This window comes from Anabaena sp. CCY 0017 (genome assembly GCF_963920885.1).
Lineage (GTDB): Bacteria > Cyanobacteriota > Cyanobacteriia > Cyanobacteriales > Nostocaceae > Nodularia.
This window is the reverse complement of the sequence record NZ_CAWUDG010000004.1, coordinates 115,343-173,013: the sequence shown is the minus strand read 5'-3', so window position 1 is coordinate 173,013 and position 57,671 is coordinate 115,343. Positions and strand designations below refer to the sequence as shown.

51 protein-coding genes and 1 pseudogene (2 of these 52 running past the window's edge) are annotated in these 57,671 nt (G+C 40.6%); 28 read left to right on the top strand and 24 right to left on the bottom strand.

The genetic code is table 11. From position 1 onward, the window contains the following. On the bottom strand, positions 1-1,681 hold the 5' portion of the coding sequence (locus ACM0OW_RS07130; protein WP_414549332.1) for an ABC1 kinase family protein. 281 nt of this gene lie to the left of the window's left edge; only the first 1,681 of its 1,962 coding nucleotides appear in the window; its start codon is at positions 1,679-1,681; the stop codon falls past the left edge of the window. Between the two features lie 371 nt (positions 1,682-2,052). Here ACM0OW_RS07130 and recN point away from each other — a divergent pair, with 371 nt between their 5' ends. Then, a complete protein-coding gene (recN, locus tag ACM0OW_RS07125; protein ID WP_414549485.1) occupies positions 2,053-3,780 on the top strand; it encodes a DNA repair protein RecN in 1,728 nt (575 codons plus the stop codon). Between the two features lie 173 nt (positions 3,781-3,953). Here the strand turns inward: recN and ACM0OW_RS07120 are convergent, their stop codons facing one another. The 3 genes from ACM0OW_RS07120 to ACM0OW_RS07110 form a co-directional block, all read right to left on the bottom strand. Continuing rightward, positions 3,954-6,011: a YfbK domain-containing protein gene (locus tag ACM0OW_RS07120; RefSeq protein ID WP_414549331.1), complete on the bottom strand. Its 2,058-nt coding sequence runs from the start codon at positions 6,009-6,011 to the stop codon at positions 3,954-3,956. Positions 6,012-6,185: 174 nt separating this feature from the next. Further along, positions 6,186-7,073, bottom strand: coding sequence for an ATP adenylyltransferase family protein (locus ACM0OW_RS07115; RefSeq protein ID WP_414549484.1), 888 nt, complete (start codon positions 7,071-7,073; stop codon positions 6,186-6,188). A 101-nt stretch (positions 7,074-7,174) separates the two neighbouring features. Continuing rightward, positions 7,175-8,239: a J domain-containing protein gene (locus ACM0OW_RS07110; protein ID WP_414549330.1), complete on the bottom strand. Its 1,065-nt coding sequence runs from the start codon at positions 8,237-8,239 to the stop codon at positions 7,175-7,177. Positions 8,240-8,377: 138 nt separating this feature from the next. On the opposite strand from ACM0OW_RS07110, the gene ACM0OW_RS07105 reads away from it, so the two are divergent. The 3 genes from ACM0OW_RS07105 (at position 8,378) to ACM0OW_RS07095 (ending at position 10,076) form a co-directional block, all read left to right on the top strand. After that, on the top strand, positions 8,378-8,731 hold the full coding sequence (locus tag ACM0OW_RS07105) for a Rieske (2Fe-2S) protein (RefSeq protein WP_414549329.1): 354 nt from the start codon (positions 8,378-8,380) through the stop codon (positions 8,729-8,731). A 281-nt stretch (positions 8,732-9,012) separates the two neighbouring features. Continuing rightward, complete coding sequence (locus ACM0OW_RS07100; RefSeq protein WP_414549328.1) at positions 9,013-9,618, top strand: vWA domain-containing protein; 606 nt, start codon at positions 9,013-9,015, stop codon at positions 9,616-9,618. Positions 9,619-9,692: 74 nt separating this feature from the next. After that, positions 9,693-10,076 (top strand): salt stress protein, Slr1339 family, encoded by a 384-nt coding sequence (locus tag ACM0OW_RS07095; RefSeq protein WP_414549327.1) that lies wholly within the window; start codon positions 9,693-9,695, stop codon positions 10,074-10,076. A 172-nt stretch (positions 10,077-10,248) separates the two neighbouring features. Here ACM0OW_RS07095 and ACM0OW_RS07090 read toward each other — a convergent pair whose 3' ends face one another. Both ACM0OW_RS07090 and ACM0OW_RS07085 read right to left on the bottom strand, forming a co-directional pair. Then, positions 10,249-10,473: a hypothetical protein gene (locus ACM0OW_RS07090; protein ID WP_414549326.1), complete on the bottom strand. Its 225-nt coding sequence runs from the start codon at positions 10,471-10,473 to the stop codon at positions 10,249-10,251. A gap of 252 nt (positions 10,474-10,725) precedes the next feature. Continuing rightward, positions 10,726-12,153 carry a hypothetical protein gene (locus ACM0OW_RS07085; RefSeq protein WP_414549325.1) on the bottom strand — a complete coding sequence of 476 codons (1,428 nt, stop codon included), beginning with the start codon at positions 12,151-12,153 and terminating at the stop codon, positions 10,726-10,728. A gap of 55 nt (positions 12,154-12,208) precedes the next feature. Between ACM0OW_RS07085 and ACM0OW_RS07080 the strand changes: the two genes are divergently transcribed. After that, entirely contained in the window at positions 12,209-15,466 is a 3,258-nt protein-coding gene (locus tag ACM0OW_RS07080; protein ID WP_414549324.1) for an alpha-mannosidase, read from the top strand. Positions 15,467-15,562: 96 nt separating this feature from the next. Here ACM0OW_RS07080 and psbN read toward each other — a convergent pair whose 3' ends face one another. Then, positions 15,563-15,694 (bottom strand): photosystem II reaction center protein PsbN, encoded by a 132-nt coding sequence (gene psbN, locus ACM0OW_RS07075; RefSeq protein WP_414549483.1) that lies wholly within the window; start codon positions 15,692-15,694, stop codon positions 15,563-15,565. Positions 15,695-15,922: 228 nt separating this feature from the next. On the opposite strand from psbN, the gene psbH reads away from it, so the two are divergent. From psbH to pth, 3 genes are all read left to right on the top strand, one after another. Then, entirely contained in the window at positions 15,923-16,126 is a 204-nt protein-coding gene (gene psbH / locus ACM0OW_RS07070; RefSeq protein ID WP_063871955.1) for a photosystem II reaction center phosphoprotein PsbH, read from the top strand. 141 nt (positions 16,127-16,267) lie between these two features. After that, positions 16,268-16,540, top strand: a complete 273-nt coding sequence (locus ACM0OW_RS07065; RefSeq protein ID WP_414549323.1) for a TatA/E family twin arginine-targeting protein translocase — start codon at positions 16,268-16,270, stop codon at positions 16,538-16,540. A gap of 422 nt (positions 16,541-16,962) precedes the next feature. Further along, a complete protein-coding gene (gene pth, locus ACM0OW_RS07060; protein WP_414549322.1) occupies positions 16,963-17,586 on the top strand; it encodes an aminoacyl-tRNA hydrolase in 624 nt (207 codons plus the stop codon). Positions 17,587-17,908: 322 nt separating this feature from the next. On the opposite strand, the gene rpsU is transcribed toward pth, so the two are convergent. Together rpsU and rsmI are read right to left on the bottom strand one after the other, a co-directional pair. Beyond that, positions 17,909-18,085 (bottom strand): 30S ribosomal protein S21, encoded by a 177-nt coding sequence (gene rpsU, locus ACM0OW_RS07055; RefSeq protein WP_042201508.1) that lies wholly within the window; start codon positions 18,083-18,085, stop codon positions 17,909-17,911. Between the two features lie 167 nt (positions 18,086-18,252). Further along, positions 18,253-19,110: a 16S rRNA (cytidine(1402)-2'-O)-methyltransferase gene (gene rsmI, locus ACM0OW_RS07050; protein ID WP_414549321.1), complete on the bottom strand. Its 858-nt coding sequence runs from the start codon at positions 19,108-19,110 to the stop codon at positions 18,253-18,255. 232 nt (positions 19,111-19,342) lie between these two features. Between rsmI and ACM0OW_RS07045 the strand changes: the two genes are divergently transcribed. From ACM0OW_RS07045 to ACM0OW_RS07030, 4 genes are all read left to right on the top strand, one after another. Next, complete coding sequence (locus ACM0OW_RS07045; RefSeq protein WP_414549320.1) at positions 19,343-20,224, top strand: sugar kinase; 882 nt, start codon at positions 19,343-19,345, stop codon at positions 20,222-20,224. A 134-nt stretch (positions 20,225-20,358) separates the two neighbouring features. Further along, complete coding sequence (locus tag ACM0OW_RS07040) at positions 20,359-21,213, top strand: 3'(2'),5'-bisphosphate nucleotidase CysQ family protein (RefSeq protein ID WP_414549319.1); 855 nt, start codon at positions 20,359-20,361, stop codon at positions 21,211-21,213. Between the two features lie 136 nt (positions 21,214-21,349). Then, on the top strand, positions 21,350-22,111 hold the full coding sequence (locus ACM0OW_RS07035) for a hypothetical protein (RefSeq protein ID WP_414549318.1): 762 nt from the start codon (positions 21,350-21,352) through the stop codon (positions 22,109-22,111). 494 nt (positions 22,112-22,605) lie between these two features. Beyond that, a complete protein-coding gene (locus tag ACM0OW_RS07030) occupies positions 22,606-23,349 on the top strand; it encodes a hypothetical protein (RefSeq protein WP_414549317.1) in 744 nt (247 codons plus the stop codon). A gap of 30 nt (positions 23,350-23,379) precedes the next feature. Here the strand turns inward: ACM0OW_RS07030 and ACM0OW_RS07025 are convergent, their stop codons facing one another. The 4 genes from ACM0OW_RS07025 to ACM0OW_RS07010 all read right to left on the bottom strand — a co-directional run bounded on the left by ACM0OW_RS07025 (position 23,380) and on the right by ACM0OW_RS07010 (position 29,088). After that, on the bottom strand, positions 23,380-26,496 hold the full coding sequence (locus tag ACM0OW_RS07025) for an ATP-binding protein (protein ID WP_414549316.1): 3,117 nt from the start codon (positions 26,494-26,496) through the stop codon (positions 23,380-23,382). Positions 26,497-26,806: 310 nt separating this feature from the next. Further along, positions 26,807-27,694, bottom strand: a complete 888-nt coding sequence (locus tag ACM0OW_RS07020) for a hypothetical protein (RefSeq protein ID WP_414549315.1) — start codon at positions 27,692-27,694, stop codon at positions 26,807-26,809. 42 nt (positions 27,695-27,736) lie between these two features. Continuing rightward, complete coding sequence (locus tag ACM0OW_RS07015; RefSeq protein WP_414549314.1) at positions 27,737-28,249, bottom strand: hypothetical protein; 513 nt, start codon at positions 28,247-28,249, stop codon at positions 27,737-27,739. A gap of 188 nt (positions 28,250-28,437) precedes the next feature. Then, the gene (locus ACM0OW_RS07010; protein ID WP_414549313.1) at positions 28,438-29,088 is read right to left on the bottom strand and encodes a class I SAM-dependent methyltransferase; all 651 of its coding nucleotides are present in this window, start codon (positions 29,086-29,088) and stop codon (positions 28,438-28,440) included. A gap of 201 nt (positions 29,089-29,289) precedes the next feature. Here ACM0OW_RS07010 and ACM0OW_RS07005 point away from each other — a divergent pair, with 201 nt between their 5' ends. Next, positions 29,290-30,852 carry an ArnT family glycosyltransferase gene (locus ACM0OW_RS07005; protein ID WP_414549312.1) on the top strand — a complete coding sequence of 521 codons (1,563 nt, stop codon included), beginning with the start codon at positions 29,290-29,292 and terminating at the stop codon, positions 30,850-30,852. Between the two features lie 8 nt (positions 30,853-30,860). Here the strand turns inward: ACM0OW_RS07005 and ACM0OW_RS07000 are convergent, their stop codons facing one another. The 3 genes from ACM0OW_RS07000 to ACM0OW_RS06990 form a co-directional block, all read right to left on the bottom strand. Continuing rightward, entirely contained in the window at positions 30,861-30,989 is a 129-nt protein-coding gene (locus ACM0OW_RS07000) for a hypothetical protein (RefSeq protein ID WP_017803793.1), read from the bottom strand. A gap of 82 nt (positions 30,990-31,071) precedes the next feature. Beyond that, on the bottom strand, positions 31,072-31,224 hold the full coding sequence (locus ACM0OW_RS06995; protein ID WP_414549311.1) for a hypothetical protein: 153 nt from the start codon (positions 31,222-31,224) through the stop codon (positions 31,072-31,074). Between the two features lie 44 nt (positions 31,225-31,268). Continuing rightward, the gene (locus tag ACM0OW_RS06990) at positions 31,269-32,405 is read right to left on the bottom strand and encodes a cob(I)yrinic acid a,c-diamide adenosyltransferase (RefSeq protein WP_414549310.1); all 1,137 of its coding nucleotides are present in this window, start codon (positions 32,403-32,405) and stop codon (positions 31,269-31,271) included. Positions 32,406-32,588: 183 nt separating this feature from the next. Between ACM0OW_RS06990 and fraC the strand changes: the two genes are divergently transcribed. The 4 genes from fraC (at position 32,589) to ACM0OW_RS06970 (ending at position 39,543) form a co-directional block, all read left to right on the top strand. Continuing rightward, positions 32,589-33,134 carry a filament integrity protein FraC gene (gene fraC / locus ACM0OW_RS06985; protein WP_414549309.1) on the top strand — a complete coding sequence of 182 codons (546 nt, stop codon included), beginning with the start codon at positions 32,589-32,591 and terminating at the stop codon, positions 33,132-33,134. A gap of 64 nt (positions 33,135-33,198) precedes the next feature. Further along, positions 33,199-34,281 carry a septal junction protein FraD gene (gene fraD, locus ACM0OW_RS06980; RefSeq protein ID WP_414549308.1) on the top strand — a complete coding sequence of 361 codons (1,083 nt, stop codon included), beginning with the start codon at positions 33,199-33,201 and terminating at the stop codon, positions 34,279-34,281. A 55-nt stretch (positions 34,282-34,336) separates the two neighbouring features. Beyond that, positions 34,337-35,116: an ABC transporter permease gene (locus ACM0OW_RS06975; protein WP_414549307.1), complete on the top strand. Its 780-nt coding sequence runs from the start codon at positions 34,337-34,339 to the stop codon at positions 35,114-35,116. A gap of 1,028 nt (positions 35,117-36,144) precedes the next feature. Beyond that, complete coding sequence (locus ACM0OW_RS06970; RefSeq protein ID WP_414549306.1) at positions 36,145-39,543, top strand: PAS domain S-box protein; 3,399 nt, start codon at positions 36,145-36,147, stop codon at positions 39,541-39,543. Positions 39,544-39,578: 35 nt separating this feature from the next. Here the strand turns inward: ACM0OW_RS06970 and ACM0OW_RS06965 are convergent, their stop codons facing one another. Further along, the gene (locus ACM0OW_RS06965) at positions 39,579-40,739 is read right to left on the bottom strand and encodes a substrate-binding domain-containing protein (protein ID WP_414549305.1); all 1,161 of its coding nucleotides are present in this window, start codon (positions 40,737-40,739) and stop codon (positions 39,579-39,581) included. 352 nt (positions 40,740-41,091) lie between these two features. Here ACM0OW_RS06965 and ACM0OW_RS06960 point away from each other — a divergent pair, with 352 nt between their 5' ends. After that, the gene (locus tag ACM0OW_RS06960; protein ID WP_414549304.1) at positions 41,092-41,301 is read left to right on the top strand and encodes a TOBE domain-containing protein; all 210 of its coding nucleotides are present in this window, start codon (positions 41,092-41,094) and stop codon (positions 41,299-41,301) included. A gap of 111 nt (positions 41,302-41,412) precedes the next feature. Here the strand turns inward: ACM0OW_RS06960 and modB are convergent, their stop codons facing one another. Together modB and modA are read right to left on the bottom strand one after the other, a co-directional pair. Continuing rightward, positions 41,413-43,221 (bottom strand): molybdate ABC transporter permease subunit, encoded by a 1,809-nt coding sequence (gene modB / locus ACM0OW_RS06955; protein WP_414549303.1) that lies wholly within the window; start codon positions 43,219-43,221, stop codon positions 41,413-41,415. Positions 43,222-43,367: 146 nt separating this feature from the next. Continuing rightward, complete coding sequence (gene modA / locus ACM0OW_RS06950) at positions 43,368-44,162, bottom strand: molybdate ABC transporter substrate-binding protein (protein WP_414549302.1); 795 nt, start codon at positions 44,160-44,162, stop codon at positions 43,368-43,370. 497 nt (positions 44,163-44,659) lie between these two features. Between modA and ACM0OW_RS06945 the strand changes: the two are divergent. The 6 genes and pseudogenes from ACM0OW_RS06945 to ACM0OW_RS06920 form a co-directional block, all read left to right on the top strand. After that, positions 44,660-44,785 (top strand): annotated as a pseudogene (locus ACM0OW_RS06945) (aspartyl protease); the annotation flags it as partial. A gap of 244 nt (positions 44,786-45,029) precedes the next feature. Next, complete coding sequence (locus ACM0OW_RS06940) at positions 45,030-45,275, top strand: hypothetical protein (protein ID WP_414549301.1); 246 nt, start codon at positions 45,030-45,032, stop codon at positions 45,273-45,275. A 158-nt stretch (positions 45,276-45,433) separates the two neighbouring features. After that, positions 45,434-45,664, top strand: coding sequence for a hypothetical protein (locus ACM0OW_RS06935; RefSeq protein ID WP_414549300.1), 231 nt, complete (start codon positions 45,434-45,436; stop codon positions 45,662-45,664). 117 nt (positions 45,665-45,781) lie between these two features. Beyond that, positions 45,782-46,018 carry a hypothetical protein gene (locus ACM0OW_RS06930; protein WP_414549299.1) on the top strand — a complete coding sequence of 79 codons (237 nt, stop codon included), beginning with the start codon at positions 45,782-45,784 and terminating at the stop codon, positions 46,016-46,018. Between the two features lie 117 nt (positions 46,019-46,135). Then, positions 46,136-46,366: a hypothetical protein gene (locus ACM0OW_RS06925; RefSeq protein WP_414549298.1), complete on the top strand. Its 231-nt coding sequence runs from the start codon at positions 46,136-46,138 to the stop codon at positions 46,364-46,366. A 115-nt stretch (positions 46,367-46,481) separates the two neighbouring features. Beyond that, a complete protein-coding gene (locus ACM0OW_RS06920) occupies positions 46,482-46,712 on the top strand; it encodes a hypothetical protein (RefSeq protein ID WP_414549297.1) in 231 nt (76 codons plus the stop codon). Between the two features lie 56 nt (positions 46,713-46,768). Here ACM0OW_RS06920 and ACM0OW_RS06915 read toward each other — a convergent pair whose 3' ends face one another. From ACM0OW_RS06915 to ACM0OW_RS06905, 3 genes are all read right to left on the bottom strand, one after another. Then, entirely contained in the window at positions 46,769-47,914 is a 1,146-nt protein-coding gene (locus ACM0OW_RS06915) for a Gfo/Idh/MocA family protein (protein ID WP_414549296.1), read from the bottom strand. 108 nt (positions 47,915-48,022) lie between these two features. Further along, positions 48,023-49,192, bottom strand: coding sequence for a DUF1822 family protein (locus ACM0OW_RS06910; RefSeq protein ID WP_414549295.1), 1,170 nt, complete (start codon positions 49,190-49,192; stop codon positions 48,023-48,025). Positions 49,193-49,289: 97 nt separating this feature from the next. Next, entirely contained in the window at positions 49,290-50,465 is a 1,176-nt protein-coding gene (locus ACM0OW_RS06905) for a sigma-70 family RNA polymerase sigma factor (protein WP_414549294.1), read from the bottom strand. Positions 50,466-50,632: 167 nt separating this feature from the next. Between ACM0OW_RS06905 and ACM0OW_RS06900 the strand changes: the two genes are divergently transcribed. Further along, on the top strand, positions 50,633-51,679 hold the full coding sequence (locus tag ACM0OW_RS06900; RefSeq protein WP_414549293.1) for a hypothetical protein: 1,047 nt from the start codon (positions 50,633-50,635) through the stop codon (positions 51,677-51,679). Positions 51,680-52,286: 607 nt separating this feature from the next. Further along, the gene (locus tag ACM0OW_RS06895; RefSeq protein WP_414549292.1) at positions 52,287-53,078 is read left to right on the top strand and encodes a hypothetical protein; all 792 of its coding nucleotides are present in this window, start codon (positions 52,287-52,289) and stop codon (positions 53,076-53,078) included. A gap of 30 nt (positions 53,079-53,108) precedes the next feature. Here the strand turns inward: ACM0OW_RS06895 and ACM0OW_RS06890 are convergent, their stop codons facing one another. Then, entirely contained in the window at positions 53,109-55,049 is a 1,941-nt protein-coding gene (locus ACM0OW_RS06890) for an FAD-dependent oxidoreductase (protein ID WP_414549291.1), read from the bottom strand. 410 nt (positions 55,050-55,459) lie between these two features. Between ACM0OW_RS06890 and ACM0OW_RS06885 the strand changes: the two genes are divergently transcribed. Both ACM0OW_RS06885 and ACM0OW_RS06880 read left to right on the top strand, forming a co-directional pair. Then, a complete protein-coding gene (locus ACM0OW_RS06885; RefSeq protein ID WP_414549290.1) occupies positions 55,460-56,233 on the top strand; it encodes an ABC transporter permease in 774 nt (257 codons plus the stop codon). 116 nt (positions 56,234-56,349) lie between these two features. Next, a complete protein-coding gene (locus tag ACM0OW_RS06880) occupies positions 56,350-57,243 on the top strand; it encodes an ABC transporter ATP-binding protein (RefSeq protein WP_414549289.1) in 894 nt (297 codons plus the stop codon). A 68-nt stretch (positions 57,244-57,311) separates the two neighbouring features. On the opposite strand, the gene ACM0OW_RS06875 is transcribed toward ACM0OW_RS06880, so the two are convergent. Beyond that, positions 57,312-57,671 carry the 3' portion of a DUF2834 domain-containing protein gene (locus ACM0OW_RS06875; RefSeq protein WP_414549288.1) on the bottom strand. The gene runs 21 nt beyond the window's last position, so only the last 360 of its 381 coding nucleotides appear in the window; the start codon falls outside the window, past its right edge; the stop codon is at positions 57,312-57,314.

Sequence of the window (57,671 nt, the reverse complement as noted above, 5' to 3'; positions counted from 1 at the left end):
CTGGGGTTTCGTTAACTGCTGTCAAACCTACTCGTTCTCGTAGCACATAAGTGAAGTTATGCAGAACATTTTTGCCTACAGCATTGAGTCCATTCACAAATTCATCTACCAGCCTGTCACGAATAAATGCACCACGTTCTGAAGAGAGAAATTCTACTCCCTGGTCTAAAACTAGATTGAAGTCGTAATCCTGATTTTTCTTCGCATTACGTAACAAGTTTTCTAACCGATTCCAACGGAATTTTTTATCCTTAAACAGCAAATTTTGCAGCGATGTTCTTAATTGCGGTGCTTGGTCGGTTAACAGGCGTTTCGCAACATAAGGATAAGCTTCGCTGAGAACTTTGAATTCCGGGTCGATATATATCGCAATACCTTCCAAAGTTACCAGGGAGCGAATAATTAACGCGTAGTACGGAGGGACGCGGAAGGGATACTCATACATTAAAGCTGAGAGTTCATCAGTGATGCTTTTGATGTTTAAGTCAGCAACACTGGCTCCTTGAGCATCCGCAAACACTCTCGCAAATGCGGGAATAATCGGGGTTAGGTCTGTTTCTGGGGATAAAAAATCTAACTTTACGTAGTCGTTGGCTAAACCTTCAAAGTCACGGTTAACTACGTGAACGATCGCTTCAATTAAACCATATCTTTGGGGCGGCTGTACCTCACTCATCATCCCAAAGTCGAGATAAGCCAGTTTACCCTCTGGTGTGGCTAACAAATTTCCAGGATGGGGGTCAGCATGGAAAAATCCGTGTTCTAGGAGCTGGCGCAGTGAGCATTGGACACCCACTTCAATCAAATAACGAGCATCTATACCTTGGGCGTTAATCTCGGCTGTTTGGGTTAATTTTGTGCCGGTTATCCACTCCATCGTCAACACGCGACGATTGGTGTATTCCCAATAAATTTTCGGTACGTAAATATCTTCTATATGACCATATAACTCAAAGAAGCGTTCGGCATTTTCTCCTTCATGAATATAATCCATCTCTTCAAAGATGCGATCGCCTAATTCATCGAGGATACCAACCAAGTCACTGCGGATTCGTTTAACTCTGTTTTTTACCCAAGCAGCCAATTGGCGCAAAATAAACAAGTCAATGGCAATTCTTTCTCTTAAATCAGGACGTTGAACTTTAATGGCGACTTCTTCACCCGTTTTGAGTTTACCCTTATAAACTTGCCCCAAAGAAGCAGCTGCAATGGGCTGAAGCGAGAGTTCGGCGTAAATCTCTGGGGGTGGTGCGCCTAATTCTTCTTCAATAAATTGGTAAGCAATTTCGTTAGCAAACGGCGGTAATTGGTCTTGTAACCGGGTTAATTCTTCTAGATACGCAGGGGGGACTAAATCCGGTCTAGTGGATAAAGCCTGTCCAATTTTAATATAAGCAGGCCCCAGTTTGGTGAGTAATTCTCGCAACTGCACGGCTCGACGCTGATCTTTTTTCACGGCTATTCCCCGGCGGCTGTCCCACCACAACCCAAAAACCAAGGAAATAGTCGGCCCCAACACGGCAAAAATCCGTTGTAAAACTTTCAGGGGGCGGTGGCGATAATATTCTCCTATCTCTTGGGGATCGTAAAGTATGGCATCAGTCTCTAGATTTTGGTTTATGCGTTTTGGTGAACGAACAACCAAGGTTGATTGGCCATTTTTTGTTAATACTTCAGTCACTTGTGGTTCGTCCTCGGGTTTTCAGGAAGTCGGGGGAAGTGTCTTGACAATCGTGAAGTCAGCCACTGATCAGATCAACTATGTAAAGTATTGTAACAATAAGTTTACAAACAAGCATCCCTCAAAAGGAAAAAATTCAACTTTTTGATTGATGGTGTACCCAATTCATGACAATTACTGTAAAAGCAATCAAGAGTTTTGCTACACTTAAAAATGGGCGTGTTAGTTCAATAATAATAGATATTTCTAGTTTTCTAAGTGCTAAGTGCAAAGGGCTGAGTCAAGACATCGCCTGAAAAACTGCTGACTCCAAATTCTCTGACAAACTTAGCAATCAATATTCAGGAAGGAACAAAGGAGAATTTGGCTTGATGTTGCTTTGCCTACGAATCCAAAATTTTGCCCTGATTGACCAACTAGAACTGGAATTTGGCGCTGGACTGAATGTATTAACAGGTGAAACTGGTGCAGGAAAATCGATTATCTTAGATGCTATTGATGCGGCTTTGGGCGGTAAAGTCTCTAGTCGAGTCATTCGCACGGGGACGAATCGCTCAACGGTAGAAGCTACTTTTACATCTAATCCGGCTTTAACGGCTTGGTTGATTGAACAAGAAATAGATTTAATTGAAGATAACTGTGTCATAGTTAGCCGAGAAATTACCGCAACTACCAGTAATATTCGCAGTCGTTCACGGGTGAATGGGGTGTTGGTAAATCGGCAAATTATGGGAGGTTTGCGCGATCGCCTGGTGGAAATTACCGCCCAAGGTCAAACTGTACAGGTGGGACAATCTGCCCAAGTCCGAGAATGGTTAGATGTGTATGGTGGTGACTCGCTGCTACAACAGCGTCAAATCATCGCCACAGCCTTTAGTGCTTACCAAAAAGCCCATCAAATATTAGAAAAACGTCGGACATCAGAACGGGAACGTCTACAGCAACTAGACCTCCTGACCTATCAAATCCAGGAATTGGGAACTGCTAACCTCCAAGATCCCCAGGAATGGGATCAATTGGTGCAAGAACGGGAACGCCTCAATCATGTAGTGGAACTGCAACAGATGAGTTACAAGGTATATCAGTCCTTGTATCAAAATGACAATGAAACCCCAGCCGCCGCAGATTTATTGGGGGACAGCGAAGCCACATTAACTGACATGGTAGAGTATGATTTCCAACTGCAACCTTTGTTAGATTTGGTTAGGGATGCTCAAACTGTCATGATTGAGGTGGGAAGACAAATTAATGCCTATGGAAGTAGTTTAGAAGCTGATCCCCAACGATTGCAAGAAGTAGAAGAACGGATTCAAGAATTAAAACAAATTTGTCGTAAGTATGGACCGACTCTGACAGAAGCGATCGCATATTACCAAAGCATCCAAGGGGAATTAGCAGAACTCAATGATAGCGAACACTCGATTGAAAGTCTAGAACAGCAGGAAAAAGCCTGTTTTGTCCAGCTGACCCAAGCTTGTGCCAAGTTAACTAAATTGCGTCGTCACACCGCAGCACATTTAGAATCTCAATTGCTGTGTGAACTCAAGCCTTTAGCGATGGAAAAGGTGAAGTTTCAAGTGGAGATAGCTGCTATTTCTCCCACCGCCGCAGGTGCAGACAAAATTACCTTTATGTTTAGCCCTAACCCTGGGGAACCACTGCAACCGTTAATTGCGATCGCCTCTGGTGGTGAAATGAGTCGATTTTTATTAGCACTAAAAGCGTGTTTTTGTCAAGTAGATGCCGCCGAGACAATGGTATTTGATGAAATTGATGTGGGAGTTTCTGGGAGAGTAGCGCAGGCGATCGCCGAAAAATTGCATCAGCTGAGTCAAAATAACCAAGTATTATGTGTTACCCATCAGCCTTTAATTGCAGCGATGGCTGATCGACATTTCCGTGTAGATAAACAAACAATCACTCAAAGTAGTAATACTGAGCAGAGGACTGTAGTTAGAGTCACGAATTTAGAAAATCTCAGCAACCGCCGAGAAGAACTAGCGCAGTTAGCTGGGGGTAAATCTGCCACGGATGCGATCGCTTTTGCTGAGTCTTTATTATTACAAGCTGCTCACCATCGTCGCCAAGAAATAAATTAGCTCCAACTCCCCCCTCTCCTCGCTTGCGGAGAGGGGCTGGGGGTGAGGTTCCGTGGGTTCAGTTGTCGCGTAGAGCAACGCACCATCCTAAATTTCGGTGTATGAGGACTAACGTCTGCTATGCTTTTTCTCCCCTCCTCGCTTGCGGGGAGGGGCTGGGGGTGGGGTTCCGTTCAATTTCTAGTCATCAAACCCCTAGATTGCTGCACCAAACGCAGAAACTCACCCCGATAGCCTTCTTCATCTTCTCCCCTAGCTTGAGTAGCCAAATTCATCACCAAATCCAAATCCGCATTTCCCTTATATTCAGAATCACGCAGTACCATTCCAAAAGTCGCCACCGCAGCCGCAAATCTCAAATTTGTGGAAGCTATTCGGTCAGCTTTGAAATCACTATCTGAGATAGTTTGGGTAATCAGTTGACTGGTGCTGTCCTGGGGTAACTTATAGCGGAGTTTTACCAACATCATCTCATTTTCAGATGAAGTAGTCACACCAGAACGCTGATACCGCAACGGGTCTACCTCCGGGAGTTTTACATCACTCTTCGTACCCGTGGGAATCACCTCATACAATGCTGTCACAGAATGACCAGCCCCAATTTCCCCTGCATCTTTTTGATCATCATTGAAATCCTGGTTTTGCAACAGGCGGTTTTCGTAGCCAATTAAGCGGTATGCTTGGACTTTAGCGGGATTAAACTCAACCTGAATTTTCACATCCTTGGCAATAGTAAACAGAGTTCCCCTAATATCATTAACTAAGACTTTTTTAGCTTCCAATAAAGTATCAATATAGGCGTAATTACCGTTACCCTTATTAGCTAGCTGCTCCATTTTGCCATCTTTATAGTTACCAGTCCCAAATCCCAGAACCGTGAGAAAAATTCCCTGATCTCGTTTCTGTTCAATTAATCGGGTCAATTCAGCATCACTAGAAACCCCGACATTAAAATCTCCATCGGTAGCTAAAATTACTCTATTATTCCCAGACTTGAGGAAGCTTTGTTTAGCGATGTTATAAGCCAATTCAATCCCCTCACCACCAGCCGTAGAACCTCCCGCCTCTAAGCGGTCAATGGCCGCCAAAATTTCTGCTTTCTCACTCCCAGAGGTAGCAGGTAATACTAACCCCGCATTTCCTGAATAAACTACCAAACTTACCCGGTCTTGAGGACGTAGTTCATTCATCAGCAATTTTAGGGACTGTTGTACCAAGGGTAATTTATTTGGTTGATTCATAGAACCAGAAACATCAATCAGAAATACTAGATTGCTGGGTGGTAAAGTTTCACTCTTTAAACGTTTACCTTGCAAACCCACCTGTACCAGTTTGTGTTGAGGATTCCAGGGAGCAGCAGTAACTTCAGTATTGACAGAAAAAGGGCGATCGCCTCTGGGTTGAGGATAATTATAAGTAAAATAGTTAATCATTTCCTCTATTCGCACAGCATCTTTGGGTGGTAATTGCCCTTGAGTAATAAACCGTCGCATATTACTGTAGGATGCTGTATCTACATCGATAGAAAAGGTAGAAAGAGGCTCATTACTAACGCGATGAAAGGGATTATCGTCAATCCGGTTGTAATTCTCTGTGTTGAATGTACCACCTGTTTGAGATTCAGGGGCGACCATTCCCTGAATACTCCTACTAGCTGGGAGTGGAAGGCTACTAGGACTGACAAAGCCTTGATCTTGGACAGATACCGACGGCATACTAGAAGGTGGAACTATCTTTGCAGAGGCGGGTCGAGGATTTGAGGTAGACTCAGCTTGATTGAGTTCTCTGGTAGTTTGAGTGGGAGTAATGTTACGACGAACTGCTAATTCATCGATGGAATTGCTTAGGGTGACTAACTCTGGAGCAAATTTTTTCTGTAAGCGTTGCAGGGTTTGGAGGTCTGTTTGAGCAACTGTTGTAGAGTCGGTTGCTATTTGCACATTGATTCGCTCGATACAAGTATTCAAGACTCTCGCAAATTCTGTCCTGGTTATAGGAGAAGTACCAAAGTTTTGGACAGAGACGACACAACTATAATTTTTTACTAATACCTGGAGAGCTTGGTAGTCCGGGTGATTGGGTAGAATGGAGTTTACTGGAGTAGTTTGATTAGCTGGAATCGCAATTGTCCCAGACTGATGTAAAACGGCAATTCCTACTGATGGTATTAACAATAATAGCGTTAAAATACTCACTCGCTGCCACATTTTGGACGGAATCGGGTAAGACATTGCTAAATCCTCACACTCAAATTATTTGGTGATGTTTGCCCTGTTGCACATACCTAGAATAGTCCTGTCTAGCCTGATATTTCCTCACTGTTACCGTTTTGGTAACTGTCGCATTTTTAACTCGCGTCCAACTCCCCCCTCTCCTTAGTAAGGAGAGGGGCTGGGGGTGAGGTTCTATACTGGTACAGCCACATTTTTCAAAATAGTCATTGGCCCTTGTTCTTTAATCACCTGCATTTGTTCCTGATTTCGCACCAGCAACGCACCCGCAAATCCCAACGAGTTGACAGATATAGAATCAAAATTTTCGTGCGATCGCGGTACAATTAACATCCATTCTCGTGTCGCTAAAAGATTGTAAGCCCCAGATTGTTTATTGTCATCAAGAGCCTCTAAACCCACAGAACTTAATAAGCTCTGATATAGCTCCAGAGTTGTTACTGCGGCTTCTAACGGTGAATTACTCCAACTTGGGTCTAATTTTGCTAAAGCATGAATAAAGGGCAATTCCGGTACAGTGGTTATAGAATCTGTAAATTGTGCTGATTTCAGTAGCGGTTCTATCGGTATTTGCAACCCTGACGGTGTTAGTGGTAGGGGTACTATTTGCAGATGTTTATGTGGCTGACTTGCTCCCGAAATCTTACCACCATTGTAGAACGCCAAACCCTCAAACTCAGCCAGACAAGCCCACATAGCCGCAAAATCGTCTAGCGTGAGTAATTTTTCCTGTTCTTCAAAGGCGCGAGTAATAATTAGTAGGTGATAGTCAACAACGTTGAATTTGTTTAATATACAAACATGAGTTTGGGAAATATCCGCTACGAATAAATCTTTCTCATAGGGAAGAAAAGGATTAGTTTTTTTCTCTTGCCGCTTGGCTGTGTCTTTGCGGATCAGATTTGATAAGATTCTGACTAAAAATTTGATCCCATTTTGCTCGACAAATTCAAAATCTGTTGGTATTGATAATAACGCGCCACATTGCAAAGCATTTTCACTCTGTTCTTTGATACTTTTCCACAAAGTGCCAGGTTTGAGTAATATTTCTCTCTGGGCGATTTCGTTGTTTTGAGGCATGGTGAAATATTGTATCAATTTTGAGTGATGATTTTTATAGCAATTTCTCAGTTTGTAGGTAGTCAACACTTTGCTATAAGATTTTAGAAAAACATAACTTCACCCAATTCAGTAAACATTTGTTCAAACATATCATCCTCGTCTTGGTGCATCTGGCGGAGATTTACCGGACCAGAGAGGAACTCTTTAATAGTAATTTTCTGCTCTCGAAAATCTCTGACAAAATCGCGGATAGCGGCAATAGTTTGAATTTCATTTTCCACTTGTTCCGCCATGCTGCCAATAGCATCCATACCTTCTTTTGTGGCTTTTCGACAATCAGAAACCATCGCGCCTTCTGGGGTTCTTTTGACTGAGCGAAGTTCTTCTTTTAATGTTTCATATTGATGTTTGAGAATTTCATTTTGCTGTATTATTCTCGCACATTGGCGTGTTAAATCATCTTCACTATTAAGGTCAACAATTTTGCCTACTTGATGCTGCTGTTCAATTTCCAAAAGTCGAGCTAAATCACCCTCTTGGTAAGCTTTGTTAATCTCCTTCATGATTTCGGTATGACGCATTTGAGTTTCGTCATCTTTTGCCTTGTCTGGATGAAATACTTCGGCTAAACTTAAAAATGTCTGGCGAATTTTTCTGAAAGCCTCAGATTTCTTATCATAGGGAGAGTCTAGATCCTGTGGCACTTCTTGATACTGATAGTTTTCTTGTCTATGCTGACCAGAAAAATCATCTTCTCCCTCATTAGTTTCAAAGATATCGTCTAATTCCGGGTCTTCATCTTCTGAATGATTTTTGGGTCTAGGAGTGATAATTCTCGCTATTTGTAGCTGATAATAAATGGCTTCAATATCTTTTCTGGTCTGCTTCCCTAATTTTCGCCCAGTCAAGATTTCATCAAACAGAGTGTGAATTTCACGGTCGATATCTACCAGTTTTTGGAACTTGGGATGACATCGTTGAAATATATCTGCGGCTACAGAACGCATTTGTTCGATAAAATTTTGTAGTTCTGTCCGTTTTCTCTTAATTTGTTTCAATAGCCACTGGTGTTCTTTATCTAAAGTTTCTAGCCGGATATGGATAGATGAAAGCGCCAGTGATGTTGTTGTTGGGGACGGGGATGAAGATGTTGATTTTTTGGGCATAAGAGAGACCAGCCTGAATAAGTTTACCCTTATCCAGATCCTACCGCCAAAACATTAAGTTTTATCAGTTAATCTAGGCGATCGCACTGGTCACAATTGCGGGAAACTGAAAACAGATCATTAAGAGAGGATAACCTAATGAGCTGGACTAAAGTTCTTGCAGCCGATGCACTTGCGCCAGAAGGGAGACAAGTGGTAAAAGTTGGCACACGTAAAATTCTACTGGTCAACCATGACAATCAGCTTTATGCTGTCGATAATACCTGCCCTCATTTGAAAATGCCGATGAAAAATGGGAAAATTACCGAAAGCGGAGCAATTGTTTGTCCTATACATCGGAGTGCTTTTGACCTCCGTACTGGTGAAGTACAAGATTGGTGTCCTTGGCCACCTGTTGTTGGTAAAGTTCTTTCCAAGATTTCACAAGAAAAGACCCTACCCGTTTTCCCTGTGCGTGTGGAAGAAGGTAGTATTTGGATTGACCTAGAGTAATAGTCATTCTCAAGGGTGGGTTAGCAAGTGCGTAACCCTACTGGATTGACAAGCCTAAAATAGTGCATTAGAAGTAGGTTGGGTTAAGCGCAGCGCAACCCAACGCTGCCAATGATGTTGGGTTTCCTTACGTCAACCCAACCTACAATTTTTTGCCACATTTTAGGCTTGTCAGTCTACTACTACAATTTTTGCGTAATTTATTTTGTGGAGTTCTCTAAGACTCATCAAATCGGGTTGCTATAGTGAAGATGGCAAAGTTATCAGTGGAAAATTAAATTATGCTCGAAAATAGAGACTACACATTAATTATCGACAAAAGCGGTAGCATGGCCACCCCAGACCAGAAAGGTGGTAGAACTAGATGGGTATCAGCACAAGAATCTACCTTAGCCTTAGCGAGTAAGTGCGAGCAATTTGATCCAGATGGCATCACTGTATATTTATTTTCCGGTAGATTCAAGCGCTATGATAATGTGACAGCCGCTAAGGTAACACAAATTTTTCAAGAAAATGATCCTTCTGGTTCTACAGACTTAGCAGGTGTGTTGAAACACGCAACTGATGATTACTTTCAACGCAAAAGTGCTGGTCAAACTAAGCCCAATGGTGAAATTATCTTAGTAGTTACCGATGGGGAACCGGATGACCGTAAAGCGGTAATGAAGGTAATTATTGAAGCTTCTCGCCAGATGGATATCAATGAAGAATTAGGTATTTCCTTCATTCAAGTTGGTAAAGATGCACAAGCTACCCGCTTTTTGAAAGTTTTAGATGATGACCTCCAAGGCGCTGGAGCTAAATTTGATATGTGTGACACCATTACAATGGATGATATGGAAGATTTAAGTTTATCGGAAGTGCTACTAAACGCCATTATGGACTAACGCCGCAGGGCGGAAGTCAAAAGAAATTTTTGAAGTGTATCCCTATTTACGCCGTGAATTACTAGCTTAAAAGCATGGATTCTCTTGATAAGCTGCTAGATGAACTCAAAGCTGAATATGACCCAGCAAAACCGCAGCCACAAAAAAATGCAGCCAAATCATTTACGCCACAACCACCAAAATCTTTATCTTTAGTCGATAGTCTTTTATCCGAAGTTAAAGCCGATTTTGCAGCACAAGATGAAGCTGAGGAGTTAAAACAACAGCAAGAACTAGAACAAGTAAAAATTAGACAAGCCCAAATCAAAGCCGAACAAATAAAAGCTTTTAAAATTCAAGCTGAAGCATGGTTAAAAAAATTAGATCCCTTTTCTTCAGAAGGTCTTTGGTTTGAAAGGTTTGCTGAAACTTACCCTTCAAAATTAGAGGCGGCGATAGAATATTTACAAAGCAAATGATGCAAAAAATAAATATTGTAGTTGTGTGACAAGCTTAAAATGATGCAAAAAAATGTAGGTTGGGTTTCCTTACGTCAACCCAACCTACGTCTAATACAATATTTTAGCTGTGTCAGTCCACTACGCGTTTGTAAGCACAAAAAGCAGGCTACGTCAACAAAAATCAAATAACTTATTTCTCTAAAAAATTATTCACCTTAAAATTTGAGGTTCCCTCCCAACAGTGGTTCAAAGATGCATTAATTTGAGCATCAGCTGCATCACTCACTTCCCTAGAAGCATTAAACTGTACGGCTGTGACAACGTACTCAAAAATAATCACAAACTCTTTTTGGGGGGAAATTCTTTCAACTACAATTGTTTCTCCCACCTTGGGAATTTGCGGTAAATTCACCATAAATGTTTCCTGTTTCGGTTTATCTAGTGGATTTTTAAAATTGAAGTATTTACAGTAGACAATAATTTTCACGCCAAAAAACCGCCAATAGTACTAAAAAAAACTAACTTCAAACATCCAGGTTTGAAACATAAGAATTAATTATAGTAACTATCATGCCAATTTGTGACACACAAATTAAATCAGTGAATTGTGTACAGTTATCAGGCGTATGGTTGCTGATTCAAACTTTGCTTCTCAAATTAATGATTTTTACTTACCGCGCCATAAGCTTTGGAAAAATTGATAAACTTTCACAATTATTTCCTCAAGCCAGAGTATAGCATGATCAAGCCACTCTAGAAGTTGTTCTAAAGGATGTTTATCATAACCGACAAAAGTTGCTTCAACGTCTATCCAGTCAGGCTGTAACTCAACTTGGCTATTGTGGCGATTCTTAGCTATCCCTTGGGGATTAAGGTTTTCAGAGAGTTTTACAGATTTTTTTGCAGTCGAGGTGAGATGGCGGCTGGATTTTGACTTTTGCAACCAACTAGATTTGGGTTTTGGTTGACTTTCAGCTAAGTTTTGGGATGAAATCTGGGAGTTACCAAACAAATCACTGAAATTTAACCACAAATCTTTTGCTAAACCTTCATTCTGGAAACGGCGATTATGGGGTAATTTATTTTGTGATTTTTTATAACTATTTCTCTGCTCAAGTTTGTTCTCTTTACTATCTCCAAAAAAGTAATTAATGGCAGATGAAATTAAAGCGGGAATATTCAATATTGGAGTTTCTAAACTATTAGGATTAGCTGCCATATCTCCTCTAGCGGCTACCTGTTCTTTACCATAAACAAATATATATAGCTGAGTTTGGGCAACTTGGATAATTTCTTGGCTGCGCTGTTGTATAGGTAATAAAGCTTTACTTTCCCAGTTAGCAATAGATGCGTCTAGGAATGCTATTAATTTATCAGTATTAAGTAAATTTTTTTGTGTGACTGCCGGCAATGCTGGCATATTAATGGAATTAATACCAGTCAACTTGGCTAAAATTCGGTCAACTTTTGATAATAATTTACTGTGGGGTTTATTTTCAGCTAACTGCCAATAATGCCAGTAATTACCAACTTCGCAAATAATCCTGTCTGCTAATTTTACCTGTTGTTGGGGTGTCAAAATATCCAAAATTTCATTTTCGGCGGAGACGAGTACCAAATTACGGCTGACCAAATTTGTGGCAATTCCGCGCATGACTGGCACATAAGGCTGGATATTTGCTGGCGAATCTTGGGAAATTAAGGGTTCTGTCGGGGGATGATGAAAAAGTTTTGACCACAAAAATCTCACTAACTTGACAGGGGCTGATGTTTTGGCGGGTTCAGCCGTATCTGAGTCAGATGGTAAAGTTTTAACTGCTTCTAAGACTTGTTGAATTGCTGTATCAGCCGTGGGGGGAGTTTCGGGTTGTAACTTTAGCCTGGGTTGTGGTTCTTTCCCTTCTAAAGTTTTACCGGCTGATTCTGTGGGATTCAATAATCTATATACGGGGTAAAGTAATAGTTCCACACCCCACTGAGTTGCAACTTGCAAATGTCGGTAAGTGTGATCCCACTGTTGTGTCAACCGCCGAGATTGCAGGTGGACAAAGTTAAGTAGTCTGCTTTGATAACGGCTAGAGGAACCAGGAGACATGATGGTGATTTGTTAGTTGTTAATACTCCCGCCCAACCATAATTTTAACTAAAATATGACTCTGCCCATATCGCAATCCCATTCTGAATTAATCTCGGCAACTATTGACCAATTGCGCTCTTTTTGTCAAGTAAATGTGAAATCTCGTTGGTTATCCCAGGAATCTGACTGCAATATTACGGGGATTTCTTCATCTAATTTGTCTGATTGGCAACTTGTTCAGCTAAATGCTAAGGAACATATTGCTTGGACAGGAGGCAAAAAGGTGCTTTGGTTAATGCAAAGATTTGTGGTTCCCGAAAATTTACACGGGTATCCTTTGGCTGGTTTGTCTTTGCGCCTGGCGTTGCTTTGGTGGGCAGATTTGGCTGAGATTTACGTGAATGGGGAGTTGGTGTTGGAGGGAGATTTATTTGATTGTTCGCCAAGAGTGCTGCTTAGTCAAGGGGTAACTCCTGGTGAGGAGTTTGTTGTGGCTTTGCGTTTGGTGAGTCCTGGACATGATTTTGGTGCTTTGGTGCGATCGCTCCTTGTTTTTGAGTCTTATAATCATCATAATCCTGATCCGGGTTTTTTGGCTGATGAGTTGGCTGTGTTACAGGTTTTTTTAACTAGGTTTGCACCTGATAGGTTGGGGGTTTTGGCTGAGGGTTTGAGGGGAGTTACGAACCGCCAAGTCGCCAAGAACGCCAAGGAAGAGGGAAGAGAATGGGAAGAAGGTTTTGTAGCCCTGCGCGAACATTATCAGCGTTTATCGGCGTTCATCGGCGGTTTAAATCCTAAAATATATTTATTGGGTCATGCTCATTTGGATTTAGCATGGCTTTGGCCTGTGAGTGATACTTGGAAGGCGGCGCAAAGTACTTTTGAGTCGGTGCTGAAGTTACAGGCTGATTTTCCTGAGTTGATTTTTTGTCACTCTACTCCGGCGCTTTATGCTTGGGTTGAGGAACATCGCCCGGATTTGTTTGAGAAAATTCAAGCACAGGTTGCGGCTGGAGTTTGGGAGGTTGTGGGCGGTTTATGGGTGGAACCAGAATTGAATTTGATTTCTGGTGAGTCGATTGTGCGTCAGTTGTTGTATGGTCAGCGTTATCTAAAAGCTAAGTTTGGTAAGGTTTCTGCTGTGGCTTGGCTACCGGATACTTTTGGTTTTTGTGCGACTTTACCGCAGTTTTTTGTGAATGCGGGAATTGAGTTTTTTGTGACTCAGAAGTTGCGGTGGAATGATACTACCCAGTTTGATTATGACGCTTTTTGGTGGCGATCGCCTGATGGCAGCAAAATCTTTAGTGTGATGTCTGCACTTATCGGTCAAGGTATTGACCCGGTAAAAATGGCAGAATACGCCTGTGAATGGCAAAGCAAAACCGGTTTAGAAGATTCTCTCTGGCTTCCCGGTGTCGGCGATCACGGCGGCGGTCCCACCCGTGATATGTTAGAAACTGCCCGACGCTGGCAAAAGTCTCCTATTTTCCCAGAGATGGAATTTACCACCTCAGAAAAGTATTTACAGCAAATTAAAGCAAACCTAACCCCCCTAGCCCCCCTTCCCTATGAGGGAATGGGGGAAAATATCTCCCCTCTCCTCGCAGAAGAGGGAATGGGGGAATCTATCTCCCCTCTCCTTGTAGGAGAGGGGTTGGGGGAGAGGTCTATTCCCACCTGGGATGATGAACTATATTTAGAATTTCATCGTGGTTGCTATACTACCCACGCCGACCAAAAACGCTGGAATCGACGTTGTGAAGATTTATTATATCAAGCTGAATTATTTGCCACTTTAGCCACTGTTAGCTGTGGGGTGATATATCCCCAAGCCGAAATTGAAACAGCTTGGAAAAAAGTTTTATTTAACCAGTTTCACGATATTTTACCCGGTTCTTCCATTACCCAAGTTTATCAGGATGCACTCCCAGAATGGCAGCAAGTGGAACAAGTGGGAACGCAAATTTTACAAGAGTCTTTGTTAGCGATCGCATCTCAAGCCATCTTACCACCGCCCCCGCATCCTGAAGCCCAACCAATATTCATTTTCAATTCTTTAAATTGGCAGCGTTCTGAAATCGTATCTGTCACACTACCCACATCTCACCCACATTGGCAAATTCATGATATTTCAGGACAGCCAACTATTTCTCAACTATCGGAATCATCTAAATTGCTGTTTCTCGCTGCGGAAATTCCCCCGGTTGGCTATTGCATATTTTGGATTTCCCCCAGTTCCCCAACTTTCCCTCTCCCCATTTCCCCAGACTGGATTTTAGAAAATCAATTCCTGCGGGTTACAGTCAATGCTGACACCGGAGATTTAGCCAGTGTATTTGACAAAACCCATGAACGAGAAGTTTTAACTGGTGCAGGTAATCAACTCCAAGCCTTCCAAGATAAGGGACAATATTGGGATGCTTGGAATATTGATCCTAATTATGCCCAACATCCTTTACCACCCACAAAGCTAAAATCTATCCAATGGCTAGAACAAGGCTTAGTCCAAAGTCGTGTCCGCGTAGTGCGTCAATTAGGTGAATCGGAATTTTGCCAAGATTATATTCTACAAGCAGGTTCACCAATCTTGAAAATTGCCTCCACTGTGAATTGGCAAGAAAATCAGGTCATGGTGAAAGCAGCTTTTCCTCTAAATATTGCAGCAGATTTTGCTACTTATGAAATTCCCTGCGGTGCAATTCGTCGCCCAACTCAACCCCAAACACCCGCAGAACAAGCTAAATGGGAAGTCCCCGCCTTGCGTTGGGCTGATTTAACTGAGGAAACAGAACCAGATATATACGGTGTGAGTTTACTCAATGATTGTAAATATGGTTATGATAGCAAGCCGAATCAATTACGCCTCACACTATTACGCAGTCCTAACTGGCCTGACCCAGAAACGGATAGAGGCTTGCATGAATTTACGTATGCTTTATATCCCCACGCAGGTAGTTGGGAATCAGCCCACACAGTGAAGCGTGGCTATGAGTTGAATATTCCCTTACAAGTAATCATTCATCCCCCGACTACCCAGCCAGGAACACACCCCACAAAATTTAGCAGTTCTGAAGGGGTAAGTTTTCTCAATTTAACAGCTAAAAATTTAATTTTAATGGCCTTCAAACAGTCTGAGGATAACCCCCAGCAATTCATCCTGCGGTGTTACGAATGTCACGGAGAAATAGCCGAGTTATCCTTACAGAGTGATTTAGGACTGTATCTAGGAAATGAAGCAGATTTATTAGAATTTAACGCATCTGAGCAACAAAACTTAATAATACAGCCTAAAAAAATTGTCACCTTCCAAGTGAACAGTAAATAGCTATAGTTCTACTGATATATGTAAGGATATTGTTGATTGCTAAGAGAAATACAGTTACTGGGTTTATACTCAGCACTCAGCACTCAGCACTCCTCCTTAGTCTTCGTGGTCTTCAAAGGGGTCTGCTAATTGCTTGCTAGGAGGACCGAAGGACATATAGATTGCAAAACCAGTGACGGCAACTAAGGCAACGCCAACGGAAATACTAATCATGGTTGCGGGTTCCATCGCCATAAGTTGTTCCATAAATTTGGGATTAATTATGAGTGTTATTATTTGGGGTTTCTGCCCCACTTGGCACCATTACGTGCTTCAGCTTGATTATTCTAACATTTGTTTGGCTGTGACTCGCTCAATTTATTTTGCTAGACGCAATTTATCAGGCAGGTGCTTCATGATAGTAGAATATTACCAGAAGATGAAAAAAAGCTTTGGTAACTGAATCTTAGGGGAACTATGGCACAAAGAACTAGGTTAGGAGATATCCTGAAACCTTTAAACTCCGAGTACGGTAAGGTAGCTCCGGGTTGGGGTACTACACCTGTAATGGGTGTTTTTATGCTCCTATTTTTCGTATTTTTGCTGATTATTCTGCAAGTTTACAACAAGTCTCTGTTAATTCAGGACGTAATGGTTGATTGGCGCAGTTTAGGCGGCTAATTAAAGACAGCGAACCTGTACCCGGCTTGTCCGGGTTTTTTTATGCGTTTGATACCAAAAACGTTAGCCTTAAATAAGTCAACATGGTATAGATGGGAAAAGCCTAGCTTGACCGCATTGTATATTTATAGGAGAAACCGGATGAATGTATTTGGTATCGGTCTGCCGGAAATGGGTCTAATTATGGTAGTGGCTTTGTTAATCTTTGGCCCGAAGAAGTTGCCAGAAATTGGTCGTAGTGTCGGCAAAGCAGTGCGCGGTTTTCAAGAAGCTTCTAATGAATTTCAAAGCGAGTTTAAACGGGAAGCTGAACAAATTGAAGAAGCTGTGAAAAGTTCTGCTGAACTGGAAACCAAGCATCTGGAAGCGGCTAAATCTGAAAAAGAAGCTGCTGGTTCTTCCCCTATGACTTAAATTACCCTGTACACACAAGTCCAAAAACTTTTTATTTGGGTAATGGCGTGGCAAACTTAAAATAATCCAAAAAATTGTAGGTTGGTTTGACGAAAGGAAACTCAACATCATTCATTATTGGCAGCGTTGGGTTGTGCTGCGCTTAACCCAACCTACGTTTAATGTAATATTTTAGGCTTCCCAGTCCACTACAAAGCTGCTGGTTCTTCTCCTGTGACTTAGGCTACGGTGTACACACAAATGATTGAATTACTCCATTTATGTAGGGTGTGTTGTCGCGTAGCGCAACGCACCATCTTAGATTCTCGGTGCATTAGGACTAAAGTCCATAACACACCCTACCCAAATCAAGGGTTTTAGACTTGTGTGTACACCGTAGGTGACTTGGGTGAGGTGCTGCGAAGGAATTGAATTTAGGTAAAATGTCAGAAGCTGTTACGAAACCATCTTTGGTAATTCCGCAATTAATTGTCGGGTTGGGAAATCCAGAGCCGAAGTATGACCAAACACGCCATAATATTGGCTTTGCTGCAATAGATGCACTTTCTCGTGCTTGGCATATTCCTTTAGGGGAAAATCGCAAGTTTCAGGGTGAGTATGGTGAGGGTATGGCAGCAGGTAGCCGTAAAGTCCGCTTACTCAAACCTTTAACTTATATGAATCGCTCTGGACAATCAATCCAAGCGGTGACAAGTTGGTATAAATTGCCGCCAGAGTCAGTGCTGGTGATTTATGACGATATGGATTTACCTTTGGGTAAGACTCGTTTACGCTTGTCGGGTTCGGCGGGGGGACACAATGGTATGAAGAGTACAATTTCACACCTAAACACCCAAAATTTCCCACGTTTACGCATCGGCATTGGGAAACCAAATGATAGCGATAATTCTGAGTCTATTTCTCATGTTTTAGGCAAATTTTCTGCGGCTGAAACTCAACTGATATCTCTCTTACTTCAGTTTGTGGTTGAGTGTGTAGAATTTAGCCTCAAACAGGGAGTAGAAAAGGCGATGAATCGTTGTAATAGCAGCACTATTGAGTGCTGAGTGCTGAGTGCTGAGTTAAGAGTGCTGAGTAGAAATCAAGTAGGGGCGGGTTTACAGATATGCTCAATTACTATTAATAATTTTAATAAACCCGCCCTTGCATCAAGGCTTTCGGCAATCCAAACAACCGTCTTGGCGGTTGCTGTAATTGATAACTGATAACTGATAACTGTTAACTGTTAACTGTTAAAGTAATATACCCTCACCTCTAAATTGGGGTGGGGTATATTAAACAATTTTATATAAGAATATAAGGTGAGGTGCTATTGCTTTTTCGAGGTTCTGCCCTCAAGCAACACCATTACTAACCCAAATAGGTTGATTAAAAGCGTCGATTTCGTCTGGCTAATACCAGTTTACGCTTGCGCTTTTCTAGAGGTGTTTCAAAGTGCCGATGAAACTTGACATCAGCTAATATACCAGCTTTAGAGACCTGGCGTTTAAACCGACGCAAAGCTGAATCAATACCTTCGTTTTCTCCTAGAACGACTTGGGTCATTCTTGCTGTATCCTCATAATCAATATTTTCAATTGTAATTTTAGCCTCAAATTTAGTTAAACGTTCAGAGTTAAGACTTTAGTTCTCTGCTCTCTAGCTCCTGTAGTTAAAGCTACCAGGTGAGCGCAGCTATACTCAAAAAATTGTCATTATCTGTTGCGGTTTAGCTACTCAGGATTAATATCTAAAGAAAGCGCTAGTTGATAAAGTTGGCGACGGGATAAAGAAGTCATTTTTGCTAATTGTCGGCTGGCTTGCGATCGCGATATGCCCTGACTGATAATCTGGAGTAATTCGGCTTTTAGTTGTTCTTCTGTGAGTTGGGGTTGAGTGGCGGTAATTCCAGCCAGCACTAGAGTATATTCGCCTTGGGGTTCACGTTGGCTATAATGTGCGATCGCCTCGGCAATGGTTCCGCGCCAAAATTCTTCGTATAATTTAGTTAATTCCCGTGCCAGCACAATTTGGCGATCGCTTCCCCAAACTGTGGCAAAGTCTTGTAAACTTTCTCGTAAGCGGTGCGGTGATTCGTAGAAAATTAAAGTGCGAGATTCTGCCTGAATCAATTCTAAATATTCACGGCGTTTTTGCGCCTTAGCTGGCAGAAAACCTTCAAAAACAAACCTATCTGTAGGTAAACCAGCTGCACTTAAAGCCGTAATTGCGGCACTCGCCCCCGGAATAGGTACAACAGGTACACTGGCCTCAACACAAGCTTTCACCAATTCATAACCAGGATCAGAAATTCCCGGCATTCCCGCATCACTAACTAGTGCGATCGCCTGTCCATTTGCCATATACTCTAATAATTCCGGGATGCGGCTATGGCTGTTATGTTCGTGGTAACTTATCTGGGGTGTTTTAATTTGAAAATGCTGTAGTAATTTCCCTGTATGGCGAGTGTCTTCGGCTGCAATCAAATTTACCGTTTGCAAAATTCGCACCGCCCGAAAGGTAATATCTTCCAGGTTGCCAATTGGTGTCCCGACGATGTAAAGTGTTCCTGGTTTGGGGTCAGTTTGCATGAATGAGAAAATAATATTTTTAATAAATTAATTATCTATCTTGTGGGGGAGGGCAAAGATGCCCGCCTTTTATCAAAAAAATTGTTTTTTTGTTGGAGGAACGAACCGCATTCGCGTTAGCGTCTCCCCTTGGGAGAAGGACGCAAAGTACACAAAGGAAGAAGGAAGGAAATCGGGCGCAGTATAACAAAGAAATGGTATCAGTTTTTAAGAGTTAGAAAATGAGCTACAAATGAATAATCTTAAACCCCAGAGTGGGTTATTTGTGGGTTTAATCACCTTGGATTTAATTTACCTCGCTGATTCTGCCCCTAGAAATAATCAGAAAATTGTTGCTACTGACTATACTTTAGCAGCCGGTGGTCCCGCTACTAATGCGGCTGTTACCTTTAGTTATTTAGGTAATCCAACTCAAGTGTTAGGTGTGCTGGGTTCTCATCCGATGACGCAACTAATTCGCGGAGATTTGGCAAATTATCAAGTGGCGATCGCTGATCTTCAATCTAATATAAGTACATCCCCACCTGTATCTTCAATCATTATTACCCAAGGCACTGGTGAACGCGCTGTAGTTTCCCTCAATGCTGCTAAAACTCAAGCTAGCAGTACATCTATCCCGCCGGATATTCTCCAAGATATCGATATTATCTTAATTGATGGGCATCAGATGGCTGTTAGCCTCACCATAGCCGAAACAGCGAAAGCTAAAAATATCCCTATAGTTATTGATGGTGGGAGTTGGAAACCAGGATTTGAGCAAATTTTGCCTTTTGTTGATTATGCCCTGTGTTCGGCAAACTTTTATCCTCCTAACTGCCACACTGAAGCTGAGGTATTTAATTATTTAAGTACATTTAATATTCCCCACATTGCTATTACCCACGGCGAAAACCCCATTAAATATTTATCTTCCACTCAAATTGGTGCTGTGGATGTACCGCAAATTCAGCCAGTTGATACTCTAGGGGCTGGGGATATTTTTCACGGTGCTTTCTGTAATTATATTTTACAGACAAGTTTTACTGATGCTTTAGCACAGGCTGCTAAAATTGCTGCTAACTCCTGTCAATTTTTTGGGACGCGTCGCTGGATGGAATCGGCTGTTAAGAGTTAATTTCCACAGATGTAGACATCACCCCGCCTTTGACTTTGTTCAAACTCTCCCCTCTCTTTAGTAAGGAGAGGGGTTGGGGGTGAGGTTAGTGTATTTTATTAAATCCGCATTCCTCAGTAATTAAGGCAAAATTCATGAAAGACTTGCAACAAATATTAGCGATCGCACGTGAAATCAGTTGGGGCGCATCAGATATACTTAGGTCTTATTACCACGGCACTGCAAAAGACCCGAATTTAGATATACAGTATAAACAGAATGAGCCTGTCACTGTTGCAGATGTAGCTGTGAGTCAATATATTTTAGATCAGCTACAAGCAGCTTTGGGTAATCAAGATTTTGCCTATATCAGTGAAGAAACCTATCAATCACAACTGAGTCCAGAATCCCCTGAATGGGTATGGATTATTGATCCTTTAGATGGTACACGAGACTTTATTGAAAAAACTGGCGAATATGCCATTCACATCGCTTTAGTTAAAGAAAAGCGTCCGATTTTAGCAGTAGTTGCCATTCCGGAAACCGAAAAGTTATACTTTGCTACAAAAGGTGGGGGTACATTTGTGGAAACCCGCAATGGCTTTACTCCCATTCAAGTTTCTTCAGGTAAGCCCATAGCAGATTTAACTGTAGTTGCCAGTCGCTCTCACCGCAATGAATCTTTAGATTATTTATTACAAAACTTTCCTTGTCAAAATTACAAATGTGTAGGCAGTATAGGGTGCAAAATTGTCGCTATTGTGGAACAACAGGCGGATATTTACGTTTCTCTTTCTGGAAAATCTGCCCCTAAAGATTGGGACATAGCAGCACCAGAATTAATCTTAACAGAAGCTGGTGGTCAGTTTACTCACTTCGATAGCAGTTTGTTGCAATACAATACAGAAGATATTAATCAGTGGGGTGGTTTGCTGGCGAGTAATGGTGAACATCACCAAGAACTATGTAACACAGCCGAAAAGTTATTAGCACAATTTAGCGGGCGTTAATTAATACCTATTTTCAGGCTGGAATTAAATACATAATTATTTAAACTCTACCTGCCCCCTGGCTTCTTCTTGTATACTCACAAAATGTGGTGGATACTATTAATCTGCAAAATCTGGCTCAGGATTATCACGAAAAATGTTGCGCGTTTATCATCTCTTTCTAGGTGCTATTTTATTGGCTTTAACGCCATTGGGAGCAAAAACTATTCTTCCCCGGTTTTCTCCTGCGGTTGTAGAAAATCCCAGTGCTGTAGCAACGACAACTCAAAGCAGTTCCACTCCAACTACTTCTGCAAAAACTGTCAAGTCGATAGAAGGAAATACTTGGAAGCAAATTTTGGGGACAACACCTACCCCAAACGGCTGGAAAATTGCCCCTTGTGAGGGAAACGCCCCCCTGCTATGTGTTTCCTCTCAAGAAGAAATTGTGGGTACGGTGGAAATTGGGGTTTACCCCGTGAAAGATAATCCCAAATTCCAAAAACATCTGACAGATGCGGGTATTCCTCTAGATTCTCAGGTAGATTACCAAAATCCTGAATACCAAAACAAGTTATTAACAGCACTCAAAGCTTGGGTTGCAGATTTCAATACTACTTTTGCGAGAGACCGCCAGGATACTTATAAAAACAAAATTGTGTTTTCAGCCTACCCACCACAACCAGCATCCGTTGGTAAGCTTCAGGGAATACGCTACGGCTTTGTCGGTATCAAGCCAGAGGGTGGAGTTCAAGAGCAACATATTAGTCATGTAGCCTTCAATGGTAAAAGTATGTATGTAATTACCACAGCTTTTGACCCAGACTCCATAACGGGTAAATTTGAGGAATTGGAAAATTTGGCCATTTTTCAACCTTATTTGTCAGCGATCGCAGCTGATTTGAAGTTACCCATTTAACGCGATAATGGGATATGAATCAAAAATTCTGTCCCATGACCAGAAGCAGAATTACATTCAATCACACGAAGAATGCAGATTTAATAGAATATACAATCTCACCCCCAACCCCTTAAAAACAAATTTAAGACAATTTTTTACAGCCACACTGAGAAATGTCAGTGTGGTTTTTTAGTTTTTACTGCTTATCCCAAAGCAGAACAGCAAAATTCAGTAAATCTACTAAAAATTACAATTTTTGTTTGTATGAATGTACTCATACCATAAAAATTTAATTTTTGATAATAATCCCGTGTATTCACGATTATCATTTTTAAAGAAAATGTTAAATACTAAGTGTATAGGTTAAAAATTAGCATTAATTTTTAATCTATACACATTTAATTAAACATAACTTCACATATAGTCAGCAATATTGCTCTGATTTCTAAAGTGTGTTGTTGCCGTCAACTGTATTCAACTTTGAGTGACTAAAAAAATATAGAGGGTCAAAAATGAAATCAGTTCTGACATTAATCGAAAAGAAGAAGCAAGAATTCCGCCACACACCATTTATTCAGTTTTTACAAGACAAAAGCATAGAGCCAAGACAGAGATTGGCTTTTGCTCCTTGCTTTGCTCCTTTTGTTATGGGTTTTGGAGAGTTAAATAAATCAGTCTGGCGAGACGAAACGAGCAATGATCCAATTCAAGCCATCATCAATCAACATACCTATGAAGATGATGGTCACTGGATATGGTTTTTGGAGGATATACAAAAACTAGACTTTAATATATCTTTAAACTTCAACGATGCTTTAAGTTTCCTGTGGAGCGATGAAACACAGGTTGCACGGCACACAATTTATCAACTTTATCAGTATACTCATCAAGCCAGACCGATCCATAAGTTGGTAGTAATGGAAACAATAGAAGCAATAGCAGATATTTTTCTCTCAACAACCGAACAAGTTACTCAGGAATTAAAAACTTCGACTAGCAAAGAATACCGTTATTTTGGTATTTATCATTTTTTAATTGATTCTGGTCACACTATGCATTCATCCGAAACTGAGGGATGTATTTCTCAGATATTGTTCACAGAAGATAATGAAAATATATCCTTGGAATTAGTTGAAAAAGTATTTGATATATTTACATTACTGTTCAATGATCTTCTCAAATATGCTCAAAATCATCCGATTGAACCATTAGACAACCAGAGAATTACTAAAGAATTGCATCTTCAGATGACATAAGTAGGTAAGCACAAATAAACCCAACATGGACTAAATTGTTTTTGGCTGGAGTATGGGAGCTAGTAATTGGGGATAGCGTTTTACCAAATCCGCCACTTTAGCAGTTGCACCCCAACGAATATAGGCATAGTAAGCATCAGTTAAATAAGTTTGAGCAGTCTTCTTTTTTCGCCATTTTAAATAAAACTTAGCTGCAAGTTCGTAAGCGAGAGCTTCTTCGTTAAGATATTTATGTTCTTTGGCGAGAGAAATAGCTTGATCATATAATTCCATTCCTTGGATATATTCACCTCTAACCCGACATCTTTCAGCCTCTACTAAATAAAACTTATGCAGATAATTCATGGGCGCATGATTTGCCAATTTCTGTAACTGTACTTGGTTATCTGCTACCTGCTGAAGTAAATTATTTGGCTCATTTTTAACATTTAGATATATAGCCAAAGCTGTGAGAGAATCATAAAAATAAAATATAGGTATGGTTATAAAGCCTGTACCTCCTGCTAAATATTTTTTTCCTTTAATACTATTTGTTTGCGCTTCTATAAAGTTACCAAATAAATAGCATAGTATAAGTTTATGTAAATAGTGATAGTGGAGTCCATTCAGATCATTCGCTTGAACTAGCAGACATAGTGATGTGTCTTCATTATATGCCTCACCGATGAGATTACAGACATCATCAGAATTACCTAGTAAATTCATAATAGTTTGCCAACAGATAAGACAATAGTTTAATGTGGTTGCTTGCTTGAGATTTTTTAGTACATGACTATAGTTGCTCATTTCTGCTTCTAGGATTGTTAATTCTTTGCCTATAAAATAGGAATGCTGACAAATATCCTTGACACAGTAGCCCACATATTCAAAATCTCCTGTTTCTAGTGCATTTTGATATCCTTCTAGCAAAATTGGTAACGTTTCTCGAATGTGAGACTTGCCATGAAAAATAAATGCTCCTACAACATACAATGTCCTAGCGTGAATATCTTGAGAATTTATTTGATTAACTAATTGAAGAGCTAAATTCCCAAACTCAACTGCTACTTCAATATTTTTCTGAATCCCATTTAAGAGGATGCCATAACAGGCATAGCAAAAAGCAGATAAAGGAGCATTACCGTATTGAATTGATAGATTAACCTGGGACAAAATAATTAGTGGAAATAATAAAGGATCTGCAATATAAGTTGGAGGAATCATACTCGATACAATGCGAATGATGGCCAGTTGGTTTACAGAAGTCATCAATGGGAAATTCATCAAATCATCAACGGTTTTATCTGCAAGTAATAATGTAGTTTCCTGAAATCCTTTCTGGATATCACTTTCGCTCGGTGAATCAGGGAAAGTCAGCCCAAAATATTGCAGAACTTGACGAGCGATCGCGATCGCTTCCAATAATCTATTCTGGGATGTATAGGACTGAATTTTGATTTCATAAACTTTCACTTTCTCTAGCAGGTTTTTCGCTTGTTGCAGTACTACCTCTGCTAATTTCTCCATCTCCTCAAAATTGCCACCTAAGTACGCCGCCTCTGCTGCTGTCTCATATAAAGCCAAAGTTAGCTCATATTTTGTCTCCCAGCTATCATCTGCGAGTAGTTGAATGCCAATATTTAAATACTTCAGCGCTGAGGGATAAGCCATTGAAGCCAAAGCTTTTCGTCCAGCAGTTAGATTCATCTGGGCTAGTTGCACGCGATCGCCTGGAAGATTAATTATAGGTATTGCTATATTAAATTGATTTACCAAATCAAAAATTAGATTTTCTCTTTCATCAATTGATGTATTATTTAAAATTAATTTCCCAATTTTCAGATGAATTGACGGTTTTTTCGATTTACAAATTAAAGAATAAGCAGCTTGTTGTACCCGGTCATGGATAAATTTGTATTTAGGTAATTGCGGATTAGTAAGGGTAGATTTTGTCTGGAATTTAGTGCTGATTTCGTCCTGACTTTTTTGGGATACTAAATTGCCAATTTTTGCTTCCGGTAAAATTAGTCCTTGCAGTAATGCTGGCCATAAGTCTGAAGCTGTATCTACTGCTAATTTTTCATGTATAATTGCCAGAATATTTAAGTCAAATTCGTTACCTATACAGGCAGCTAACTTGATCACTTCTTGAGTTAGCATTGGTAATTTCCTCAGTTGAATTGACATGAATTCAACTACATCATCCGTGAGTGCTAACGCCTGAATTTTTGATATATCATACTGCCAATTACCTAGCTCAAAGTTAAATTTAATTAGACCATCTTTATGTAAAGCTTTCAGAAATTGATGGATAAAGAAAGGATTACCTTTAGTTTTAGCAAATACCATTTGTGTGAGAGCGATAACATTATTCTCTGGACAACGGAAGGTATCAGCAATCAAACGATTTAAATCACCCTGTGTTAAAGGCGTTAGTGTGATATTATCAATAGTAGCCTCAGCATTTTTTATTTCCCTCACTGCTAAATATAGTGGGTGTAATTTTTCTAATTCCCGATCACGATAAGCACCAATCATTAAGAGATTTTTTTCAGTTTTTAGAGAAGAAAATAATGAAGTATTTTGTTTATTTTTAATATTTTCAGTAATTAATAATTTAATTAATTTTAATGATGCTACATCTGCCCATTGCAAGTCATCCAGAAATATAACCAAAGGATTTTCTTTAGTCATAAATACTTGGATGAACCTGATCAACAATAAATTGAATCGATTTCCGGCGGCAATTCCAGATAGTTCTGTCCCCTCAGCCTGCTTACCAATAATTAGTTCTACTTCAGGAATTACATTAATAATGACTTGTCCTTGTGTACCTAATACAGACAAAATCTTACTTTTCCATGCTTGAATTTCGGCATCTGTTTCCAACAATATTTGTCCGATTAAGTCCCGAAAGGCTTGGATAAATCCGAATAAGGGAATGTCGCGTTCAAATTGGTCATATTTACCTTTAATAAAGTAACTACGTTGCTGCATTATCTGTTTTTGAATCTCGTTAACCACTGCTGTTTTGCCAACACCAGATGAGCCGGTAACGAGGATCATTTCTGTTGTGCCACTACGGACACGTTCAAAAGCTGCCAGTAGTTTTTCTACTTCAGTTTGCCGTCCATACAGTTTTTCTGAAATCAGGAATCGGTCAGACATATCCTTGAGTCCTAACTTGAAGCTTGTGAAATTGCCTGTTTTTCATCATTGCTAGAGACATGGTTTTAATAGTCAGTAGCAATTCAATACTGCTCGGTTAAGCAAATTAGTGAGCCGAAAACCCTTGTAGAGACGTTTCATGGAACGTCTCTATATCCCTTAACCGAAAGGTATTGGGTAGCAATTTTCCTTAGTATTCCCGCAATACAAATGTAAATTATCACATTCTTTTAAAAAATCTTAAGTATAGAAATCATATTTGATTTATTTGTAGGGTATGTTGTCGCCTAGCGCAACGCACCCTACCCAATTAAATTTCAGCTACAGCTCGTTCAATCAAGCGACGTGCCAAAGTTTGTGTCCCTGTGTGTTCATAGTAATTGGTGGCTACATCTAAGAAAGCCGCCAGATAATCTAACTTATCATCAGTTAATTGCACAAAATTTTGCAAATTACTAACTACTTTTTGTGGCGTTAAATTATTTTGGGTAACTAGTCCACCCATCCAACCTTTCACAGAGTCAAAGCTTTCGCCGATAAAGTTTAATTTACTACTAGCATTGTTACCTGGAATTGCATCTTGGATGCCTTGAAAAGTTGAATTTTGTTCTAACTCCTGGGGATTCATCTGATTAATTCCAGATAAAGCTTTGTCAATGAAGTTTGGCCCTAAAGGTATTAAACCATCAACACAAACTAAAGCCACCATCCGAATCAGCGACTCACCACTATACTCACCCAACGAAGCGACAAAATCCCCAATGCTGTCTCCGGGAATACCGTTAATTTGGCAGAAAGCCACTATTTCCACTACTAATTTCAGACACAAGTCAATAGTTTGGGCTTTGTCAGCCTTGGGAGTCACTTTGTTTAAAAAACCCAAGAGAGGAATTTTCTCACCAATTTTATTAGCCAAAGCTGCTGCACCCAAGGCTTTATCTGTCTTGTCAACAGTTTGATAAAGCCACATTGCTCGTTGGTATCCTTGGGATCGATCATTATAAAGATAAATCGCTCTTTCACCAATTTGCTGAATTAAATCTTCATCAGTTTCACCAGTCACTTTCTTAATGGTGTTGACAAAGCCTACAGTATTTTCCCACTTTCCAGGAGTCACAAAATCCAGGGATTGCAACATGGAAATGGTCAAGCCACTAGTTGGAAGTTCATCAACTAACTCAAAAATCGGTTTATTCACAAGAATCTCCTTATTTGGGGTTGTTACTGGGCGTAGTTAAAGTTATTTCAATGTTGCTAGACCATCAAGATTAAATTTCTCGATCCAGTCGGCGCGATCGCTGGCAGTAAATGACGGATCACGAGATAATACTTTTACTTGGTAACGATTATTTACTAGTACTGCTGTTTGAGTTTTGCCAATTTCCCGCGCCGGATAACCATCGATTTCTTTGGTGCTATTAGAGTAGTTAGCTGCGGTTTCTGGTGTACTGCTAGTATCAGAAATAGCTAACATAGCCAAATCTTGACCATCTTTTTTTAACTTAGCTTCAGCAAAACCTTTTTTCTCTTGGGTAAATACTCTCTCGTAGCCATCACCAGCAGCAGGAAAGAATTTATTAAATTCTCCACCTTGAGTAGCTGTTTCGACAACTGCTTGACCTCTTTTTTGTTGAGTACTTTCTTGCTGTACCTGATCAAAGCGACCGGGTTCGGCTGGAGTACAAGCAGTAGTCAGTAGTAACACTGACAATAATAAAGCGGGTAAAATTTTAGATGCGCGAGAAAAATTCATTTTTGGTTGTTCCTGATATTTGAGCTTTGAGCCAATTATCTCTGCTGACTTCAGTTTTAACTTGGAAAATTCACTTTTTGATATTTTCTTTTACTCAGCCCTCACCCGACTCCTGTACGGGCGGGTTTACTAAGGATGTTGACGAACCACAGACTGGCTGCTTAAACCCGCCCCTACCCACTCCCCACTCAGCACTCAGACCGGGAAGCGATGACAGCATAAAATGGATCTCCTCCGCCAGCACCTAACCACTGTAAAAAATTCGGTGCTGTTGATTTATTTACAATCACCTCTGGAGCCGTAAATCCAGGGACTGAGGTGAAGTAGTGCTTGACTAATTCCACCCTAGTAGCTTCTGAAGTGTCTCGCCAAGCTTGAATCGCTTTTTGGAAAAACATTCGGTTAGAAAAGCTGATAATTGCCATACCGCCGGGTTTGAGGATACGATGAATTTCGGCAAATATGGCCTCTGGATACTGCATATACTGTACAGAAACGCAATTCAGAACGGCATCAAAACTTTGGTCTGGTAGGGGTAGTTGAGGTTGATCATTGAGATTCTGGACAAAGTAATGATTTAAACGACGATTACGGGCTAACTCTTCGGCGTTGAGTCCGTGTCCCTCTACATGGGCAAATTCTATCTCGGCTGGGAGATGAGACACCCAACTGCTCATCATATCTAGGATACGCGTGTCGGGTTTCAGGCGATCGCGATATAAATCTGTTAGCTGTTGAATAAATCCATCATCGACATGAGTGACAAAGCGGGGATAGTCGTAAAATAGCTTGTCGTCTGTATCGTCTAATTTCTGGCGTTGATCGGGTTTAAGTAGCATAAAGGTTTATCTGAGAAAAGTTATTTGCTAATTTGGCGGATTTTTAGGTAATATTATGTATTTTAATAAATCTCTCGGCAAGAAATGAGGAGAGGTCAATATTACAGCTATTTTTAGGTAAATAGACCACACGGTAGGGGCGCAAGGCCTTGCGCCCCTACGACAGATGTGGTTCAAATAGATGAAAACTGCTGTAATTCAATGTTGTATAGATTTCGTTTATTTCCTTATATCAGTTTACTACTGTGGATACTCCCCTTATTGCTATTCAGTTCTGGGGATAATAGCCTGATGGCGCATGATGAAGGGCTTTACGCCACGAGAGCGCGTTTCATGTTTGAATCTGGTGATTGGATAGCCCCTTGGGGTACAGTCCATCATAAAACCCCTGGCCCTTATTGGATAATTGCCATTTCCTATAAGTTATTTGGGATCAGTGAAGCTAGTGTGCGATTACCGAGCATGATTATTGGGATTTTGAGCGTATTACTCATCTATGAAATCGGCAAAATCCTGCTCAACAAAAAATTAGCTTGGCTAGCTGGCTTAATTCTAAGTGTGCAATTTCTTTGGCTGCAATATTGCCGCTTAGGTACGCCAGATGTCCCCATGATATTTCTGGTATTGTTAGCTATTTTATCTGTTCTCAAAGCTGAACTACATCCTAAATATGCCTATTTTTGGACTTTTATCGCTGGCTTAAGTTTGGGTTTAGGCTTCTTAGTCAGAAGCTTTATGATTTTTTTGCCAATTGTCGCTTTATTACCTTATTTAATTGGGGAACATCGCCGTCATCGTCATTTGAGCAACCCTTGTTTATATTTAGGTTTTGCAGTCGGTTTAATTCCTACTTTGAGTTGGTTATGGCTTAAGTGGATGCGCTATGGCGATGATAGTTATGCAGAACTATTCAGATTTGTGTTTGAGTTGGGATCTAATGAACGTAATGGCAATGGCATCATATTCTATTTATGGAATGTCCCACTTAAATCCTTTCCCTGGTTCTTTTTAGCTCTGCTCGGCTTAGTTTTACTACTTCGCCGTCCCATTCCTCGCTACCAATTGATATTAGTTGGTTTTCCTGTGACGCTGTTTGCTGAACTGAGTTTTTTCTCAACTCGTCTGTCTCACTATAGTCTTTGTCTTTACCCCTTTATAGCAATGCTGGCCGCTGTAGGTTTAAGTTGGTTGGAAAAATGGGGAGATGGAGAAATTAAGAAACTTCCTCGTAATCTCAGTTATCTTTTTGGTGGATTAGGCATTTTATTGATGCTCGCTGGGATAGTTATTTTGATTGGGGTGGATGACGTTGAGATTCGCAAGTATGCCATCCTGGGCTTAATTATGGGGTTAGGTTGGCTAATTTTGCCTACGGTGTGGATTGGTCGTTACCACTTTCATCAGAAGTTTCTCACAGCTCGTTATTGGCTGGCGGGTTGGTTAATTCCTTGTTGGCTAGCTTTGGCTGTAGCTGGTGGTCTAGGCTTATTTAGTGACTATAACCCGGATGTGAGAGTTTTTCTGCAACAACCTGCGATCGCTTCAATTTGGCAAAATCATCCCATCCATTTTTTACAAGTAGACGGGAAAACTGCGGTATTACTGAATTTCTACACTCCCGTTCATGGTGAACCAGTCAACTCAATTACCGAATTACCAGCTTCTAGCTACGCTTGGATTTCTGCAACCCAAGCGGCGGAATTAACCACACCTCACCAAGTTATTGGTACTGTGCAGAAACACCAATTGATTCAAGTGTTTTGACAATGAACCTATTTCTTACCTTTCTTGGTATTAAATTTGGTAGAAAATACAGTAGTAAACATCATCAACATCCCGCCGATCAGAATAGCGATCGCCAATCCTCCTGTGATTAAATCAAGTAAATTGCTGTTTTCCATAGTGAGTAATTAAATCAGTGAACAGTAAACAGTCAACAGTGAACAGTTATCACACCAATGTATAGCAAATTGCTGAGTCCTGTTAGCGAAGCGGGGCGTTAGCCCGTAGAAACCAAGTAGGGGCGGGTTTACAGATATGCTCAATTACTAATAACAATTTTAATAAACCCGCCCCTACATCAAGGCTTTGGGCAATCAACAATGTCCTAACCTCCTTGGCGGTTGCTATAGTCAAGGATTTCGACCCAACTATTTTTCCTAACTGGTAACTGATAACTGTTAAAAATCTACTCCGCGTTTGAGTTCTACACCGTGATTGGCATAATGTTTGTGACAGTATACCTCAGAGTGAACACTGGCTAAATCGAAGTAAGCTGGTTGATGTTGACAGCGACCAGTGATAATGACTTCCGTATCACGGGGTTTGCGGAGTAAGGCTTGGACTATGGGTTCCACGGGAAGTAGTTCTAGGTCTACTGTGGGGTTGAGTTCGTCGAGAATAATGGTTTTATACAATCCAGAGGCGATCGCAGTTTTAGCAATTTCCCAACCTCTTTCGGCTTCTACATAGTCCATTTCTTGGCGACAATTGCGCCAAACAATCGCATCTCGACCACAGCGTTGATGATCTACCACTTCTGGATATGATTGCTGTAAAGCGGCGATCGCTGCGTCTTCTGTGTAGCCACTACCACCTTTGAGCCACTGCATAATTAATACACGGGTAGAACCAGGGTGATTAATTCCCCGACCAATGGCTTTTAAGGCTTTACCTAAAGCACTGGTAGACTTACCTTTCCCCGCACCAGTGTAAATTTCAATCCCCTCAATCAAGAGTTCTTTGGCTTTTGGGTGGTCTTGGGGTTTCATTTCCGAATGCAAATCCGCAATATCAAGCAAGCTTTGCGGTGCGGCGCGTCCAGTGGCGATGATTTCCAATTCGTGAGGTTTGGATTTTAATGTCCGTACCACCTCATCTACTGGTAGCAAACCCAAGTCTAGAACTGGGTTAATTTCATCTAAAACCACCACAGAATATAAACCAGAGGCGATCGCACCTTTGGCTACATCCCAACCCCGTGCTGCTTCTTCTCGGTCAAAAGGGGTAATTTCCTCATGTCCAAAAAATTCGGCTCTCCCAGTGCGAACCTGATCAATTAAATGGGGGAAACCACGCTGTAAAGCTGCGATCGCGCCATCTTCGTCATAATCACGCTCTGGCCCCTTTAAAAAGCGCAACAATAACACGCGACCCGAATCGCCCGGTGTATTTATTCCCAAGCCAATTGAGCGCAAAACTACCCCTAAAGCCGCTTGAGACTTACCTTTACCCACACCATCGTAAACGTGAATTTGACCTGTGAGCCGTTCAGGACGCACTTGCGCCGTGCGAATACCGATGCCGTTCCTTGTCATTTCTCGAAAAGCTATAACGTGGCAATCCCTAATTTTACCTTGAAATGCAAAGGCAAGGGCGCAGAGGAGAATGAGTTATGGCACACTTAGGTAATTAGGAATAATAAGAATGAGATAATCGACACCATCAGAACTATTATCTCAGTTATACTCGCTAACGTTCACCCTTACTATTGACACTTTATGCTTGGACTTGGAGATATCAATATTCCTAGAATCCTGCCTGTCGGTGTAATTTTGTTTGAATTTTTGTTTTTACTGACTGCTATTCCTATAGAAGCTTATGTTTTGAACAGGAGACTCAAATTCGACAAAAAAACTAGTATGTTTTATGCCATATCTATAAACCTTTTTTCCAGCACGATTGGTTGGATTATGTTTTTTGTTCTAGAACCAATATTACCTATAGGTTTAAAATCGGAATTAATCAGTTACATATTTTTCCATAACTTTAGATCGGAAAGTACACAAGGGGTGCTGATTTTAACTGGATTTATAATTTTCTTCATGACATTTTTCATGAAATTCTTTTTTCTCAGATTTTTCGTACTTTCTTTAAAAGAAGATGTTCTCCAAGTCTATGAAAAAACCCCAGAAAATAATCGCTTAAAATGGAGGCGTACCAGCGTTGCCAGATTGCAAAGCACAAATTTAGTTACCACTATATTAATAGGAAACTCACTCAGTTACAGTGCAATTAGCATGATTATATTGTTGAGCCGTAAGTAGAATTATTTGAGATTTTTACAGAAAAAATAGTCATACACAATTCAATCAATTAGGGGTGTGAAGGATGCAAACTTTATTTAAAGATGTTTTGGGATTTTTAAAGTTTTTTGTGGGGATTTATGAGGGAGTTAGAAAATTATTAATTCCACCTAAAGCTTATTCTTGGCAAACATTTATTTATTTGAGTGTTTTTTCTTGGACACTTTCATTTTTAGCTGTAGGTTATGTAAAAAGTTTAATTGCATTTTTAGGGTGGTTATTTTTAATTGCTGGCACAGCTTGGTATACAACTGATGATCCTTTAAGAGTTCCTGGAACTTTTATGCCAGTGGGAGCAGTAATAACTGGATTTTTAGTGAGTGTTTTTGCATTTGGTAATCAAGAGGACGTAATTACACCCAGAACAATTATACTTTGGCCAACCATCTCGGCAATAATTACAGCGATTCCAGATTTTATTGAAGGTACTGATATAAAGACTACAGCCAAACTTCCTAAACCAGAAGTTCGGGAAAGAATTATAGTTTTGGTAGCTAGTTGTATGCTCATCAGTTGCTGGATTCAGTTTTATTTTCTCATGGATAATTGGTTAACACAATATCCCAGTTTACTCACAGATAATTTTAATCGGAGTACATTTGTTGTCAGAATAGTAGAACCTGTAGAACCTGGAACCACAGACGAAACTAAACCCGAAACCAAGGAAGAAATCCAAAAAATTCCCGAAAATGGTGTAGCTATCCTCGATGGTATCCAAATCCAAGTAGAACAAACATTAAATAACACACCTTGGTCACAAGTGGAAAAATGGTTGATAGACGCAACACCGGAAGTGCAAAAATTGGGGAACCAAGTAATTAAACAAAAACTAGGACAATATGAAGAAAGAGAATTATGGCGTGTTGAGGCGCGTGTTGCTAATATCAAATCTGGATATAGATTAGATTTACTCAGCATCTGGACAGGCCCTAGCTCTAACCCCAAGGGGTATTATTTGCAAAAATCTTGTCGAATTGAACCCATAGCCGTGTCAGCCAGAACTTCCAGAATCCCTCTGAGCGAAGTTGAGGAGAGAAATACAGTAGCAGAGATTGAATGCGATCGCTTGAGTAAATTTATTGCGGGTGATCCACCAGCGCAGCGCTGAGGGTAAATTGGGGGAATTTGGGCATAATTTAAGATTGAGTATTAACTAAAAAGCGATGAATTTCCGTAGAGTTTTTGTAATTGCGAAGAATGTGTTTCAGGAAATGGTGCGCGATCGCATTCTGTATATTATCGGGTTTTATGCGCTCATACTTGCCATAGCTTTGCGCGTCTTACCTGAATTTGCAGCTGCAACTGAAAATAAAATGTTTTTAGACTTTGGTCTGGGGGCAATGAGTATTGTAACTCTAATTGTTGCCATCTTTCTGGGTACGGGATTGGTTAATAAAGAAATTGACAAACGGACAATTTTAGTCATGATTGCCAAACCTGTCAGCCGCAGCGAAATTATTGCTGGCAAATTCTTAGGTTTGTCGGTGGTGCTGGCTGTACTGGTGACGGTGATGACAGTGATTTATTTGGGATTTTTGCAAATTGGTAATATTCCCCATTCAGTTCTCAGCATTTTAATTGCGGCAATTTTTTTAATTTTGCAGTTATCTTTAATTACTGCTGTGGCGATTACCTTTGGTGTATTTACCAGTTCGTTATTAGCGGTGACGTTAACATTTGCAGTGTATTTAATGGGGAACATTACTCCAGATTTAGTTAATTTGGGTCGTCTGAGTAACAGCCCCTTCATTGAACGCATCACTCAAGGTTTATACCTAATCTTGCCAGATTTATCTCGATTAGATTTAAAAAATGATGCTGTTTATGGTTTAAACGCGTTACCTGATACCACAGTACTGATTACCAATGTCGGTTATGGCTTATTTTATAGTGTCATGCTGTTAGCGATCGCTAATTTCGTTTTCTCAAGACGTGAGTTTTGATCTCACTTTTCACGTTATGTGGAAGAACCAAAGCGAAACCTAACCCTAGCCCCCTTCTCTGGTAGGGAAGCTACCGTGTACACACAAATGATGATGTCCAGTCAAAATTATGTTTTGTAGGGTGTGTTGTCGCGTAGCGCAACGCACCATTCTAGATTATCGGTGCGTTAGGACTAAAGTCCATAACGGAATGGCACTAAGATAAAGGCAAATCTATTATTTACAAGGCTTTTGGGTGTCGGGTGTCGGGTGTGGGGTGTGGGGAATTAAGAAGATGTTGAACTATAGAACGTACTAAGATTCAATTTTCTTGAACAATACACCCAACACCCAATCCCCTACCCCCTGCCTTGACAAGGTTTCGGCTTATCTTCGTGCCATTCGTCCATAACGCACCCTACCCAAATAAAAGGTTTTTGGACTTGTGTATACACGGTAGCCTTGCAGGGGATTAATATTAGTTCTTGTGTGTCACTATAATTTTTCATCTCAAATGTCAATATTCACAAAGTTTAGTATTCTGCGTTTTGAGCCAGAAAGTATTCAGGATTTAGTAGTTTGTGGGTAATAGTTACTGTATATCGAGAGTACACCTGAAATAACCCTGAAATGGATTTTGAGGCAGTAATAAATTCTGAAAATATTGGTCGTGAACCGCAAAGACGTTGATTAACTCGTTTGCTGCACAAAAAATGATCCCATAAGTCATCAAAAATTGATAATCTAAAAAACGTCTGAGTTAAAAGTTAATAGCTAATCTAGTGTAAAGGTTTGACCAGACAATAACTATAGTCGGACACAATATGGATAATGACTCATGAAAGTTTCAAAATTAGGAAAGGTTATGGCATAACACCTATCCTAGGGAGGATTTATTTACTTCATTGGTTAGATTACAAAAAAACCAATATTTCTATTTGTAAAATTTGTCAAATTAGGCAAAAAACCTGCTAATTAAGATTTTACCCAGGAATCAAATCCTATTTCTTGGCACAATAGTCTCGCTGAGTTTATCCACAGCAAACAAGATGCAACATCCAAAAATAATTGATTTTCACTTGGTTGACCAACAGTTAGACGATGCGCCACATAGCAAGACAAAAATCGCTACTCTGGAACAAGGGATAATACTTCAGTTGGCCGATGGCAGTATATCAGCTTGTAATCCTACGGCTGAAAAGATTCTGGGACTAACAGCCGAGCAAATATATGCATGGAATTCACCGAACTCCTCCTGGCGATTTGTTGACGAAAACGGAATACCCTTGAGTGGCACAACTCATCCAGCAATGGTGGCTCTGCGTACAGGTAAGCCCTGCTTAAATGTGATTGTGGGTTTATCTCAACCAAATTCAGATTTAAAGTGGTTATTGATGAATTTGCAGCCTTTATTTCTGGCTAGTGAAACTTCTGCCTACGCAGTTGTCTATACTTTTTCTGATCTGCTTGCGCCAGAACCAACACGAATTGAGGATAATTCTGGGGACAGAGATATGATCATCCCAGACATCACCCAGAACCCGAAATTAAAGACAGATCAGAAAATTTTCGATGTAGAAATAGCCAGAGAATTGGCACAAAATGAAATAAAATTTAAAAAATTGCTTGACTCCAATATTATTGGCATTGTTTTGGCAGATTTTGAAAAAATTATAGAAGCTAATGATATTTTTCTCCAGATGGTGGGTTATACCCGTGAGGATTTGCTCACAGCAGGAATCAGTTGGCGACAAATAACGCCTCTGGAATATCAGGATTTGGATGAGAATGCATTACAAGAATTGCTAGAATTTGGCAGCTTCGCGCCCTTTGAAAAGCAATATATCCGGAAAAATGGGAGTCTGCTCCCAATTCAGATTTGCGGGGCTATTTTGCAGCAGTCACCCCCTAATTGTGTCTGTTTTGTGATCGATTTAAGTGATCGCGAAAAAGCACAAAAGTCATTGGGGGAAGTGATGCAAAGGCTGACGTTCCATGAAAAAAGTTCTCCTCTGGGAGTCATCGAATGGGATGAAGAATTTCGGATATCTCGCTGGTCTCCAGCCGCCGAGAAGATTTTTGGCTGGGAAGCTACAGAAGTGATGGGTAAAAAATTTGACGATTGGCAGTTTGTCTTTGGGGAAGATATAGAGGTAGTCAAGGATGCAATTTCCAGGTTGTCTAGTGGAGAAACTCAAGTGGTTTCCCTCAACCGTAATTATACGAAAGATGGCTCTGTCGTTCATTGTGAATGGTACAATTCAGCTTTATGTGATCAATCAAGTAAGTTGATTTCTGTACTATCCCAAGTATTAGATGTAACTGAGCGCCAACAGATAGAAGCGGCATTACAAGAAAGTGAAGCACTATTTCGTCAAATGGCAAATAGCTCGCCGACTCTGATTTGGATGTCTGATACTAGTAAATTGTGTTGTTACTTTAATCAGCCTTGGCTGGAGTTTACAGGACGAACAATGGAGCAAGAAATGGGACACGGATGGGAGCAAGGAGTACATCCAGACGATTCACAGCGATGTTTAGAAACTTATATTAATGCGTTTAATGCTCGTCAAGAATTTAAAATGGAATATCGGCTCAAACGTGCGGATGGCAAATATCAGTGGATTTTAGATATAGGTGTCCCACGGTTCGCTTCAGAAGGTACTTTTCTTGGTTACATTGGCTCCTGTATTGATATTAGCGACCGCAAACAAGTAGAAGTAGAACGTGAGAAAATGCTGGTGCGATCGCAAGAATATACTAGACAACTTAACGGTTTAATGGAGGCTGCATTGGCGGTTAATTCGGTTCTCTCCATTGAAGAAATTATCCGCATAATTACTGAGCAAGCCCGTGAGATTATTGGCTCACACCAAGCTTTTACCAGCATCACTATTGATGATGATTTTGCTAAATTAATCAGTTGGGCTTCACTTTCTGATAAGTATACAGCCTGCTGGTCATCGCCACATCAACATCTGGATGGCTTCAGCATGAATACTAGTATACGCCTGATCAATCGTTCTATGCGAATGACTCAAACTGAACTCGAAGCTCATCCCCAATGGGAAAATATTAGTCAGCAAATAGACAATCATCCACCCATGCGTGGATGGTTAGCTGCACCTTTAATTGGACGAGATGGCCACAATATGGGCTTAATTCAACTATCTGATAAGTATGAGGCCGAATTTACCAAAGAAGACGAAGCCATTATTGTGCAGTTAGCGCAAATGGCATCAATCGCCATTGAAAACACTAGATTGTATGCAGCCGAACAGCAAGCCCGCGCCCAAGCGGAAGAAGCCAACTGTATCAAAGATGAGTTTTTGGCTGTGCTTTCCCATGAATTACGCTCCCCTCTGAATCCGATTTTGGGTTGGTCTAAATTACTCCAAAGTCGTAAATTTGATGAATCGAAAACAGCTTCCGCCCTAGCAACCATTGAGCGCAACGCCAAATTACAAGCCCAATTAATTGAAGACTTACTAGATGTCTCCCGGATTCTTCAGGGTAAACTCACATTAAATGTGGAGCAAGTGAATCTGGAATTGACAATTGTTGCGGCGATGGAAACAGTACGTTTAGCAGCAGAAGCTAAATCTATCAAGTTGAAATTTGTGTCTGACACTGATTCTACAACTTTGGTAATGGGAGACCCCAACCGCTTACAGCAAGTTTTTTGGAATCTGCTTTCCAATGCGGTAAAATTCACTCCCCCAGGTGGGCGAGTCCAAATTTGCCTAGAAAAGATTGATGCTAGTATTCAGATTCAAGTCATGGATACAGGTAAAGGAATTGACCCTAACTTTTTATCTCATGTCTTTGATTACTTCCGGCAAGCAGATAGTGCCACCACCAGAAAATTTGGGGGGTTGGGACTAGGACTAGCAATTGTGCGACAATTAGTAGAACTCCACGGTGGGAGAGTTTTTGCAGACAGTGCCGGAGAAGGCGAAGGGGCAACCTTTACAGTGCAATTACCATCTTTACCAACACAATTAATTACAACATCCAGCCACAGTGAGGGAGAAATGGACTCTAACTCGGGCAATCTTCACGGGATTAAAATTCTAGTTGTAGATGATGACTTGGATTCGCGAGACTTTATTTGCTTTGTTCTTGAAGAAGAAGGCGCAGAAGTTATATCAGTGTCATCGGCGATGGAAGCACTCCAAACTCTGCCGGAATCAAAGGCAGATGTCCTGTTAAGCGATATTGGAATGCCGGAAATGGATGGTTATATGCTGATGCGTCAAGTCAGAAGCTGGACATCAGAAAAAGGGGGAAAGACACCTGCGATCGCTCTCACGGCCTACGCGGGAGAATATAATCAGCAACAAGCAATATCAGCAGGCTTTCAGATGCACGTCACCAAGCCCGCCGAACCTTCTCAATTAGTTGCAGCTGTGGCTAGACTAGTACCGCAAGGCGGAAGTAAATTATAGCAATACGCCCGGACAAAGGTCAAAAGTCTGACTCTCTAGGCTTTTGATCCAGCATTTTCCATCGGCTCAATTGTGGCGACTACTTCCCCAGTTTGGCTGGTATTATAACCCCCGATGGCCTCTAGTTGTGAAAGTACCCGCCGATGTCCTAAAGTGCCAAGTAATTTTTGTACAGGGGCTTCATCTAGGTAGGGTTTGAGAACTGCTAAGTCGTATCGTGATTGTTGTAGGGGGATGAATCCTAATCCGAAGGCGGCGGCTACAGATGCAGTGCTGATACCGGATGAAACTTTGCCAGTGGCTACTGCTTGGGCTACTTCTAGGTGTCCGTGGAAAATTTGGTCAAATCCCTTCACGGCTGTAAATGGTATACTTGCATCTTGGAGCGATCGCTCTAATACTTGGCGACTACCTGAACCTTCTTCGCGGTTAGCAATGGTGACACCAGGTTGTGCTAAGTCTACGATAGTTTTCAATCCCAGGGGATTATTGGGCTGAGTTAGCATTCCCTCTTCCCAAACGCCAAGGTTAATTAATACAGCCGCCGCACCTTGAAGAACTGAACGCACAAAGGGAGTATTATATTCTCCAGTCTGAGGATCGTACAGATGCATCCCGGCAAAGTGAACTTCTCCCCGGCGCAGTCGATGCAATGCCGTCATACTGTTGTCTAAAGTCCAGTGTACTCTGAGGTTAGGATGCCAACGTTCCGCCGCACGCGCCCATAAGGATAAAGCCGGCGCACAACCGGCTAAAATAACTGTGGAATGCAGATTTCCGGGATCATCTAGTAACTGGACTCGAATTGTATTTGCACCGGGTAAGCGATCGCCTTCGCCATCAGCTGGTATCATCTCTGTACGAAAAGCATCTTGACCAATTAAGGGATGAGCAATCCATTGATTACCCACTTGAGCCAAAATCAGCCGCAGACGCTGACCTAGTGGCACATTATAGGCTGGTACGGCTTCTATTGCTGGTAAATCCTGCTCTAACCAAAATAAATCTTCTACTTGACAACCCAGGGCTTTCGCCAACCGCAGGGCGATAGTAGTGGATGGTGCATATTGTCCCGACTCGACACCGCTAATAGTTTGACGGGTAACATTAGCCAAGTTAGCCAAATCTTGCTGGCTCATACCCAAGCGGATTCTCGTTTGTTTTAATTTGTTGCGAAGTTCGTCCTGTTTTACCACGTCTTAGCTACTGAATTTTTGCGGTTATCTTCTTTTAAAGTAGCGTGAACAGGTTAGCTGCGATCCAATACTGCTCGGTTAAGCAAATCCGTGAGCCGAAAACCCTTGTAGAGAAGTTTCATGGAACGTCTCTACATCCCTTAACCGAAAGGTATTGAGCTGCGATCAATCGAATAATTTATTTTAGCAGATATGTATATAACATTGTGCTAATATACTTGCTTAGTCTAGGTAAGTACATATAGTATTCCACTTACAGGTATTTACAGCTAAATAGACCACACGGTAAGGCCTTGCGTCCCTACCGTGTGGTTCAAATACATGAAAACTGATGTAACACGAGGAGTAAAAAATGAAAGTTAGTGCGCGTAATTCTCTCAAAGGCAAGGTTAAGGAAGTTACACCTGGAACCGTCAATGCAGAAATTGTGATTGAAATTGCACCTGGAGTTGAAGTTACCTCAATTATTACCAAGTCTTCCTGCGAAAGTATGGGTATAGAAGTAGGTAAAGAAGTGTATGCAATTGTGAAATCCACTGATGTTTTGATTGGTGTGGACTAAAATTTCCTACGTCTCCCTTCTCCTTAGTAAGGAGAGGGGTTGGGGGTGAGGTTCTGTATTCAGCGTCAGGGAAAGCAGGACTAAAGTCCAGACTACGAGCGAATGTAATTTTTATTCTTGCATTAAAAAGAGTTTATTCGTATCTAAACGCACATACCAAGGGAAAGGCTTGTCTTTGATATTCGCCCATTTTTCCTTAAATACTTCCGCCTGTAGGTGATAATCATGGCTGTGATTTAAGGAATTGTGCAGTCGTAAATACAGCGTCATTCGGTGCGGTGTTTCTCGCTTTCTGACTAACCAACAGGGAAAGGTATTCTCAGCGTTGGAGTCACTGGTAAAGCTGAGATGATGGGCGCGAATACCTATATACGCTGGGGATGGGGGTAAAGGTTCCATCACTTTTATAGTGCAGTCCCAATCTAAGGCTTTGACTTGATTCGTAGATACTACTGTGACTGGAGAAAAGTTTTTGCAACCTGTTAACTGAGCGACTGTGTAACTATTGGGATGGGCGAAAATATTTTCTTTATCATCGTTAGCAATAATTTGTCCTTGGGACATAACTAACAATTGTTGACAGACTTCATAAGCTTCTTCTAAATTATGGGTAACAAATAGTGTCGCTCCTGAATAAGTGCTGAGAGTTTCAATTAATTGTTCTTGTAATTGGTGACGCAGATATGTATCTAGGGCTGAAAATGGTTCATCTAATAGTAATGCTTCCGGTTTAATTGCTAAAGCTCTGGCTAAAGCTACTCTTTGTTGCTGTCCTCCTGAAAGTTGATGCGGATAGCGATTTTCTAATCCTTCTAACTGCACTGCTAAGAGTTGCGCCTGTACTTGCTGCTTAATTGCTAATGTCGATAAGCCTTTAGGTAAGCCAAAAGCAATATTTTGCATGACAGTCAGATGAGGGAATAAAGCATAATTTTGCATTAAGAACCCAATGCGGCGATCGCGTGAAGGTAAATTAATTCCTTTTTCAGAATCAAACAATACTCGCCCATTTAAAACAATCCGTCCTTTTGTGGGTGTTTCAATGCCAGCAATGCAGCGCAAAATCATACTTTTACCAGCCCCAGAACCTCCCAAAAATCCCAGAGTATTACTATCGCCACTAAAACATACTTGCAATCGAAAGCCGGGAAGTTTTTTAACAATATCGACAAATAATTCTGATGAATCAGTTTTATGGGAGGTTTGACATCTCTGATATTCTTGATTTATGAGTACTTTAGGAAATGGGGAATTTTGTTGTTTTCGCTTCCCTCGGTTTTCTTGCCAAAAATTGACTCCGATAATCCCAGATAAAGAAATACTCATGATGGCGATCGCCCAAAACCAAGCTTCATTCATTGCGCCGGCTTCTACAGCAAAATAAATCGCCATTGGGATGGTTTGAGTTTGTCCGGGAATATTACCAGCTAACATTAAGGTGGCTCCAAATTCACCCAAAGCCCGTGCAAAGGCTAAACTTGTGGCTGCAACAATTCCGGGAAATGCGAGGGGTAAACTAATTCGCCAAAAGATGGTTGATTCAGACGCACCAAGGGTTCTGGCTACGCGTAACAGATTGCCATCAATTTGTTCAAAGGCTCCCAAGGCGGTTTTATACATGATGGGAAATGCTACCACTGTCGCTGCGATCGCTGCACCGTACCAGGTAAAGACAATGCTAAAATCTAAAGGCTGCATGAGTTTACCGACAGGGCCGTTCTTCCCAAAAAATAATAGTAGTAAAAAACCCACAACTGTTGGGGGTAAAATCAGAGGGGCAACAAAAATTCCTTCAATTAATGATTTGGCTTTACCTCTATATCCTAACATCCAGTAAGCTGACCAAATACCTACAAAAAAGGTGATAAAGGTGGCTAATAAAGAAGTTTTTAGTGATATCCAAAGGGGGGATAAATCCATAAGATTGTGCAGTAATTCGTAATTTGGATTAAATTAGGGACTTACAAATAAAAAAATATCCCACAAATTATTGTGGAGCGGGCAAAGATGCCCGCCAATGACAGCGAGCAGCGTCTCCCCTTGAAAGAAGGAAAAACGAAATGCTATTAATTCACGATAAATCCGTATTTTCTGAGTACAGCCTTGGCTTGATTACTGGATAAAAATCCGACAAATTGTTTGGCAGCGGGAATATTTCTGCTGCTTTTAATTACTGCCATTGGATAAACAATTGCAGAGTGATATTTTTCATCAGCAGCAACTACAACTTTGACTTTGTTAGAAATTTTAGCATCTGTGGCGTAAACTAAACCTGCATCGGCGTTACCACTTTCTACGGCTGCTAACACTTGACGTACATTGTTCGCTAAAACTAATTTAGACTTGATTTTATCAAAAATACCTAATTTCTTGAATACTTGGTCGGCGTATTGTCCAGCGGGTACACTTCTGGGTTCTCCTACAGCAATTCTCCTAATTCTGGCATCTGCTAAATTGAAAAAGCTATTAATACCTGTGCTGTTATTCGGCACAATCAAGACTAAGCGGTTATTAGCTAGGTTGCTACGAGTACCTGGCACTAAAAGTCCTTTTTGCTCTAGTGCATCTACTTGTCTTCTCGCCGCAGAAATAAAGATATCGGCTGGCGCACCCTGTTCAATTTGTTGCTGTAATGCTCCAGAACCCCCGAAGTTATATCTGATCTTCACGTTTGGGTTACTTTGTTGATATATGGGCTGAATTTCTTCTAGTGCATCTTTCATACTTGCAGCCGCAGACACCAGCAAGTTGACGTTTGACTGTGCTGCTGAGGGAGTGGGGGTAATCAAAGGTAAGGCGATCGCTAGGAAACAGCTAGTAACTGCTATACCAATCAAGGCCAGAATCTGTTTTTTATTCATCTTTTTATTTTTGCTGTGTAACTAAAGTTTCCAGGTGGCTATAAAGCGGCTTGTTTGTATTTACACACGAACGGAATTTTAATTCTGTAGCAAGGATAACTGACACAATGCCAAAATAAATGCTTTTTGCCTTTAATTAACAGAAAAACCCTAGCCGTTTTATAAGCGACTACCGTGTACACACATGGCTTGAACCTCGTAGGGTGCGCTACGCGACAACACACACTACACACAAGGATGAGAAGTCATTTAATCATTTGTGTGTACACGTCAGCGGTAGGGGCGCAAGGCCTTGCGCCCCTACGACAGATGTGGTTCAAATACATGAAAACTGATGTAAAGCCAAAATTCTTGCTATTTAGGCAGCATGAGATTTGACTTTGTAAAATACCCTAAACGCAGAGATATTTAAAATTACCCCTAAAATTAGAATAATACCCACTAGAATTCCGCTTTTCCACCGCTAAGGGAAACTCCGTGGCTACGGGTGGAGTTGTGTTGTGGCTAATAATTTGGAAGTGGCGATCGCCCCAAAAGCAGGAGTAGGATTACTAGGACATGATTTCTTTGGCAACTACGACATTAAAATTCGCGAAAAAGACGTAGAGTTTTACTCCCGCTAATACTAATTCGGAATTTCTACTCTCATCTTTACTTTGCACATTACATATATAGAACAAATTATTTAATAGACTTAAAATGTCCTTGAAACCAGACAATAATCACTATTATAGGTCTTTTTAAAACTAGTTTTGTCCTTGACTTTAGCGAATTGCATGAATAAAAATAGCAGTAACAGTTAAAGCACACAGCTTAATTGTTAATCAACCAAATCTATTAGCAATCAATGCTTGAGGAGCAAATAATATGGCTAACATCATTCTTTCTGAACTAAACAATGCTGGTGTGGAATTATTTCAAGATTCTGAAAGTTTCTTGAATGAATTGAAAGATGTAGATTCCATCTCCGGCGGTAGCACCGACACCTACGGCGGCTACGGCGGCTATGTCAGCGATATGTCCACATTGACAAAGTTGGCTGAGGCGTTTGTCACAGTTTATGCAATTGGTCATGTGACTGTTCTAGCTAAGTCATTCAGCTATGGATACTAATAGCTGTAATTGCTTCATTTAACTAGTATTTCTGCACGAGAATGAATTGATTCTGTGCTGTACTAGATAGCTGTTCAGGGATTAAATTTACTAACAATAATCCCTGAGAGCAAATCAAGTTGAAAACTATCTTCACAAATGCTTGAGGAGCAAATAACATGGCTAATATCACTCTTTCTGAACTAAACAATGCTGGTGCTGAATTATTTCAAGATTCTGAAAGTTTCTTGAATGAATTGAAAGATGTAGATTCCATCTCCGGTGGTAGCACCCATCAACCCTATGTCAGCGATATGTCCACATTGACTAAGTTGGCTGAGGCGTTTGTCACAGTTTATGCAATTGGTCATGTAACTGCCCTAGCTAAGTCATTCAGTTCTGGATACTAATGACTTTAATCGCTTCATTTAACTGATAACTATTCAGGGATGAGATTTACTCATAATCATCCCTGAGAGCCAATCAAATTGAAAACTATCATCACAAACACTTGAGGAGCAAATATTATGGCTAATATCACTCTTTCTGAACTAAACAATGCTGGTGCTGAATTATTTCAAGATTCTGAAAGTTTCTTGAATGAATTGAAAGATGTAGATTCCATCTCCGGTGGTAGCACCGACACCTACGGCGGCTATGTCAGCGATATGTCCTTCTTGACTAAGTTGGCTGAGGCGTTTGTGACAACTTATGCAATTGGTCATGTGACTGTCCTAGCCAAGTCATTCAGCTACGGATACTAAGAGCTTAAATCGTTTCATTTAACTGATAGCTGTTCAGGGATGAGATTTACTCATAATCATCCCTGAGAGCCAATCAAATTGAAAACTATCGTCACAAACACTTGAGGAGCAAATATTATGGCAAACATCATTCTTTCTGAACTAAACAATGCTGGTGTGGAATTATTTCAAGATTCTGAAAGTTTCTTGAATGAATTGAAAGATGTAGATTCCATCTCCGGTGGTAGCACCCATCAACCCTATGTCAGCGATATGTCTACATTGACTAAGTTGGCTGAGGCCTTTGTCACAGTTTATGCAATTGGTCATGTAACTGCCCTAGCTAAGTCATTCAGTTCTGGATACTAATGGCTTTAATCGCTTTATTTAACTGATAACTTTTCAGGGATGCTCCCCTCACAATCATCCCTGAAAGCCTGTCAAGTTGAAAACTATCATCACAAACACTTGAGGAGCAAATATTATGGCAAACATCACTCTTTCTGAACTAAACAATGCTGGCGTGGAATTATTTCAAGATTCTGAAAGTTTTCTGAATGAATTGAAAAATGTAGATTCCATCTCCGGTGGTAGCACCCATCAACCCTATGTCAGCGATATGTCCTTCCTGACTAAGCTGGCTGAGGCGTTTGTCTTCACTTACTCCATTGGTCATGTTACCTACTTAGCCAAGTCAGTCAGTTCTGGATACTAAATAAGTTAATAAACTAAAGATCCCCGACTTCTTGAAGAAGTCGGGGATCTGATCTGCTATGTTATGTTCTGAGAATTATCCTTTAGGAATGTTTCTAGGTTGGGTACATCTATCCAATTTGATGTCTTATGAGATTTATGAGATAAATCCATTAATAGTTGGGAATAAACCCCTTCTCGCAAGGATGGAATTATTTGTTGTTGGCGTTCAATTCCTAATACCCATTGGTCTACAACACGGGTAAATGCCGAAATGCGTCCGTCGGCGTGATGTTGGGGAAAAACTAAGCGGCTGGGGATTTCAATTTCTTGGAGAGGTTGACCAGGCTGAGAACCCCAAACCCGAAATCCATGTATATAATCTTTTTGATTTTCACTACCTAATACTAGAGTACCGCGATCGCCATACACTTCTACCCAATGTGTCCTGGATGCGTGAACTACTGCACTGATAGTAACTTGACAAGGTGTACCATCAGCTAATTCCAGAGATAGCAGACAAGTATCATCTGTTGTTACTGGCTTTAATTCTCCGTTAGCTGGGTCAACTCGTGCGGGAATGGCGGTACTCAGGTGGGCGTTTAATCTGCTGACTGAACCAAATAGCCAGGATATATAATCGAAAGCGTGGGAACCTAAAGAACCTAATGCACCGCCTCCTTTATCTTGGGAGGAATACCAGTTCCAAGGGCGGGATGTATCGGCGCGGGAGGAACCTAACCAATCAATTTTAATTAAGCGTTTATTTCCTACATAGTCTTTTGCTAATAATTCTGCAAATAATTGCCATCCTGGAACAAAGCGAAATTCAAAGTCTACTGTAGCTGTTACGCCTTTTGCTTGGGCTAATTTATATAATTCTTTGGCTTCAAATACGTTTAAAGTTGTGGGTTTTTCTAATAATAAATGTTTCCCGGCTTGCAGCACTTGTTTAGCCATTTCGTAGTGTAGAAATGGTGGTGTGGCTATACTCACGGCTTGCACTTCTGGTAATGCCAAAATATCGGCTATTGTGTCACAGGCGTGAGGGATATCATGAGTCTCGGCGATGGCTTTGGCTTTACTAATATCTCGATGATAAATGGCAACTATTTCGGTGCGGTGATGGGCTTTAAATCCGGGAATATGGACTTTTTGACCAAATCCTGTGCCAAGAATTGCTACACCAATTTTATTTTGATTTGTGGGGATTTCGGAAGGCATAAATTAATAGCGTTTATATTATGTATGTTATGTATGGAAAGACGAACCGCCAAGACGCAAAGAACGCCAAGGTAAGAGGGTTTAATAGGTTTTTTACATCAGTCTTCTTCAGAATTTGAGGATTTCTCGATCATAGTTGTCGGGAAGGGGTTCTACTTCCCAGACTATACTTTCTCCTGGTTCTAAGGCAACTTCTATATACAGTTTTTCGACGGCTGTTGTGGCTATATCTTCATTGTTGGGAAATGGTTGTAGGTCTTCGGTGAGGAGTCTGAGTTTAAAACCACCGGGAATCGCTGCGCCTATGGTGGCGTTACGTAATTCAAAGCGCCAATGTCGGGTGTCTGCTTGTCCTTGGGGTATAATTAGCAGTTCGTATAATTGACCTGCGATCGCGAGTTGGCGTGATAAACTGACTTGTGGTTTTCTTTCTTCTACACTCCGCGCCCCGGCTGCACTTAATTGCAGATTTAACTTTCCCCAACCTATTGCTGTGGCAATTTGAGTCACACCGCTTTGTAACCATTGGACAACTGACCGTTGTTCTGGTAGTCCTAAACGTTGTTCATATAAACGTTGTCGCCAACCGCCATGTGCAATTAGTCCCCCCCACAATGGAAAAGGTACGGCTAGACGAGGGGTAATGATTTCAGGATTTCCCAGGCGGGTAATTAAATTTTCGGCTTGTATTTGTGGTAAGATGGGTATATCTACAGTGGTGAGCTGTTTGACTTCATCGGCACAAAATTCTTGCGCCACATTTAATATATTTATATCAGTAATTATATCAACTTCATTCAGCGCATAAGTGCGATCGCCTGGGTAATAATCACCTTTAGTTTTCAGTTGTGCATGGGTACAATAACCCCAAACTCTGACATAGCCTGCATCCGGTTCTACTTGTACGGCTAAATAATAATCTCCCGCCCAGCTTGGTAAATCCACCCATTCTTGCGGTACACGCAATTCACTACTATCAATATTTTCACTGGGAACCAAAATAAATCTAGTTGCGTCCACAGTCATAGCCGTACCATTGACTAATTCCCAAAAACTGGGTAAAGCCGCCGCATCAGGCCATACTTTGGCTTGGGGTGTAAAATCTTCTTGTAACCAAGGTAAGACAGCACCCAGACAAAGTTCGTTGAGATAGGCTTGATAACTTGTAGAATCGGCGAAAGATTGACTGTGAAGTTCAACTTGATGTTTGACAGTGGTGGGAATTTCCAAGATCAGGTCTGTGGAAGCAAAACTTAAGATGGGGGTATTTGTAGTCATAGGGTTTTCTCCGGAGAATCTTCGGCTTTTTTTGAGTCCATTAGGGAAATAGTCTCTTCCCCGGCACAACAGATGTGACCATCTGTTCTAACATAAGCTATTCAGGAAACACATTGTAGTAATTATGCAACCATTCCTCAATCACAGCACTCATACTAGTTAGTAGGTCTGTTGTTACAGAAATATGCAAAATATCTTGACTCCAATTAGCCAAAGACCGCAACAATATTTCTTTGGTTTTTGTCAGTCGTCGCGAAACTGTATATTGCTTGATTTCTAGTTGTTTGGCAATTGCGTCTTGATTTAGCTGTTGACTATAGTATAGTTGTAAAATCTGCTGGACTTGCGGTTCAAGTTGAGCGATCGCATCCGCTAGAACTTGGTTAATCTCCACTTGTTGAGATGTGCGGGTTTGGGCTTCTTCTTGGGCGACAATTTCATGGATTAAAGATTCTCTGTCTGTCCCTGGTAGATTATCAAGTAATTCCCCTGAACCATCACCACCTTTAGATATATTTAGCGAATCCGGTTGGGGATAAAGATATTTTCGGACAGCTTTCGCTACACTTAATAGCCACTTTTCTAAAGTTTGGGGATTGACTTTTTGACTGCTTTGTGAATTGTAAGCTTGGGCGATCGCTTGCCAAATTTCAGCATCAGGTCGAGACAGTTGGCGAGATTTAGCAGCCTTCATGGGGACATAGAGAGTTTTAAAACATTGCCAAGCCAGAATATAAGCGTTAATCGTCTCTGAGGACAAGCCAGCATTTTGCAGAGATTCAAACACACGCTTTTGGGAAGTTTTCCGCAATAAGCCCCAATCTGTACAAATATCAACTTCACGGAGTTGGCGCAAAGTTTCGCGGATAGCACTCGCAAACACAATACTGGCGTAGTTTTTCAAAGTACTGCTGTGTTCAGGATTAAAACCCTGGAGAAGTTTATCCACTTGCGCGATCGCAATTTGAAAGCAATCTGAAAGCTTGTACTGAGTACTCACAAAGTTAGCTGCTGTTTTTTGAGAAGTCCAATAACAAGCTTCTTGTAAATAAGCAGTGAGATGTTGCTTTGCCAAAAATTTAGTTTCAGTCACTTGCCAAAACTTATACCAATACAATACCCAAAAATGTTCGTTTGTCTCTTTTGGTGTTTGTTGAAGACAACTTTGGATGCTGCGACGCAATCGGGAATCCGTCGCCCAATGACCGAAACGATCTCCGTCAAACTGCACGAAAGTTGAAAAAATTTCAATGCTGCTGTGTCGAGGTTGCATAAAAAACGGTAGACGAACCTAAAGGAAAAGTGAGGGCGTTAAAATTCGCCTGCACAAACTTTACTACACAAGATGAGTCTCCTGTTTCGCCTTGCACTCAAAAGATTCAAAATTTTCAACGCAAGGTTAATTAATTAAAAAACATTGTCTAAAATTGTGGAGAAAAAATGATGTTAGGAAATTTCAAGAGAGCTAAATTGATATTTTTGGCTGTTTTAAGCAGTTTATTAGTAAGTGTTAGCGCTTTTGCTCAAATCCCGCAGATCCGCCCAACGCCTCAACTGGTACAGTCACAATTTACTGTCATACAGTTAAGAAATGCAACAACCAGATTAAATCAGCTAGAAACTGCATTGAACCAAGTAGAAAGTAGAAAGGTAGCTACTCTTAAAGACACTGAAGCGGTGGAACAAGCTGCATTCGCTTATGCAGAAGCCATAAAAGCAGGCTTAGATAATGCTTTAAAAGAAGCTGAAACTTTAGCTAAAACCGAAGGCAAACAAGGCAGTATTAATGCTTTAGTGACATTTGAAAAAGCCGAAAAAGCGAATCAGCCCCGCTTAGAAAAAATTGGAGAACGAGCTAACACTATTGAAAGACAAATCAAAGTCGGGACTATCAGACTTGATCGGTCTATTATCCAAAATTTATCAGTTCCAGAACGCCGTGAATTATTAGACTCCCTAGAACCACCAGCAAAACAGATTTATTTGCGAGAACAACCAGTATTATTCAAACCTGCACTGGAATTACAAATAAATAACCCTACTTTGCAAACACCTCAAATTAACCCTACTTTACAAACACCTCGAATTAACCCTACTTTGGAAGCACCTCGAATTAACCCTACTTTGGAAGCACCTCGAAACAATCTTAAATTCCTCGAAGATAAATTTGACAAATTCCAAAGCTTTGTCCCCGGAAATCTAGAGAATACATTAGCTAACTATCATGTTGGCATGGCAGTTTCTGGGATGATGCAAAGCATCAGCAATATGTTGATACCTCCAGCTTATGCAGCAGCAGCAATCCCCTGTATTGGTCACGCCGTTGCCGGAAACTGGAGTGGTTTGGCAGCTTGTGTAGTTAAAGCAGGTTCACAAGCCACAAGCATATATAATCAATTTGTGAGTTGTTGGAATAACGCCAAGCGTCCTTTCCGTTGGCTAAAAAGAACCCGTTGCGTAGCGAGATTAATCGTAAGGATTGCTTAGGTTAAACCTCATAATAATTTAACTGTAAGGTGTGTTATCGCGTCAGCATAACGCACCTTAATTTGTCAATATATATAGGAATCCTGTTTGATTTATGAAAAAATCAAGTATTGTAGTGGACTGACAAGCCTAAAACGGTGCCAATGATGTTGGGTTTCCTTACGTCAACCCAACCTACAATTTTTTGCAACTGGTGTTATGAGGTACAAAGACCCCACCCCCAACCCCCCGCAAGCGATGAGGGGGCTAAGATGTACTTTATTCGGACTTACGCAAGAACTCTCTGAAACCCTCTTAACTTTGTATCCTTTGTTTCCTTCTCCCAAGGGGAGACGGTAAGCGTTAGCGTGCCGGAGGCTCTAGCTATGCCGAAGGCTTTATGCGGTTTGTTTTTTCATAACTTTGCGTAAGTCCTGCTTATATAATTGCAAATTGCTGTAATTTCTCTAAATTATTTAGGATTACTATCGCTAACTGGATAGACTTTTTAGAAAAATTAGAACATATTTCTTCTACAAATCTGCATAAAAATATCAAGTTAAACCTATTGATTAAGTGAAGGCGTTAGAAGTTGCCTACACAAATTAAATTACAAGGAATAAAACAAATGTTTTCCCTAGCACTTAAATCTTTAACACTGGGTACTATGGTTGCATTGTCTACTGCAACTACCGTTTTAGCCCAAGTACAGGTACGCCCACTAATAGCACAAAAGACAAACTTTAGCTGTGGGTCTGATATGAAGACCTATGTAGTTAGACCATTAGATAATCGTCAGGGGACTGGGATTCGCTGTGTCAAATTAAGTGAAGGTAAGCCAGGAACTAGAATTCCTCGATTAGCATGGTACGGCGAAGGTAATTGGAGTGGTTCAACTTATCGCCATGTCGGACACGCTTTTTTCAAAGGTTCTCAACTTGTGGGTTACGCTTCTGATATTCATGGGAACGGCGAAAATATCAATAATAATTTCCCCAACGGTAATATCAATATCCAAATTGTCAACCCATCAACCATTCGTGTCACTGGTGCATGGAATGAACAATGGCATTTAGTTCCAGCTACTAACTATCAAGCATTACCCAAACCAAAAACTTGCGGGAGATATTTCGATGAATACAAAGTGTCTGACCTGAATGGTAAACGTCAAGGTGATGGCTTACGTTGTGTTTTGCAGGTAGGGATGAGAAATACTACTTGGTTTGGTAATGGTAATTGGGGTAATTCCACTTATTCCCATCTGGGAACCAGGTCTTTTAATGGTCACGGTGCGAGTGATATTTGTGGTACTGGTTTCGGCCCAGTTTGTAATACCTTTGGCTGGGGTTCTGTGAAATTAAATCCTGTAACTGGCGGTTTTAATGTCACAGGTGCTTGGAGTGAAAAGTGGCGAAGATAATTAACCTCAGCGCCACTCTCCGTTAAAAATTTAGATTTGTAACATCCCCTCTGGGTTCACAGTTAAGAGCGATCGCCTTTGTAATCCCTCACGATATAAAATTTCATTGGCTGCTAATAATCCACTACTTACCGCCCGTTCCATTAACCCACAAGGAAAAGGCATTTTCACCCAATCCCCAGCAAACATTAAGTTAGCAATACCAGAACTAGATTCTGGACGTTCAGCATAACTCTGGGGTGGATATCCCGAAAAGTTACGTTGATTGACGATTTCCCGATGCAGCATTGTGGCTTGTTTTAACTCAGGGACAATTTCATATAGTTCCTGTTCAAATGTGGTTAATAAAGCCCCTTGGGTAGGAAATTCCTTTTCCTTATAACAATAGGCGTGTAACTCCACCACACTCCCACCTGTGCGTTCTGACCAATCAATAAATTGTTGTTGTATGCGATGATAAAGAGTGATGCTGTCTGTTAACTCGTAGCCAGATAAAGAAGTAAAATTACTTTGTTCCCACGCAAAATCTCGGTCAAACCAGAAACGACACACAGCGAAAGGATCGGCGATACTTAATTTTTCCACTTGCGATCGCACTTTTGGATCTACATCCCCACTCACCCGCTTAAATATCTGTTGCACACCAGGGACATCAGTAGCAAAAACATAATAATCTGCGGTGATTGTCTGCGGTGGTACTGATTCAGCATTTGCTGCTACCAACTGCAACTGATCATCCTGTCGTTGCACTATTTCAAACTTAGGTAAATCTCGTTGGGCTGGCCCTTTGACAACTTTACCATCAGCAGCGAAAACTGCCCCATGACAAGGACAATGAAAATTACCATCATCGGCTGGCTTGACAGTACATCCTTGATGAGTACAAGTTAGAGAAATAGCTGATTTACTATCAGCAGCAACGGCAAATACTTCATCAGCCGCACCAAAATATTCTACCTTTTCATTGGTAATAATTGCATTACGTTTTACCCAGAAAGGCACATTAGTTTGATTACTATCAAGATAATATTTCAGTTGCTCAATTTTACCATCTACAGCCGGAATTTCACTAACTGTAGCACTGGTAATAATTTGGCCGCCCTTACTTTGAATAAATTTAGCAATCGGTTGGACTAAACTTGTCCCCATATCATCTACAGTGCCATTAAAAGCCAACCCTTCAGGATTCCCAAAAAAGTAAAAATGGAAAAACTGCATAAGTTCGCCCACACTCATTTCATCTGGTGCATTCAAGCTAGATTTAGCAAAAGGGAGAAAATACAAGTCATATAAACCTTGGGGAAATTCAGTTTTCACCCAGTCAGCTACAGAGATATTATCAAAGCGGCGATAGTTTTTTTCCCGTTCAAAACCAGTAATCGCTTGAAAAACTTGTAAATGTTTGAACTTAGTTAAATTTATTCCCCAACGTAAACGGTTTGGAGATGCGATCGCTAAATCTACAATATTCCAAGGAAAAGCCGAACTACTGGGGCGAAATATCTCTGGTTTGTATTTCAAATCGCGATAAACTAGAGAATAAAAATTTAATGATTGAAAATTATTAGTAATCTCCAGTTCAGAAACAATACTTTTGAGATTATAATATTGAGGAAAAAACCCATGAAACCCGTGTTCCATCATAAAAGATTCCCCAGCCACTTCAATTGGCCAACTGGCAATTTTGCCACCGAGTTGAGGGGCTTTTTCTAAAAGTGTAACTGCAAACCCCCTTTGACTCAATTCATAAGCACAAGCCAAACCTGCTAAACCAGCCCCAACCACCACAACACTTTTATTTTTATTTAAGATTTGCGGCAATTCCAGAGTATCTTTTTGATAAACTGTAGGTTGAGGCTTACTAAACCGGGAGTATCCCGTACCTCCGACAACTGCACCAATACCAAATAATTTCAGTAGTGTCCGCCGGGATATAGTAGATGATTCTGGTGAATTAAATAGTAAACTCATGTGGCAAAATTAAAGCTGGTTTAGTTTCGTTCGTAGTTGCGCTTCAGCGCTAAATATTAACTACAAACTGGTAAAGATTTTCCCTGTTACCTTATCTTAAAAAAAATATTTTTGCAGAATTAGAGAATTTGTCAATGCTGAATCGTAAATTTCGCTCATACACATCTTAAACTTGCATAGGCAAAATATTTTTATTTCTAGGAATATAAAACAGCTAACGGGGAATTATAACATCAGAAGTTTATTTGATAGTTTAATATATTATTGAATAATTAGCTACCCTGGTTAAGTAGTCATGATCGCATATACTTATATCTTGCACCAGGCGGTTATTGCGACGGTACAAAATGTGAATATACCTTCTAAGTACACCACCAAAGTTTGCCTTTAGCACCTAGCCCCCATTAAAAATGAAGTATTGGCGTGAAACTATAGCTATAACTCAGCGCATCCTCATTGAACTGTTGCGCCGCAGACGCAGCTTAATTTTTTGGAGTATTTTCCCGATTTCCGTATTAATCCTGAGTGGATTTATTTTAGCAGAACGTGCAGAACTACCACTAGCGGACGCTTTTGCCTATGCTGCACCCTCAACTTTAGTCGGTGCGGCCTTATTTTTTAGCTGTTTGGGTGGTAGCGTCGCCACTGTAGTAGCCGAAAGAGAACAACAAACCCTCAAACGCCTGTTTATTTCACCCTTAAGTGGTGTTTCCTACTTTTTAGGAATTTTTCTCGCTCACAGTTGCATTGGTCTAGGACAGACACTTTTGGTTTATACTATTGCTGCTTTTTGGGGTGCGACATTCAACGGTTCTATTCTTTTAGGACTGACAATTATTATCATGAGTATCGTGGCGTATGTGGGTTTAGGCTTTATTTTAGGGACTCAATTAGCCCGACGGATTGAAGATGTTAATGCTTTGGTAGCTGCTTTTGGCGTTCCTTTGCTAATTCTAGGAGGGGCATTTTTACCTGCTTCACTGTTCCCTAAAACTCTGATTAATATTGCCAAATATAATCCAATTTATCACATGAATGAAGCTCTAGTAGGAGTTTCGTCTCAGGGTGCTGATATTGGTAAGATCATATCACATTTTATATTTTTATCAGTTTTTGCTGTAGTGATGGTAATTGGGGGATGGCTATCTTATCGGCGAATGTTAGTAGTAGAAAGAAGACTTTAATGAGGTGCCTTTGAAGAATTAATCAACCACAGATAAATACAGATATCAGAAAAATAATTGGCTCTTAGTAAGGACTTTAGTCCTTTCTTATTCTTCTAGTTTCCACCTGAATAATTATGCTAAAAATCACTAATTTAAATAAGTCCTATAGCTCCATAAAAGTTCTGCAAAACCTGACACTACACATTAAGCCTGGAGAAATTTATGGCTTATTGGGTGCAAATGGATCTGGAAAAACCACAACCATTAATATTATTTGTAATTTACTCAAAGCTGATAGTGGTGATATTACCATCAATCATCAAAAACTTTCTGAAGCTACAAAAAAAATCATTGGCATTGCACCCCAAGAGAATTTACTTTATAAAACCTTATCGTGTGAGGAGAATTTGAATTTTTTTGCTAAAATTTACGGTTTAAATAGAGAAGCAAGGCAAAACCAAGTACAAAAAACTCTCGCCTCTGTCAACTTATTAGATAGAGCTAAAAGTCCTGTAGAAACTCTCAGTGGTGGAATGAGGCGACGGCTAAATATTGCCGTGGCTTTGGTACATCAGCCGCATTTGGTAATTTTAGATGAACCAACTACAGGATTAGATATTGAAGCGAGATATGAAGTGTGGGAATTAATCCGACAACTAAAAAATCAGGGCGTGACTGTTTTATTAACTACCCACTTATTAGACGAAGCCGAGCGACTTTGTGACAGAATTGGCATCCTCAAAAATGGTAAAATTTTAGCTGAAGGGAGTTTAGACGATTTACGCACTTTGATTCCCGCCTCAGAAGTTTTAGTAGTACAAACTAATCAACAAGAGCAAGCGATCGCCTGCGCCCAAGAGTATGGTTTTACACATAAATATTATGGGGATCAGTTAGCTTTTTGGTTGCCACAACCTTTAGAATTAAAGGAAATTATCGCCCGATTTGAAGGGATTGAATTTGATTCGATTTCCCGGCTACCTGTGGGATTAGAACATATTTATTTAGAAGTGACACAAGGCAGTTAAAATATGGAACCTTACCCCCAACCCCTCTCCTTAGCAAACAAAGAGAGGGGGGAATTTGGAGTAATCAACTACTTATCAAGTTTCGGTGTTTCTAAAGCTTGTTCACGAAAGTACAAAAATAAAGGCAAGGAACAAGATAAACCGATACCAAAGGTAATCACAACATAAAGAAACAGCCAGCGCTGAGAAACGCCAATTCGCTTGAGTTCCAGAAGTGAGAAGCAGCAGAAAACCAAGGCAGAAATTAGTAAATCTGCTGCCACTTCTGAACTAATATAATTAGCAAAAGCACTTTGAAAAAATAGACTTACTGCAAAACCATTCTGACTAAAAAATTGGCACAAAAATATCCAAGGATCGATAGCACCAATAATTGCCAGCAAAAGATACAGTGATTTGGCTGTGAAAAATTTTCTAGATGTAGGTTG

Coding starts and splice junctions, on each gene's coding strand:
- rpsU (WP_042201508.1), bottom strand. CDS start 18,085: ATGACCCAAGTCGTTCTAGGAGAAAACGAAGGTATTGATTCAGCTTTG.
- ACM0OW_RS06905 (WP_414549294.1), bottom strand. CDS start 50,465: ATGCAACCTCGACACAGCAGCATTGAAATTTTTTCAACTTTCGTGCAG.
- ACM0OW_RS06915 (WP_414549296.1), bottom strand. CDS start 47,914: ATGCCTTCCGAAATCCCCACAAATCAAAATAAAATTGGTGTAGCAATT.
- ACM0OW_RS07000 (WP_017803793.1), bottom strand. CDS start 30,989: ATGGAAAACAGCAATTTACTTGATTTAATCACAGGAGGATTGGCGATC.
- ACM0OW_RS07045 (WP_414549320.1), top strand. CDS start 19,343: ATGAATAATCTTAAACCCCAGAGTGGGTTATTTGTGGGTTTAATCACC.
- pth (WP_414549322.1), top strand. CDS start 16,963: ATGTCAGAAGCTGTTACGAAACCATCTTTGGTAATTCCGCAATTAATT.
- ACM0OW_RS06890 (WP_414549291.1), bottom strand. CDS start 55,049: ATGAGTTTACTATTTAATTCACCAGAATCATCTACTATATCCCGGCGG.
- ACM0OW_RS06900 (WP_414549293.1), top strand. CDS start 50,633: ATGATGTTAGGAAATTTCAAGAGAGCTAAATTGATATTTTTGGCTGTT.
- ACM0OW_RS07110 (WP_414549330.1), bottom strand. CDS start 8,239: ATGCCCAAAAAATCAACATCTTCATCCCCGTCCCCAACAACAACATCA.
- ACM0OW_RS07010 (WP_414549313.1), bottom strand. CDS start 29,088: ATGCTACTTAAACCCGATCAACGCCAGAAATTAGACGATACAGACGAC.
- ACM0OW_RS06960 (WP_414549304.1), top strand. CDS start 41,092: ATGAAAGTTAGTGCGCGTAATTCTCTCAAAGGCAAGGTTAAGGAAGTT.
- ACM0OW_RS06920 (WP_414549297.1), top strand. CDS start 46,482: ATGGCAAACATCACTCTTTCTGAACTAAACAATGCTGGCGTGGAATTA.
- ACM0OW_RS06930 (WP_414549299.1), top strand. CDS start 45,782: ATGGCTAATATCACTCTTTCTGAACTAAACAATGCTGGTGCTGAATTA.
- ACM0OW_RS07100 (WP_414549328.1), top strand. CDS start 9,013: ATGCTCGAAAATAGAGACTACACATTAATTATCGACAAAAGCGGTAGC.
- psbH (WP_063871955.1), top strand. CDS start 15,923: ATGGCACAAAGAACTAGGTTAGGAGATATCCTGAAACCTTTAAACTCC.
- ACM0OW_RS06940 (WP_414549301.1), top strand. CDS start 45,030: ATGGCTAACATCATTCTTTCTGAACTAAACAATGCTGGTGTGGAATTA.
- ACM0OW_RS07080 (WP_414549324.1), top strand. CDS start 12,209: ATGACTCTGCCCATATCGCAATCCCATTCTGAATTAATCTCGGCAACT.
- psbN (WP_414549483.1), bottom strand. CDS start 15,694: ATGGAACCCGCAACCATGATTAGTATTTCCGTTGGCGTTGCCTTAGTT.
- ACM0OW_RS06990 (WP_414549310.1), bottom strand. CDS start 32,405: ATGACAAGGAACGGCATCGGTATTCGCACGGCGCAAGTGCGTCCTGAA.
- fraD (WP_414549308.1), top strand. CDS start 33,199: ATGCAAACTTTATTTAAAGATGTTTTGGGATTTTTAAAGTTTTTTGTG.
- ACM0OW_RS07120 (WP_414549331.1), bottom strand. CDS start 6,011: ATGTCTTACCCGATTCCGTCCAAAATGTGGCAGCGAGTGAGTATTTTA.
- recN (WP_414549485.1), top strand. CDS start 2,053: ATGTTGCTTTGCCTACGAATCCAAAATTTTGCCCTGATTGACCAACTA.
- rsmI (WP_414549321.1), bottom strand. CDS start 19,110: ATGCAAACTGACCCCAAACCAGGAACACTTTACATCGTCGGGACACCA.
- modA (WP_414549302.1), bottom strand. CDS start 44,162: ATGAATAAAAAACAGATTCTGGCCTTGATTGGTATAGCAGTTACTAGC.
- ACM0OW_RS06925 (WP_414549298.1), top strand. CDS start 46,136: ATGGCAAACATCATTCTTTCTGAACTAAACAATGCTGGTGTGGAATTA.
- ACM0OW_RS06970 (WP_414549306.1), top strand. CDS start 36,145: ATGCAACATCCAAAAATAATTGATTTTCACTTGGTTGACCAACAGTTA.
- ACM0OW_RS06935 (WP_414549300.1), top strand. CDS start 45,434: ATGGCTAATATCACTCTTTCTGAACTAAACAATGCTGGTGCTGAATTA.
- ACM0OW_RS07040 (WP_414549319.1), top strand. CDS start 20,359: ATGAAAGACTTGCAACAAATATTAGCGATCGCACGTGAAATCAGTTGG.
- fraC (WP_414549309.1), top strand. CDS start 32,589: ATGCTTGGACTTGGAGATATCAATATTCCTAGAATCCTGCCTGTCGGT.
- ACM0OW_RS07095 (WP_414549327.1), top strand. CDS start 9,693: ATGGATTCTCTTGATAAGCTGCTAGATGAACTCAAAGCTGAATATGAC.
- ACM0OW_RS07015 (WP_414549314.1), bottom strand. CDS start 28,249: ATGAATTTTTCTCGCGCATCTAAAATTTTACCCGCTTTATTATTGTCA.
- ACM0OW_RS06880 (WP_414549289.1), top strand. CDS start 56,350: ATGCTAAAAATCACTAATTTAAATAAGTCCTATAGCTCCATAAAAGTT.
- modB (WP_414549303.1), bottom strand. CDS start 43,221: ATGGATTTATCCCCCCTTTGGATATCACTAAAAACTTCTTTATTAGCC.
- ACM0OW_RS06975 (WP_414549307.1), top strand. CDS start 34,337: ATGAATTTCCGTAGAGTTTTTGTAATTGCGAAGAATGTGTTTCAGGAA.
- ACM0OW_RS06895 (WP_414549292.1), top strand. CDS start 52,287: ATGTTTTCCCTAGCACTTAAATCTTTAACACTGGGTACTATGGTTGCA.
- ACM0OW_RS07065 (WP_414549323.1), top strand. CDS start 16,268: ATGAATGTATTTGGTATCGGTCTGCCGGAAATGGGTCTAATTATGGTA.
- ACM0OW_RS07090 (WP_414549326.1), bottom strand. CDS start 10,473: ATGGTGAATTTACCGCAAATTCCCAAGGTGGGAGAAACAATTGTAGTT.
- ACM0OW_RS07035 (WP_414549318.1), top strand. CDS start 21,350: ATGTTGCGCGTTTATCATCTCTTTCTAGGTGCTATTTTATTGGCTTTA.
- ACM0OW_RS07025 (WP_414549316.1), bottom strand. CDS start 26,496: ATGTCTGACCGATTCCTGATTTCAGAAAAACTGTATGGACGGCAAACT.
- ACM0OW_RS07085 (WP_414549325.1), bottom strand. CDS start 12,153: ATGTCTCCTGGTTCCTCTAGCCGTTATCAAAGCAGACTACTTAACTTT.
- ACM0OW_RS07105 (WP_414549329.1), top strand. CDS start 8,378: ATGAGCTGGACTAAAGTTCTTGCAGCCGATGCACTTGCGCCAGAAGGG.
- ACM0OW_RS06885 (WP_414549290.1), top strand. CDS start 55,460: ATGAAGTATTGGCGTGAAACTATAGCTATAACTCAGCGCATCCTCATT.
- ACM0OW_RS06910 (WP_414549295.1), bottom strand. CDS start 49,192: ATGACTACAAATACCCCCATCTTAAGTTTTGCTTCCACAGACCTGATC.
- ACM0OW_RS07030 (WP_414549317.1), top strand. CDS start 22,606: ATGAAATCAGTTCTGACATTAATCGAAAAGAAGAAGCAAGAATTCCGC.
- ACM0OW_RS07005 (WP_414549312.1), top strand. CDS start 29,290: ATGTTGTATAGATTTCGTTTATTTCCTTATATCAGTTTACTACTGTGG.